Origin of the sequence: Arsukibacterium perlucidum DSM 18276, assembly GCF_000382165.1 — a bacterium.
Taxonomy (GTDB): domain Bacteria; phylum Pseudomonadota; class Gammaproteobacteria; order Enterobacterales; family Alteromonadaceae; genus Alishewanella; species Alishewanella perlucidum.
Map to the genome: position 1 here is coordinate 1 of NZ_KB907703.1, position 57671 is coordinate 57671.

At 48.8% G+C, this 57671-nt stretch carries 58 protein-coding genes and 1 riboswitch (1 of these 59 running past the window's edge); of the genes, 21 read left to right on the top strand and 37 right to left on the bottom strand.

All coding sequences use genetic code 11. The features are described from left to right. Positions 1-108 precede the first annotated feature (108 nt). Positions 109-834, bottom strand: a complete 726-nt coding sequence (locus tag H141_RS0102895) for a substrate-binding periplasmic protein (protein ID WP_019674745.1) — start codon at positions 832-834, stop codon at positions 109-111. 190 nt (positions 835-1024) lie between these two features. Between H141_RS0102895 and H141_RS0102900 the strand changes: the two genes are divergently transcribed. The 3 genes from H141_RS0102900 to H141_RS0102910 all read left to right on the top strand — a co-directional run bounded on the left by H141_RS0102900 (position 1025) and on the right by H141_RS0102910 (position 2929). Further along, a complete protein-coding gene (locus H141_RS0102900; RefSeq protein WP_019674746.1) occupies positions 1025-1708 on the top strand; it encodes a DsbA family protein in 684 nt (227 codons plus the stop codon). Between the two features lie 116 nt (positions 1709-1824). Further along, a complete protein-coding gene (locus H141_RS0102905; RefSeq protein ID WP_019674747.1) occupies positions 1825-2199 on the top strand; it encodes a DUF6746 family protein in 375 nt (124 codons plus the stop codon). Between the two features lie 82 nt (positions 2200-2281). After that, entirely contained in the window at positions 2282-2929 is a 648-nt protein-coding gene (locus H141_RS0102910; protein WP_019674748.1) for an energy-coupling factor ABC transporter permease, read from the top strand. A 33-nt stretch (positions 2930-2962) separates the two neighbouring features. Here the strand turns inward: H141_RS0102910 and gdhA are convergent, their stop codons facing one another. After that, positions 2963-4315: an NADP-specific glutamate dehydrogenase gene (gene gdhA / locus H141_RS0102915; RefSeq protein ID WP_019674749.1), complete on the bottom strand. Its 1353-nt coding sequence runs from the start codon at positions 4313-4315 to the stop codon at positions 2963-2965. A gap of 139 nt (positions 4316-4454) precedes the next feature. Between gdhA and H141_RS0102920 the strand changes: the two genes are divergently transcribed. After that, positions 4455-5303 (top strand): alpha/beta fold hydrolase, encoded by an 849-nt coding sequence (locus H141_RS0102920; protein WP_019674750.1) that lies wholly within the window; start codon positions 4455-4457, stop codon positions 5301-5303. On the opposite strand, the gene H141_RS0102925 is transcribed toward H141_RS0102920, so the two are convergent. Together H141_RS0102925 and H141_RS0102935 are read right to left on the bottom strand one after the other, a co-directional pair. Continuing rightward, positions 5304-7133, bottom strand: a complete 1830-nt coding sequence (locus H141_RS0102925; RefSeq protein WP_019674751.1) for a TonB-dependent receptor domain-containing protein — start codon at positions 7131-7133, stop codon at positions 5304-5306. It abuts the gene before it with no gap. A 37-nt stretch (positions 7134-7170) separates the two neighbouring features. Then, positions 7171-7357, bottom strand: a riboswitch (cobalamin riboswitch). An 81-nt stretch (positions 7358-7438) separates the two neighbouring features. Beyond that, positions 7439-7921 carry a YajQ family cyclic di-GMP-binding protein gene (locus H141_RS0102935; protein WP_019674752.1) on the bottom strand — a complete coding sequence of 161 codons (483 nt, stop codon included), beginning with the start codon at positions 7919-7921 and terminating at the stop codon, positions 7439-7441. A 94-nt stretch (positions 7922-8015) separates the two neighbouring features. Between H141_RS0102935 and H141_RS0102940 the strand changes: the two genes are divergently transcribed. Continuing rightward, positions 8016-8372: a VanZ family protein gene (locus tag H141_RS0102940; RefSeq protein ID WP_019674753.1), complete on the top strand. Its 357-nt coding sequence runs from the start codon at positions 8016-8018 to the stop codon at positions 8370-8372. After that, positions 8339-9256, top strand: a complete 918-nt coding sequence (locus H141_RS0102945; protein WP_026349191.1) for a ketopantoate reductase family protein — start codon at positions 8339-8341, stop codon at positions 9254-9256. Before H141_RS0102940 ends, H141_RS0102945 begins: the two co-directional genes overlap by 34 nt. Here H141_RS0102945 and thiI read toward each other — a convergent pair. From thiI to pomA, 4 genes are all read right to left on the bottom strand, one after another. After that, a complete protein-coding gene (gene thiI, locus H141_RS0102950; protein ID WP_019674756.1) occupies positions 9249-10787 on the bottom strand; it encodes a tRNA uracil 4-sulfurtransferase ThiI in 1539 nt (512 codons plus the stop codon). The genes H141_RS0102945 and thiI overlap by 8 nt on opposite strands. A gap of 77 nt (positions 10788-10864) precedes the next feature. Further along, positions 10865-11926, bottom strand: a complete 1062-nt coding sequence (locus H141_RS0102955) for a hypothetical protein (RefSeq protein ID WP_240473083.1) — start codon at positions 11924-11926, stop codon at positions 10865-10867. 163 nt (positions 11927-12089) lie between these two features. Continuing rightward, a complete protein-coding gene (locus H141_RS0102960) occupies positions 12090-13046 on the bottom strand; it encodes a flagellar motor protein MotB (RefSeq protein WP_026349193.1) in 957 nt (318 codons plus the stop codon). Continuing rightward, a complete protein-coding gene (gene pomA / locus H141_RS0102965) occupies positions 13043-13816 on the bottom strand; it encodes a flagellar motor protein PomA (RefSeq protein ID WP_019674759.1) in 774 nt (257 codons plus the stop codon). The genes H141_RS0102960 and pomA overlap by 4 nt, the downstream gene beginning before the upstream one ends. Positions 13817-14013: 197 nt before the next feature. On the opposite strand from pomA, the gene H141_RS0102970 reads away from it, so the two are divergent. Genes H141_RS0102970 through dxs form a run of 3 tightly spaced genes read left to right on the top strand, consistent with a single transcriptional unit; the run spans position 14014 to position 17025 of the window. Further along, positions 14014-14259 (top strand): exodeoxyribonuclease VII small subunit, encoded by a 246-nt coding sequence (locus H141_RS0102970; RefSeq protein WP_019674760.1) that lies wholly within the window; start codon positions 14014-14016, stop codon positions 14257-14259. Position 14260: 1 nt separating this feature from the next. Then, positions 14261-15145, top strand: coding sequence for a (2E,6E)-farnesyl diphosphate synthase (ispA, locus tag H141_RS0102975; RefSeq protein WP_019674761.1), 885 nt, complete (start codon positions 14261-14263; stop codon positions 15143-15145). 14 nt (positions 15146-15159) lie between these two features. Next, positions 15160-17025 carry a 1-deoxy-D-xylulose-5-phosphate synthase gene (dxs, locus tag H141_RS0102980; RefSeq protein WP_019674762.1) on the top strand — a complete coding sequence of 622 codons (1866 nt, stop codon included), beginning with the start codon at positions 15160-15162 and terminating at the stop codon, positions 17023-17025. Positions 17026-17057: 32 nt separating this feature from the next. Here dxs and H141_RS0102985 read toward each other — a convergent pair whose 3' ends face one another. From H141_RS0102985 to glyA, 9 genes are all read right to left on the bottom strand, one after another. Next, positions 17058-20159: a ligand-binding sensor domain-containing protein gene (locus tag H141_RS0102985; protein WP_019674763.1), complete on the bottom strand. Its 3102-nt coding sequence runs from the start codon at positions 20157-20159 to the stop codon at positions 17058-17060. Positions 20160-20192: 33 nt separating this feature from the next. Continuing rightward, the gene (locus H141_RS0102990; protein WP_019674764.1) at positions 20193-20672 is read right to left on the bottom strand and encodes a phosphatidylglycerophosphatase A family protein; all 480 of its coding nucleotides are present in this window, start codon (positions 20670-20672) and stop codon (positions 20193-20195) included. Further along, on the bottom strand, positions 20669-21652 hold the full coding sequence (gene thiL, locus H141_RS0102995) for a thiamine-phosphate kinase (RefSeq protein ID WP_240473084.1): 984 nt from the start codon (positions 21650-21652) through the stop codon (positions 20669-20671). The genes H141_RS0102990 and thiL overlap by 4 nt, the downstream gene beginning before the upstream one ends. 14 nt (positions 21653-21666) lie before the next feature. Next, positions 21667-22080, bottom strand: a complete 414-nt coding sequence (gene nusB, locus H141_RS0103000; protein ID WP_019674766.1) for a transcription antitermination factor NusB — start codon at positions 22078-22080, stop codon at positions 21667-21669. Positions 22081-22091: 11 nt separating this feature from the next. After that, a complete protein-coding gene (gene ribH, locus H141_RS0103005; protein ID WP_019674767.1) occupies positions 22092-22556 on the bottom strand; it encodes a 6,7-dimethyl-8-ribityllumazine synthase in 465 nt (154 codons plus the stop codon). A 77-nt stretch (positions 22557-22633) separates the two neighbouring features. After that, positions 22634-23743 carry a bifunctional 3,4-dihydroxy-2-butanone-4-phosphate synthase/GTP cyclohydrolase II gene (gene ribBA, locus H141_RS0103010; RefSeq protein ID WP_019674768.1) on the bottom strand — a complete coding sequence of 370 codons (1110 nt, stop codon included), beginning with the start codon at positions 23741-23743 and terminating at the stop codon, positions 22634-22636. 86 nt (positions 23744-23829) lie between these two features. Further along, positions 23830-24948 (bottom strand): bifunctional diaminohydroxyphosphoribosylaminopyrimidine deaminase/5-amino-6-(5-phosphoribosylamino)uracil reductase RibD, encoded by a 1119-nt coding sequence (gene ribD, locus H141_RS0103015; RefSeq protein ID WP_033425364.1) that lies wholly within the window; start codon positions 24946-24948, stop codon positions 23830-23832. Positions 24949-24956: 8 nt separating this feature from the next. Then, a complete protein-coding gene (gene nrdR, locus H141_RS0103020; RefSeq protein WP_019674770.1) occupies positions 24957-25409 on the bottom strand; it encodes a transcriptional regulator NrdR in 453 nt (150 codons plus the stop codon). Positions 25410-25469: 60 nt separating this feature from the next. Continuing rightward, positions 25470-26723 carry a serine hydroxymethyltransferase gene (gene glyA / locus H141_RS0103025; RefSeq protein ID WP_019674771.1) on the bottom strand — a complete coding sequence of 418 codons (1254 nt, stop codon included), beginning with the start codon at positions 26721-26723 and terminating at the stop codon, positions 25470-25472. 172 nt (positions 26724-26895) lie between these two features. Here glyA and dinB point away from each other — a divergent pair, with 172 nt between their 5' ends. Continuing rightward, positions 26896-28026 carry a DNA polymerase IV gene (dinB, locus tag H141_RS0103030; protein ID WP_240473085.1) on the top strand — a complete coding sequence of 377 codons (1131 nt, stop codon included), beginning with the start codon at positions 26896-26898 and terminating at the stop codon, positions 28024-28026. A 42-nt stretch (positions 28027-28068) separates the two neighbouring features. On the opposite strand, the gene H141_RS0103035 is transcribed toward dinB, so the two are convergent. Both H141_RS0103035 and H141_RS0103040 read right to left on the bottom strand, forming a co-directional pair. Beyond that, complete coding sequence (locus H141_RS0103035) at positions 28069-28281, bottom strand: cold-shock protein (protein ID WP_019674773.1); 213 nt, start codon at positions 28279-28281, stop codon at positions 28069-28071. 263 nt (positions 28282-28544) lie between these two features. Beyond that, positions 28545-29867 carry a DEAD/DEAH box helicase gene (locus tag H141_RS0103040; protein WP_019674774.1) on the bottom strand — a complete coding sequence of 441 codons (1323 nt, stop codon included), beginning with the start codon at positions 29865-29867 and terminating at the stop codon, positions 28545-28547. A gap of 108 nt (positions 29868-29975) precedes the next feature. Here H141_RS0103040 and H141_RS0103045 point away from each other — a divergent pair, with 108 nt between their 5' ends. Together H141_RS0103045 and H141_RS0103050 are read left to right on the top strand one after the other, a co-directional pair. Beyond that, positions 29976-30509, top strand: coding sequence for a DUF2058 domain-containing protein (locus tag H141_RS0103045; RefSeq protein WP_019674775.1), 534 nt, complete (start codon positions 29976-29978; stop codon positions 30507-30509). Positions 30510-30545: 36 nt separating this feature from the next. Beyond that, a complete protein-coding gene (locus H141_RS0103050) occupies positions 30546-31409 on the top strand; it encodes a TraB/GumN family protein (RefSeq protein ID WP_019674776.1) in 864 nt (287 codons plus the stop codon). A gap of 42 nt (positions 31410-31451) precedes the next feature. Here H141_RS0103050 and H141_RS0103055 read toward each other — a convergent pair whose 3' ends face one another. Beyond that, positions 31452-32189, bottom strand: a complete 738-nt coding sequence (locus H141_RS0103055; protein ID WP_019674777.1) for a methyltransferase domain-containing protein — start codon at positions 32187-32189, stop codon at positions 31452-31454. Between the two features lie 69 nt (positions 32190-32258). On the opposite strand from H141_RS0103055, the gene gloB reads away from it, so the two are divergent. The 3 genes from gloB to H141_RS0103070 all read left to right on the top strand — a co-directional run bounded on the left by gloB (position 32259) and on the right by H141_RS0103070 (position 35229). Then, positions 32259-33026 (top strand): hydroxyacylglutathione hydrolase, encoded by a 768-nt coding sequence (gloB, locus tag H141_RS0103060; protein ID WP_019674778.1) that lies wholly within the window; start codon positions 32259-32261, stop codon positions 33024-33026. A 54-nt stretch (positions 33027-33080) separates the two neighbouring features. Next, positions 33081-34676, top strand: coding sequence for a lytic transglycosylase (locus H141_RS0103065; protein ID WP_019674779.1), 1596 nt, complete (start codon positions 33081-33083; stop codon positions 34674-34676). A gap of 61 nt (positions 34677-34737) precedes the next feature. Further along, complete coding sequence (locus tag H141_RS0103070; protein WP_019674780.1) at positions 34738-35229, top strand: hypothetical protein; 492 nt, start codon at positions 34738-34740, stop codon at positions 35227-35229. Between the two features lie 32 nt (positions 35230-35261). On the opposite strand, the gene H141_RS19805 is transcribed toward H141_RS0103070, so the two are convergent. From H141_RS19805 to pspA, 14 genes are all read right to left on the bottom strand, one after another. Next, complete coding sequence (locus tag H141_RS19805) at positions 35262-35510, bottom strand: hypothetical protein (RefSeq protein WP_019674781.1); 249 nt, start codon at positions 35508-35510, stop codon at positions 35262-35264. A 2-nt stretch (positions 35511-35512) separates the two neighbouring features. Then, positions 35513-36154, bottom strand: a complete 642-nt coding sequence (maiA, locus tag H141_RS0103080; protein ID WP_019674782.1) for a maleylacetoacetate isomerase — start codon at positions 36152-36154, stop codon at positions 35513-35515. 181 nt (positions 36155-36335) lie between these two features. Beyond that, complete coding sequence (locus H141_RS0103085) at positions 36336-37355, bottom strand: fumarylacetoacetate hydrolase family protein (protein WP_019674783.1); 1020 nt, start codon at positions 37353-37355, stop codon at positions 36336-36338. Between the two features lie 24 nt (positions 37356-37379). Continuing rightward, the gene (locus H141_RS0103090) at positions 37380-38513 is read right to left on the bottom strand and encodes a homogentisate 1,2-dioxygenase (protein ID WP_019674784.1); all 1134 of its coding nucleotides are present in this window, start codon (positions 38511-38513) and stop codon (positions 37380-37382) included. Continuing rightward, positions 38506-39588 (bottom strand): 4-hydroxyphenylpyruvate dioxygenase, encoded by a 1083-nt coding sequence (hppD, locus tag H141_RS0103095; RefSeq protein WP_019674785.1) that lies wholly within the window; start codon positions 39586-39588, stop codon positions 38506-38508. The genes H141_RS0103090 and hppD overlap by 8 nt, the downstream gene beginning before the upstream one ends. Before the next feature lie 212 nt (positions 39589-39800). Further along, positions 39801-41363: a transcriptional regulator TyrR gene (gene tyrR / locus H141_RS0103100; RefSeq protein WP_019674786.1), complete on the bottom strand. Its 1563-nt coding sequence runs from the start codon at positions 41361-41363 to the stop codon at positions 39801-39803. Positions 41364-41565: 202 nt separating this feature from the next. Beyond that, positions 41566-41907 carry a 4a-hydroxytetrahydrobiopterin dehydratase gene (locus H141_RS0103105; protein WP_019674787.1) on the bottom strand — a complete coding sequence of 114 codons (342 nt, stop codon included), beginning with the start codon at positions 41905-41907 and terminating at the stop codon, positions 41566-41568. Positions 41908-41915: 8 nt separating this feature from the next. Next, a complete protein-coding gene (phhA, locus tag H141_RS0103110) occupies positions 41916-42716 on the bottom strand; it encodes a phenylalanine 4-monooxygenase (protein WP_019674788.1) in 801 nt (266 codons plus the stop codon). Between the two features lie 173 nt (positions 42717-42889). Next, positions 42890-44083 carry a methionine gamma-lyase gene (gene megL, locus H141_RS0103115; protein ID WP_019674789.1) on the bottom strand — a complete coding sequence of 398 codons (1194 nt, stop codon included), beginning with the start codon at positions 44081-44083 and terminating at the stop codon, positions 42890-42892. Positions 44084-44199: 116 nt separating this feature from the next. After that, a complete protein-coding gene (locus tag H141_RS0103120) occupies positions 44200-45210 on the bottom strand; it encodes a TIGR01620 family protein (protein ID WP_019674790.1) in 1011 nt (336 codons plus the stop codon). After that, positions 45207-46592, bottom strand: coding sequence for a YcjX family protein (locus H141_RS0103125; protein WP_019674791.1), 1386 nt, complete (start codon positions 46590-46592; stop codon positions 45207-45209). Before H141_RS0103125 ends, H141_RS0103120 begins: the two co-directional genes overlap by 4 nt. A 10-nt stretch (positions 46593-46602) precedes the next feature. Further along, positions 46603-47016, bottom strand: coding sequence for an envelope stress response membrane protein PspC (gene pspC, locus H141_RS0103130; protein ID WP_019674792.1), 414 nt, complete (start codon positions 47014-47016; stop codon positions 46603-46605). Beyond that, on the bottom strand, positions 47009-47245 hold the full coding sequence (gene pspB, locus H141_RS0103135) for an envelope stress response membrane protein PspB (protein ID WP_019674793.1): 237 nt from the start codon (positions 47243-47245) through the stop codon (positions 47009-47011). Before pspB ends, pspC begins: the two co-directional genes overlap by 8 nt. 25 nt (positions 47246-47270) lie before the next feature. Beyond that, on the bottom strand, positions 47271-47948 hold the full coding sequence (gene pspA, locus H141_RS0103140) for a phage shock protein PspA (protein ID WP_019674794.1): 678 nt from the start codon (positions 47946-47948) through the stop codon (positions 47271-47273). 182 nt (positions 47949-48130) lie between these two features. Between pspA and pspF the strand changes: the two genes are divergently transcribed. The 6 genes from pspF to H141_RS0103170 are packed head-to-tail and all read left to right on the top strand — an operon-like array spanning position 48131 to position 54527. Continuing rightward, positions 48131-49225, top strand: a complete 1095-nt coding sequence (pspF, locus tag H141_RS0103145) for a phage shock protein operon transcriptional activator (protein ID WP_019674795.1) — start codon at positions 48131-48133, stop codon at positions 49223-49225. Further along, positions 49222-50859 carry an ABC transporter substrate-binding protein gene (locus H141_RS0103150; protein WP_019674796.1) on the top strand — a complete coding sequence of 546 codons (1638 nt, stop codon included), beginning with the start codon at positions 49222-49224 and terminating at the stop codon, positions 50857-50859. The genes pspF and H141_RS0103150 overlap by 4 nt, the downstream gene beginning before the upstream one ends. Continuing rightward, positions 50856-51872 (top strand): ABC transporter permease subunit, encoded by a 1017-nt coding sequence (locus H141_RS0103155; protein WP_019674797.1) that lies wholly within the window; start codon positions 50856-50858, stop codon positions 51870-51872. Before H141_RS0103150 ends, H141_RS0103155 begins: the two co-directional genes overlap by 4 nt. A gap of 1 nt (position 51873) precedes the next feature. Then, complete coding sequence (locus H141_RS0103160) at positions 51874-52767, top strand: ABC transporter permease subunit (RefSeq protein ID WP_019674798.1); 894 nt, start codon at positions 51874-51876, stop codon at positions 52765-52767. Further along, complete coding sequence (locus H141_RS0103165; RefSeq protein ID WP_019674799.1) at positions 52768-53760, top strand: peptide ABC transporter ATP-binding protein; 993 nt, start codon at positions 52768-52770, stop codon at positions 53758-53760. It begins immediately after the preceding gene. Then, a complete protein-coding gene (locus H141_RS0103170) occupies positions 53760-54527 on the top strand; it encodes an ATP-binding cassette domain-containing protein (protein WP_019674800.1) in 768 nt (255 codons plus the stop codon). The genes H141_RS0103165 and H141_RS0103170 overlap by 1 nt, the downstream gene beginning before the upstream one ends. Positions 54528-54615: 88 nt before the next feature. On the opposite strand, the gene H141_RS0103175 is transcribed toward H141_RS0103170, so the two are convergent. The 3 genes from H141_RS0103175 to lon all read right to left on the bottom strand — a co-directional run. Beyond that, positions 54616-56520 (bottom strand): SurA N-terminal domain-containing protein, encoded by a 1905-nt coding sequence (locus H141_RS0103175; protein ID WP_019674801.1) that lies wholly within the window; start codon positions 56518-56520, stop codon positions 54616-54618. 142 nt (positions 56521-56662) lie between these two features. Continuing rightward, complete coding sequence (gene hupB / locus H141_RS0103180) at positions 56663-56935, bottom strand: nucleoid-associated protein HU-beta (RefSeq protein ID WP_019674802.1); 273 nt, start codon at positions 56933-56935, stop codon at positions 56663-56665. Between the two features lie 210 nt (positions 56936-57145). After that, on the bottom strand, positions 57146-57671 hold the end of the coding sequence (gene lon / locus H141_RS0103185) for an endopeptidase La (protein WP_019674803.1). It continues 1871 nt past the right edge of the window; only the last 526 of its 2397 coding nucleotides appear in the window; its start codon lies beyond the right edge, outside the window; the stop codon is at positions 57146-57148.

Below are 57671 nucleotides of genomic sequence, written 5' to 3' on the forward strand. Positions count from 1 at the left end.
GGCGCCGCAGCTCTGGAGCCACACCGGATTAAATATAAGAAAATTTAAACTGTTAGCTCAGTCTTATATTAGTTATTACAATAAAACAGGCCGCAAATGCGGCCTGATTTATATCTGTTTATTTTTTACCGGAATTATCCCGTCAAATTCTGAGCGCATAACTTTCTGATACAGTGTACTGGCGGCAACATGTTGGTGCGCCTGCTGCAAGTTTTTAATCACTTCGGCTGACATAGCCTTATTAGCCGCCAGGTAAGTTTGCTGCTGCAGCTGCTCAATGGCAAAGGCAAATTCTACATATTCCGGTTTAATATTGAAATGAGCGGCCATCGCGGTCAGAGCCATCGGATCATCAATGATTAAATCCACCTTGCCATGCAGCAATAACTGCCAGGATTCTGAAATATCTGCTGCCACTACCAACTGATCTGGTTGACCAAAACCATTTTTTTTCAAAAAAGTTTCGGCAACATCATGTCGTTGCACCGCAACACTATACTGCTGGGCATCGGCCAGAGTCTTCAGCTGAATATCCTGCCGATGAGCAAGTTTTACAAAACCAAGCCGGTAAGAAGCTACCGGACCTATCCACTGAAATAACGGCTCGCGCTCTGCCGTTCGCGCCATGTTATAAATCAGGATCTCTGGCTGCTCTAACGCCATCTTATAAGCGCGGGCCCAGGGATAAATTTCAATACTGGCGACAATGTCTGCCTGCTGCAGAATAGCTTTAACCAATTGAGTACTGTAGCCGTCTACCTGACCGGCCACCAGGGTCTGGTGTGGCGGCGAAAGCTCAGTTACTACCTGCAGCTGGCTTGTTTCTTGCGCCACGCACATGCCTGTAGCAAGTATTAATCCAACAACCACCAGATATCGACTAACCCATGCCATGTAGAATCCTCAGTTTAACAGTTAGTGCAGTTTAACCCGGACATTAAGACAGCCAACTTTTCGCCAGTTGACAAGTATCAGCCGCCCTGTTGTTATAACGCCACTTTATTCCCAATACAACCGACTTCTTATGACAGCTAACTTCTTCGCAATTAACCTTGCTAAATTACTGATCGTTGCCAGCCTAAGTTGGTCATTGATAGCGTGCTCTGAACCAGCCAAACCGGCCAGCTCCAGTGAGCAGACTGCTGCACCACAAACCCGTCCAGCTGCATTGCAATTTGAGCAAGACGTGCATTATCGGTTAGTTGACAATATTGACCCTGAACATGCAAAACCGCCTTATCTGGTGCAATACTTCTGGTTTGGTTGTCAGCATTGCCAGCAATTTGAACCGGTACTGGAAGCCATCATGCTGCGTCGTCCAGAGTTAAGCCTGGTTCGAAAACACGCTGCGGCGGTGCCACACTGGCAAACCGACGCCCGGATTTTTTACAGTTTGCAGCAAATGGAGTTGGAGCACTTAACAGACCCATTGTTCAAGCTATATGAAGCAAAGCGCCAGCTTACCCCGCTAGATTTACAACAATTTTTAACGAGCCATCAGGTAGATCAGGCAGCTTTTTTTGAGATTGCTGAAAACAGCGAGCAGGTGGTCAGTAAAATGCGCCGCAGTGTCAGCGAAATGCAGGATAATAACATTCGCGGCGTACCGGCCCTGGTAGTAAATGGCCGTTATTTAATTACGCCAAATGCCGATATCAACAACCTGGACGCTTATCTGGCATTAATTGACTACCTGCAGCAAAAATAGCGACGGGCTTGTTTGCAAGCTGAATGCAGACAAATCGTTTTAAAATGTTATTGCGACTGTTATTGACTGTGATATCGTAACTGATAATTATTATCATCTAAGTTGTGAGGTTCTTTATGAAAGCGGCTATTCCCCTCAGTGCCATATTATTGTTAGCGACTTTTGCCTGCTACAGCGTCGCTGACCAGCAACGACCAGATCACTTTAAAGGAGAACAGGCCGCGACCTTGCAAGATGCTATTGAATTATTCCGCACTAACAACCAGAACTTACAGCAACTACTGCAGGGCGAGCTCACCCCGCAAGCCATGGTTGAGATCCACCAGTTAACTTATACCCTGGAAAATGCGCTGGAAAAAATCCACAGCGAAACAACCCAGTTAAAAGAGGTGCTTGAAGAAGTACATCTGGCTTCAGAAAGTATGGATTTTGCTAAGGTTAAAAAGCAAGCTAAGCACTATCTGGATACGGCTAACACTTTGGTGAAATAAACGACCTGCTGATCCAAAGCTGCCGGCCCGGTATACTGTACCAGAGCAGACAACGCTAACCGGGTGTAAATTGGAGAAGTGTATGACTCTATGGCAAGGTGGTGCCTGGCTGCTATGGCTGGTACTGCTGCTGTGGTTTTTCCCGCGAGAACTCGTGCCAAAGCTCAGAACTGATGCAGGTTATCAGCATTTGCTGTTTGGCTCCGTTCTGATTATTGGCTTGCTCTGGTTAGTGCGGGCCGGAATTGAACCCGGGCTGGAACTGCACTTGCTCGGAATAACCACGCTGGTGTTGTGTCATGGCTGGCGGATCACCTGGCTGATTGGTAGCCTGGCTATTGGCATGCTGGTTGCGCTGGGCAAAGTCACTCTGGTTGATGCCGGCAGCGTCGCAGTGTTAACCGTAATGCTGCCAGCAGTGTTCAGTTACCTGATTTTTATCCTGTCTTACCAATACCTGCCGCGCCATCTGTTTATCTATATTTTTGTGGCAGGCTTCGCTAGTGCTGCACTTACAATTACCCTGAAGATAGTACTAACGTCGTTATGGTTCTATTGGCAGGGCTTGCACAGCTGGGCCAGTATTTATCAGAATTACCTGCAACTGGCTTTACTTATCTGGTTTGCCGAAGCCCTGCTCAACGGCATGGCGATTACGCTGATGAGTGTTTACCGGCCACACTGGCTCAGAACCTTTTATGACAATGAGTACCTGTCGCCGGATCGCTGATTACCGTTCAGGTGATAAATTATATACTGAAAATTACACTACCCCCTGCTGAATCATGGCATCGGCAACCCGCCGAAAACCAGCAACGTTAGCCCCCAGAATAAAATTAGTGGGTTGCTCAAGCTCAGCCGCCGTATCCCTGGTGCGCTGGTATATCCCCAGCATAATGTCTTTCAATTTCTGATCAACCTCAGCAAAACTCCAGTGCTGCATGCTGGCATTCTGCGCCATTTCCAGTTGACTGGTCGCCACGCCCCCTGCATTAGCAGCCTTGCCAGGCGCATAGGCAATTTTTGCCTGTAACAGCAGGTCAGCGGCATCCGCAGTACAGGGCATATTGGCACCTTCACAAACTGCTATGCAGCCATTATCCAGTAAAGCTTTGGCATCGGCCGCTGTTAGTTCGTTCTGGGTTGCACAGGGAAATGCTAACTGCCCGGCAAAACGCCACACAGCATGGCCATCCTTAGGGTAGTTGTCGCGGCTGATATACTCAGCATCAGGATGACGCTTAGCATAATCACTTAACCTGCCCTGCTCTACCTCTTTTACCTGTTTTAAACTTGTTACATCGATACCACTTTTCTGATAAATGGTGCCAGCGGAATCAGAGCAGGTTACCGGTTTCGCCCCGAGTTCCAATAATTTTTCAATAGTATAAATAGCAACATTACCCGAGCCTGATACCAGACACTCTTTACCTTCCAGGGTATCTTTGTTCCCTTCAAGCATATGCTCTGCGAAATAAACACAACCATAACCAGTGGCTTCCTTGCGCACCAGCGAGCCACCCCACAATAAGTCTTTACCGGTAAGCACACCCTCAAAACGGTTGGTCAGCTTTTTATACTGGCCAAACATATAGCCAATTTCGCGGGAACCTACGCCAATATCGCCGGCGGGTACATCGGTGGTCGGGCCTATATGCCGGTACAACTCACTCATAAATGCCTGGCAAAAACGCATAATTTCACCATCTGACTTACCCTTAGGATCAAAGTTCGCGCCACCTTTACCGCCGCCCAATGGCAAACCGGTAAGAGCATTCTTTAAAACCTGTTCAAAACCCAGAAACTTTATAATGCTGGCATTGACACTGGGATGAAAACGGATGCCACCTTTGTATGGCCCCAAAGCAGAATTAAACTCAACCCGGTAACCCTTGTTCACCTGCACAGTGCCGCTATCATCAACCCAGGCTATCCTGAACATAATTTGTCGCTCCGGCTCTACCATTCGCTCAATAATAGAATGCTTGCAAAAGCGACTGTCTTCATCAAGCACCGGTGCCAGTGAGTCCAGCACTTCTTCAACTGCCTGGTAAAACTCGGTCTGTGCCGGGCTGCTTTTTTGTAATTTAACGATGGTATTGTGGGTATAGGGCATATCATAAACCTGTGTTTTGAATAAGGTGTGTGCAGGGGGCAGCCTGTCAGCGGTTACCCTGTCAATTGCAGTAGCAGACTGGCACAATGGCCAGCAAGGAAATAAAAGCGTCAGGTAATTAACGCAAAAAGAGCCTGTTATGGATCACTCATTACACTTTAGCTTAACTGGTTATAAAAATAGCATGCAATTTGCTGCATTAGCTAATCAGCAACACTTTAACGATGGCCAGACTCCGACCCTCTGTTTGCATGGTTGGCAAGACAACGCCGCCAGTTTTATACCATTGGCCAACGCATTGGCCGGCACACCCATGCTGGCACTGGATTTTCCGGGCCATGGCCACTCGCCTTATCGCAGTGATGATGCCCACTACTATTTTTTTGACTGGGTGGAAGACATTGTCGCATTGTGTCAGCAGCAGGGCTGGCAACAACTGACCATCATTGGCCATTCGATGGGTGGTATGGTAGCAACCGCCCTGGCTGCAGCCTTTCCTGAGCTGGTAGCCCGTTTAGTGCTGATTGATAGTCTGGGTTTTGTTACTGCGGAGATCAGCAGCAGCGAACAGTTACGTCAGGGAATAGTCTCAAGGTTAAAATCAGCCCCCAAACTCAAGCCATACTACCCGGATCTTGCTGCTGCGGCCAGGGCCAGACTTAGCCAGGGCGATTTTGGCATGCAACAAGCGCTGTTACTGGCAGAGCGCGGAACTGTCAGTGACCAGCATGGCGTCTGCTGGAGAAACGATTATCGCTTGCGGTATAAATCGGTACACCGGCTTACTCAAAACCAGGCCAGGGAATTATGCCAGGCAGTGCAGGCTCCGGTACTGGCCGTTTTAGCCAGTGGTGGCCCTTTTAGCAGTAAGCTGGAGGAGGTACAAAGCTGGTATCAAAAGTTAACCGTTACTCAAATAACCGGCGGCCATCATTGTCATATGACAGCCGCCTGCGAGGTTGCCAGGCTGATAAAAACCTGGCTCTGATCACTGCACAATGTAGCTGACTGACAGACCAAAATTAGCACCGGCGGTAGCATAGCCCCGGCTGGTGTAATAATCTTTATCGGTCACATTCGCCAGCCGGGCCCTCAGTGTCAGCTGCGGTGTAATGTCATAACTCAGCCCCACCCCCCATAAAGTATGGGCAGGCGCTTGTGGAAAGACGTCACCGCTAAACCAATCTAGCCCCTGAAAACTGGCACTTTGATAATCTGCTGTAATAAAGGCAGACCAATTGTCAGCGGTGTAACTGCCCCGCCAGTTAATCGTATTTTCAGGCCGGCGCTCCAGCTTAAAGCCGTTGCTACGGTTCTCAGTATCCAGCCAGCTATAGCTGAAATTACTGGACCATTGCTGCCAGGTTTTGAGCAAGCTGAATTCAAGCCCGCTGACCGTAGCCAACACCACATTCTCAGCCTGCTCAACCCCCTGAATAAGGTTGGTAACCTCGCGCTCAAACCAGGCAAGCTGCAACGTTAAGCCGCTTGTCAGATAGCTCAGGGCAACTTCATCCGATATCGACTGCTCTGGTTTAAGATCCGGGTTGGCAAAACCCGGAAAATACAACTGGTTGAATGAAGGCACTTTAAAGGCGGTACCACGACTGGCACGAAGCTGCCAGTGCTCGGTCAATTGATAACCTGCGGCTAGCTGCCAGGTTGTCTCAGCACCATACTGATTAATCGCATCATGGCGGGCCGCTGCTTCCAGCTGTAACAGATTAAGCTGATAGTTAACGCCGGCGAATATTGCGCGATTCGTTCTGCTGGTTTGCTCGTATGCGGTGGCAGATTTTGCCACCTGCTCCTGATACCAGTTAACCCCGCCCACAAATTGTAAGCCGATAGCTAACTCAGACGCCGCCTGATAACTGAACTCGTCACGCTCAGTGACAAAAGGGCTGCGGGAGTCAGGGCCAAAAGTCGTGTCGCTATCCAGGTTACGACTGAGCTGAGCCTGATGTTGCCAGCTGTTCAGCTGCTGTTGCCAGCCAAGCAGATAGGCACGGCTAAGGGTATCAGTTTCATCTTCACGACCAAAACTGGTATCAAACTGATTAAAACCGGAATTCACGTCAGCCTGAGCAGTCCATAGTCCAACATATGAGTGGTACTCAGCCGCAACTTTCAGATACTGCTGCTGATAGCCATCACTATCAGGGTCTTGTGCCGGCTGGGCGTTAAAACCATCAGCCTGACTGGCCCCGGCACTGGCCCGCAGGGTTAACCGTTCAAGTTGCTGACTGACACTGATATCAGCACCAGCCTGGCCATAACTGCCGACACGGCCATGCAATTCCAATGCTCTGCTACGCCGGGTGGTTATGGCAATAACACCGGCCAGAGCATCAGAGCCATACCAGGCAGCCCGGGGCCCCCGGATAACTTCAATCCGTTCAATCAACTCCAGCGGCACCATCGATAAGGCTTTATATCCCAAAGTAGCGGAGCCACTGCGCACCCCATCAACCAGCACCAGGGTGTGACCGGTATTACCACCGCGCACATATATACTACTGTTCTGACCACGGCCACCATCCCGGCTTAAGTTAATCCCGGGTAACTGAGCCAGTAACTCAGGTAAATCGTTTGACTGACGCGCCACTATATCGGCTCGTTCCAGCACCGTAACGCTGGCCAGCACATCTTGCTGCAACGTAGCAGTGCGGTTAGCGTAAATACTGATATGTTCAACAGCCGCATCAGGGGTATCATTTACAATAGAAGTGTCGTTCAGGCTGGCAGCAACAAACGTACTGGCACCAGCCGGATAGCAGGATGCAACCAGCAAGGCTGCAAAAGCAGGTTTAAACATCAAAGCTCCTACAATGTGCCCACCGCACATGTTAGTTAGTTAGTGGACTTTTCAGGCCGGTCTCCGGGCTTACAACCTGCTTGCGCCAAAACTTTACCTTCCCATCAGCTGACAGTGGTATTCAAAGCTTTGATAGTTGTTTACCGTTGCGGGGGCAGCTCTGGCTTAAACCAGATTCCCGTTTAACTGCAGCATGCTGCAGCACCTGAAAAAAAGCGGCCTTAGTAAAGGCCGCGTGCAGTGTAACCGTGAAGCAGAAAATGTCAATAGATAGCCAGACGGCTAAAACAAATCAAATGGCCAGGTTAGTCACGAAAATTAGTAAACTGAAAGGCTTGTTCTAAATCACTGCCGCGTACCAGTGCCATGGCCTCCTGCAAGTCATCACGCTTTTTGCCGGTCACCCGCACTTGATCACCCTGAATAGCAGCCTGAACTTTAAGCTTATTATCTTTAATCAACTTAACTAACTTTTTTGCCATGTCCTGCTCTATTCCTTGCAACAGGCTGACACTTAAACTGTATGTTTTACCCGAGTGCACTACATCACCCTCTTTAAATGAGCGGACATCAAGGCCGCGCTTGACCGCTTTAGCCAGAAAAATTTCCAGCATTTGCTGTAATTGAAATTCAGCTTCTGCTTTCATGGTGATCACTTTTTCTTTCAGAGTAAAATCGGCCTGCACGCCCCGAAAATCAAAGCGGGTGGTTAATTCACGGTTGGCATTTTCTACTGCATTCAGCACTTCTTGCTGGTCGACTTCTGACACGATATCGAATGAGGGCATTTTAAATCTCCTTAGCATAAGCCATTCTGTCTGCTGGTGATTATAACCAGAAAACTGCTACAATCCGAGCGCCGTTTCAAAGCTGGGGGTAGCTGTGCCACAGATTTTTTATCGTTGGGTATGTGTATTGTGTTTTGTGCTGGCAACCGCTGGCTTTTTGGCTGAGCTAAGTGGTCACCGGATCGGTGGTGGCTTTGCTCATATCGACAAAGTGGCCCATTTTGGTATTTTCGCTGTCCTGACAGCTCTGATTTGGAAAGGTTTCAGGCTTACTCCGCTGCCAGCATTTCTGTTGCTGGGTATCTATGGTGGCGCTATAGAGCTGGCACAGCATTACTTTACCCGTCGCACCGGTGATTGGTGGGATTGGCTGGCCGATATTGCCGGTATAGTGAGTTTTTATCTGGTTCGTGCATTGTGGCACCATATACGTCCGCGCAGCCAGCGCTAAGCTGGTGCATTGTTGGTAGGGGCGCTATTGGTCTGCTGGCCGGCGCCAGGCTGCAGCTTGCTGGTTATCCAACCAGGCTCTGGCTTAAACAACCTGCAAATCTGCAGCTTAATTTTACCGATATTCAACAGCAAAATAAGCAATTATGTTTGCTGCCACAGCAAACAAATAGCCCTGTTCAGCGCTTGCTGGTGCCGGTAAAAGCATACGATGTCCGCCATGCCGTAGCGCAATTAATGCCTTATCTTGCTAATAATGCTCAGCTGGTTATCAGTCATAACGGGATTGTTCCGCTTCAGCCGTTGCTGGAACAATTAACACCAGAGCAAGGGCTCTGGTTTTTATCAACCAGTCAGGCAGCTTACAAACCGGCACCAGATCACGTTATTCATAGTGGTACCGGGTCAAGCTATCTGGCAAAACTAACTGCTGCCAGCTGGGAAGATGACGATATTGTCGCAGCAATGACTGTAGCATTGGGGCCGCTGTCTGTTGTTGCTGACATTTATCCGCTGCTCTGGCAAAAGCTGGCAATTAATGTAGCTATTAATCCATTGACCGCGATAGAGAATTGCCAGAATGGCCAGCTGGCGGCGCCGCGCTATCAACCTCAGATTGAAGCGCTGGTTAGCGAAGTGTGTCAGGTCGCGACAGCATCAGGCTATCCGATGGATATCAGCTCAAGCCTGGCTAAGGTGTATCAGGTAATCGCTGCGACAACTAATAATTTTTCATCAATGCAGCAAGATGTCCAAGCCGGACGGCAAACTGAAATTGACGCTATCTGTGGTTACGTCTGTCAGCAAGCGGCACAACTTAACATCGCCGCACCGGCAAATAAACAACTGCTTATGCGTATTCGGGCGTTAACAACTGCTACTTAGCAGGCCGGTATACCGACACATTTTTATGCCCCAGCTCATGCAATAACAGCGCTTGCAACCGGCTCATCACCCCTTTACTGCAATAACAGTAATAGTGATGGCCAGGGTCTAGTTTAGTGAACTGACTAGCCAGCCGAAAAAAGGGTAATTCCACCACTGGCACGCCAACATCGGCAAATGGCGCCTGCTCGGTTTCTTCCGGGCTGCGGATATCTAGAATTACCGCATTGTCGGCCAGCTCAGCCAGTGTACTAACGACGTGAGCTTCCTGCTCCGCCTGATAATCTATAGTACGGATATCCAGCACTTTAGCCGCTCTGACCACCTGTTCCAGCAATGCCATATCTAACTTACTTTCGTTTTGCTCCACCTCTGTCAGTACGGCATTAACGGTAGGCTTTTTCGATATCACGCCGCAATATTCCGGCATGCTTTTCGCCAGTTCTTCCACGCCTATTTGCCGGGCGATATCAATAATATCCTGCTTATCATGATAAATCAGAGGGCGTAACACTAAATCGGGAGTAACTCTGTCTATCACTGCCAGGTTAGCGATGGTTTGACTCGACACCTGACCAATACTCTCGCCAGTTACCACCGCTTTTATACCTAAATCATGCGCTACGCGACTGGCAGCGCGCAACATCATCCGCTTCAGGATAACGCCCATAACGCCGTTATCAACCTGCTCAAGGATATTATCGACCACCGGCGCAAAATCGACACTTACAAACTTAACCCGATGCGACAGGCTGTATTTTTGCCAAAGATAAAATGCCATCTCCCGCACTCCGGCTTCGTGTGCAGCACCGCCCAGATTAAAAAAAAGATAATGGGTCCGCAGGCCTTTGCGGATCATCAGGTAACTGGCAACGGCAGAATCATAACCGCCGGAAATCAGTGATAGCACGTCTGATTGCGAAGGCAATGGGAAGCCGCCCATGCCACTGAAGCTCTCGCTTAACAGTAATAGCTTATCCTGCTTAATCTCCAGCTTAATCGTGATATCCGGTTGTTTTAGCTGAACTTTCGCCGAGGCAACCTGCTGATTAAGGCCACCGCCGATATACCGTTCTGCTTCAATGGAGCTAAAGCTATGCTTACCTTGGCGCCTAACCCGCACACAAAACGTTTTACCTGCAAGCTGCGACTGATATACCGCCAACACCTGCAAATAAATATCGTGTAAGTCGTTAAAAGCTGCTGTGCGCATTTCTGAGAAAGTAACAATACCCGGAATACAGCCTAAGCGCTCAATAAGCTTGCTCCGAATTTGTGGTGTATCGTTATCGCAACTGATAGTCAGATGATCAAACAGGTTGGTTACGACAACCCCGGGCTCAACCTGAGTCAGGATGTTTTTCAGGTTGCGTTCCAGTAACTTAGTCTGGCGTTTGCGAACCGACTTACTTTTAATCGATATCTCAGGATGCAGTTTAATAATAAATTCAAGCATAATATTCAGACATGACAATAACAGCGCTAAAAAGTGGCGCGGATTATAGCGCAAAGCCAGAGCAACACCTAACATCGTGCTGTACTCTGGCTTTAAGTAATATGCTGTACCCAGACCTGATTACGACCAGCAGCTTTTTTAAATAGCAACTACTACACCAGCAAATCAATTTGCTGAACCAAGACCGGCCTGGCATTGTCAGTAAATGCCAGGCCACTGCGTTGAATTTCGCCGGTTTTTTGCTGCTGTTTATCCAGCAATGGCATCGGTGTAGCAACCGAACTTACAGAAAATGCCCCCAGCTTTGCCTCTGTCATGCTTTGCAGCGGTTGGTTAGGCCGCCATAAATACAGGTATTGCCAGATATCATCGCTGGGGTCGATAAAGCCATTGCCGTTATCATCAAACGCGGCCAGCTCAGCGAAGCCCTGGCCAGTTTGCGGGCCAAACAGCTCGGTGCCATTATTCACCTGCCGGTCGTTGTTGCGATCATAAGCCAGATAATATTGCTGCGCGGCCAGTTGGGGTAGCCGCACTTTGCTGCCATCATTGCGGAGATCAAACAGTTTACTATCGTTGCTCAGTTGCACCGGGCTGCCGGATAAACTGACGATCAGCGGATCTTGTAACGGCTGTTCGGTATAGCTATAGCGTGCCCAGCTTAAAGCCATACTAAACTCAAAAGCAAAGCTGATACTGCTGCCGTCGTTAAGTTGTAATTCGCCGCTGAAGCTAGCATGCACTGCCTGATATCCAAACTCCCACTGCTCGGTTGCTAAAATCTGACCGGCTATGTCTGGCTGGCTTTGACTGGCAGTTAACCACACCGATTGCTGCGATACGCTGCTGCTGAGGGCGACGCTTTCGATGTCCTTAGCGGAAAACTCTGCCATCAATGGTTTATCCAGCCATTCGCTGGTGTGCACGCTTAACTGTGCCAGAATGCGCTTTACCATGCCAATGGTTTGAAAGGCGTTGAACACCTTATCATCGTCTGTCGTCTGGGCTGCCTGATCTGATGTTGTAGTGTTGTCAGGCACCGCAGGCGCTGGATCAATATACATGCCGTTATTAGCCGCAACCGGTTTGGCTACAGCAGGGACAGGGCGTGGTTCGGTATTGGCTTTGCTTAGTAACTGCTGTTTGCGACCATAAGCAATGGTTTTTTGTTCGGCAACCGCAAACTGTTGCGAAGCAGATGTAATATCCATCATTGGCTCCACAAGGTTTTTCTGTTAAACGGTTATCGGCAAGTTCTGGTTAAAGCTTGAGCAGTTTTTTCAGCCTGAACATTAACATCTTGAGCAGGCTGAACATTAATTGTTTGTGATCCCTTGCTGCGGTGTTTTAACCAGGCTGAATCAATTTAACACAACACTAGTTTGCCGCCGGCTCGAAGCTTATTGGATCTGACTCTTTGGCCTTACCCTGCATTATTGATATTTCAACCCGCCGGTTGCGCCGGCGATTTAGCTCAGAGTCGTTTTCCACTAACGGTCGGGTATCAGCATGCCCCATCACCACCACCCGTTGCCGATCAAAGTCAGGCGCCCGGATTAGCTCAGTTGCCACAGATACAGCCCTTTTGGCAGATAGTTCCCAGTTATTACTGTGCAGCTCATCTGACACCTGGATATCATCGGTATGACCACTTACCGTTATTTCGCCGGGTACCTCATTTAACAAAGTCCCTATTTGCTGAATAATAGGCCGGAACCGGGGTTGCAAAAATGATGAACCAGAGGGGAAGGACCCATTTTCACGAATGCGGATAATGATTTGCTGGCCCAGTGACTCAAGCTCAACAGCACCATCGACAATTTGTTGTTCCAACTGCTCTGCCAGCTTTTTTACCATTTCATTGGTTTGCTGCTGCATTTCCTCGGCCGCAGCATCCGCGGCTGCCGCTTCAGCATCTGCGGTCTCTTCTGCATTGGCTGCTGACTGGCCCCCCGTCATATCATCCCGCTGCTCTTGCCGGCCACCAGCTGAATCTTCCTCACCAGCCTGAAACTCTATGACCTGCTGGGTAATTTCCATTGTTTGCTGCTGCAAGGTCTCAATGGGCGTTGGATCGGGCCGGCCAGGTCTGAACTCCATCGCAATAACACTGGTACCCTTTGGGATATCTTCAACTTCAATTTTATTTTGCACCCCAAATGCAAACTTCATTGAACCGGCAATTTGCTTGAACTTCAACACGTCCATTTCTGAAAACGCCAGCAGCAATACGAAAAAGCACATTAGCAGCGCCATTAAGTCAGCAAAGGTACCCATATACTGTGGGAGCCCCGGAGGGGGGCATTTACATTCCTGTTCTTCTTCGTCGTTCATGCGGGCTCTCCGGCAGCGACCTCGCGCTTACCCTGAGCCAGGTAATTGCGTAAAATGCCTTCAATCACTTTCGGGTTCTGACCGTCCTGAATACCCAGAATAGCATCCAGGATCAGCTGATTATTCTGTTTTTCCTGCTGGTTTCGAATGGCCAGCTTATCAGCCAGCGGTATAGCAATAACGTTAGCAATAAAAGCACCATACAAGGTTGTTAAAAGTGCCACCGCCATCGCCGGGCCGATCGCCTTAGGATCATCCATGTTAGATAACATTGCCACCAAACCGATCAAGGTACCGATCATTCCCATTGCAGGGGCAACGTCGCCTAAACTACGAAAAATGGCGATACCTGTTTCATGACGTTTCTCGGTCAGACTGATATCCTTAAGCAACGTAGCTCTGACTACATCTGCATCATGGCCATCGACCAGCATATTGACGCCTTTCTGCATAAAAGCATTGGGTATCTCTGCTTCTTCCAGTGCCAGAAATCCACCTTTGCGGGCTGAGTCGCCTAGTTGTACTGCTTTTTCAATCAACTCTTCCGGCGCTTCAATTTTAAACATAAAAGCTTTGACTGCGATTTTGCCCGCTCCGAGAAACTGACTCAGGGTAAATTTGGTAATAACAACAAAAATAGAGCCCCCGACCACAATCAGCACCGATACTAAATCAGCAAACATGGCAGGGTCGCCACTACTACCAATAATCATCGCCATGACTACAAAACCAATAGCGCCAATCATGCCAACCAGGGTTGCTATATCCACTATTTACTCCTTAATACAGACCCCAAGCGGGAATAATGATTATTTTATATTAGCTTATAGTCGGTTATCGACAAAACTTCGTAAACATTGAGCACTGAATTACAGAAAACAAGTAATTTAGGCTTTCACTTATTCGTTATGATTGACCATAATAGCCTGCTAAGGTAACGTTGCGCACAGTTTTTTTGGGGATAGTCATGAGTAAAAAGAAAGCTGACCTGGGCCAGTTTGAACAGGCAATGGCAGAACTCGAAAGTATAGTGCAGCAATTAGAGCAAGGCGACTTATCGCTTGATGCCTCGCTAACCCAGTTTGAACGGGGTATCAGCCTGGTAAAGCAAAGCCAGCAACAACTTCAAAGCGCTGAGCAGAAAGTTCAATTGCTGTTACAACAGCAACAGCAGGAAAGCCTGCAAGCTTTTACACCACCGCCAGGAGAGTAACTTGGCACCTCAAAGCCTGACGTTGTATCAACACCGGATTGAGCAACAATTACAACTGCAAATGGCTGCCCAGCCACAAATTGCTGCCACCTTACATCAGGCAATGTCATATAGCCTGACAAATGGCGGCAAACGGATCCGCCCGTTTTTTGTTTATGCCTGTGGTAAAATGCTTGGCGCGCCACTTGCTAACCTTGACAGCGCGGCATGCGCTATTGAATGCCTGCACAGTTACTCATTGATCCATGACGACTTACCCGCCATGGATAACGATGATTTGCGGCGCGGCAAGCCAACTTGTCACCGGGCGTTTGACGAAGCCACAGCTATTCTGGCTGGAGACGCGCTGCAGGCATTGGCTTTCGATATTCTTGCCGGACCTGAGGGTAACTTAAGCGCAGATCGCAGGCTGAAACGCATATCTATCCTGGCCAGAGCAAGCGGTATAGCCGGAATGTGTGCAGGTCAGGCAATCGATTTAGCGCAAACTAATAAACGCACTGATTTGGCGACATTGGAGCAGATGCATCGCTTAAAAACCGGCGCCTTAATCGAGTGTGCGGTGCAACTTGCTTATTACAGCAGTGAACTAGATTGCCCAGCTACGCTGCATGCCATGACAGGTTTTGCCAGTGCTTTGGGACTGGCTTTTCAGGTGCAGGATGACATTCTGGATATTGAAAGTGATACCATTGTCCTTGGTAAGCCACAAGGTTCAGATTGCAAGGCAAATAAATTAACTTACCCGGCACTGTTAGGGCTGGAACAAGCTAAGGTTAAAGCAAACCAACTTTATCAAGATGCGTTAGCGGCACTTAGCAGCCTTCCTTACGATACTGATGAGTTAAAAGCCTTTGCTCATTACATTATTGCCCGCAAGTTTTAATAAAGGCATTGAAGATGGCATTAGATATGACCGATTTCCCGTTGTTAGCCAAAGCAGATCTGCCTGAGCAACTGCGTAAGTTACCTCAGGATAAATTACCGGCACTCAGTGCTGAGCTGAGACGCTTTCTGTTAAAAACCGTCAGTCAGAGCAGCGGTCACTTTGCATCTGGCCTGGGCACTGTTGAACTAACGGTGGCGTTACATTACGTTTATAACACACCGTTCGACCGACTGATCTGGGATGTTGGCCATCAGGCTTATCCACATAAAATTTTAACCGGTCGGCGTGAACAAATGCACAGTATCAGGCAGAAAGACGGTTTGCATCCTTTTCCATGCCGTGAAGAAAGTGAATACGATACCCTGACAGTTGGCCATTCCAGTACCTCAATAAGTGCGGCGCTGGGTATGGCAATTGCCGCCAGCCAGGCTAACTCAAAACGCAAAGTCGTTGCAGTTATCGGCGATGGTGCTATTACTGCCGGTATGGCTTTTGAGGCGCTGAACCATGCCGGTGAAGTACGCCCTGATATGCTGGTTATTCTGAATGACAATGAAATGTCGATTTCAGAAAATGTTGGTGCCTTGAATCAATATTTCGCCAGAATTCTATCAGGCAGCTTTTACACCAGCCTGCGCGAAGGCGGTAAAAAGATTTTGCAAGGCGTACCACCATTGCATGAACTGGCCAGCCGCGCCGAAGAACACTTTAAAGGCATGGTTACCCCCGGCACCTTTTTTGAAGAACTGGGTTTTAATTATATCGGGCCGATTGACGGTCACGATGTAATCACTCTGGCCGATACCATTCGCAATATGCGGAATCTCAAAGGTCCGCAGTTACTGCATATCGTTACCAAAAAAGGCAAAGGTTATGCACCGGCAGAAGCCGACCCTATCGGTTACCATGCGGTAGCTAAGTTTGATCCGGACGCCAGTAGCCAACCAGTTAAAAAAGCCGGCAAGCCTACTTTTTCTAATATTTTCGGACAATGGTTATGTGATATGGCCGCGCAGGACGAACGGCTGCAGGGTATTACACCAGCCATGCGCGAAGGCTCCGACATGGTGCAGTTTTCTAAAAGCTTTGCTAAGCGCTACTTCGATGTTGCCATTGCCGAGCAACATGCCGTAACCCTGGCAGCAGGGATGGCGATTGAAGGTTTAAAACCGGTAGTCGCTATCTACTCCAGCTTTTTACAACGTGGCTATGACCAACTGATCCATGATGTCGCGTTGCAAAATCTCGACGTATTATTTGCTATCGATCGGGCCGGTATTGTTGGCGCGGATGGCCCAACTCATCAGGGGGCATTTGATATCAGTTTTATGCGCTGCATTCCAAATATGCTGCTGATGGTTCCTTCCGATGAAAATGAATGCCGGCAAATGCTGTATACCGGTTATCAACACCTGGGACCGGCTGCAGTTCGCTATCCACGTGGCGTCGGCACAGGCATCGCCGCAAACCAGCAGATGCAGTTGTTGCCGCTGGGGAAAGCCAGAATTGTTAAGCAGGGAGCTAAGTTAGCAATTCTGGCATTTGGCCCTTTGCTAAACGAGTGCCAGCAGGTGGCAACTGAGCTTAATGCCACCCTGGTTGATATGCGTTTTATAAAACCACTGGATGAAGCCCTGCTGCAGCAACTGGCATCTGAGCACAGCCATTTTGTCACGGTAGAAGACAACGCGCTGATGGGTGGCGCCGGTTCAGCCGTTAACGATTTTATCCTGCAGCATGGTCACGCGGTTAAGGTACTAAACCTTGGCCTGCCAGACCAGTTTATTAAGCATGGCAGCCAGCAGGAAATTTATGCAGAGCTGGGTTTAGACAGCAACGGCATCAGCCGCCAGGTAACAGCCTTTATTTCCCGTTAAAAGCAACCGTTAATAATTTTAAGCCAGGCACTTTACAGTGCCTGGCTGTCTCCCTGTTCAAACCACACCAGCCCCTCTGCCAGTAGTTTTTCAATTTGTGCTTCGATATGCGCCGAATCTTCAAACTCAAAGGCGTCAAGCTGAGAATCAAATGCCAGGGTTGCAACCGCATTTTTGCCGTTGTGCTTAACGTGATACAGCGCCAGCTCAGCAAGCTGCAGTGAGACCTCCCAGTTAATTAACTGGCCGCCCAAAAGCGGTAACGGATAATGTGCATAACCTATTGAACAGGTCAGCCGAACAATCTGGCCATCGGGTAAATTAAAAGCTGCTTTCGCTACTTGTTCGTTCAGCCGGTAACTGAACTGACGAACCAGATCGATCTGAATATCACGCAGCACCAGCACAAAAGCCGCGCCGCTAAAACGTACTACATAGTCAGAGCCACGGGTTTCCCGGATCAGTAGGCCGCTGACTTGCTGGATCAGGCTGTCGCCAGCACTGTTGCCATACTGATCATTAATTTGCTTAAAGTTGTCCAGATCGACATGCAGTAACGCCAGGCATTTACCCTGATCCTGCATCGATTCCCGATTCCTTTGAAAGTGCTCAATGTCTTTTGGTAATTGTTCAAACATAAAACGCCGGTTACGCAAACCGGTCAGATTATCTTTATGGGTTAACTGACTAAGTTGTTCATTTAACTCGTTTAACCTGACATTACTGTTTTCCAGCTCCTGGGTACGCTGTCTCACCAGCCGCTCCAGCTCCTGCTGCTTGTGCAGCGTATTACGCCGAACCAGCCATAACACACCATACAAGCAACATAGCAGCAGTAACAACCACAATGAACGATATAGCAGGGTTTCATCAAAACGTTCTGGTACTATCAGTAACAGAGTGGTTTCTGCAGCAGATTGCCAGCTATGGCCATTCTGGCGTACCTGCAGCTGAAAAACAAAATTGCCTGGTGGTAAATTGGTATATACCGCCTCAAGCCGCTGCCCTACCTCATGCCAACGACTGTCAAAGCCATCCAGCCGGTAGCGAAAGTGCAAAGCATCTGGTTTGATAAACTCCAACGCAGAATAATGCAATGTCACATTACGCTCATTCATTTCCAGTACTAACCGTTGCTGGCCCTGACTAAGCTGATATTGCTGGCTGGTAGTGACCTGTTTAATTTTCGGTTTTAAAGCCAGCTCTGACATTTGCTTTAAATCTGCCTGTACTGCAATCAATCCTTTCAGTGTTGGAAACCAATACTCTTCCTGCCAACGCACTATTTTAGCATGCCCCGCACCATTGCAGCAGCGATTGGGGCCACTGCCTAACTGCCGGTCAAATGGTGTTAGTACCTCATTAATCACAAAAGGCTGGACACTGCTATCTGGTAAAGACGCCAACGCCAGTCGATAAATTCCTTTATGACTACTAACCCAAACCTGTTGCTGCTCAGCATCGTAACTAAAACCGACAGCCGGGCCATGAGGCATGCCGTTGCCGCTATGCAGCTGCAGCCATTGCTGATCAGGACGACGGATAAAAATGCCATCGTCAATAGTGCTGACCAGCAAACTGTTTTCAGGTAAGTGGATCAGCGCCAGAATATAGCTGTTGTAGAGTGCCGTGCCTACTCCCAGCCGTTGCAGCTTATCTTGCTGATACTGATATAAACCACGCGTAGTACCAACGAACAACTGTTCTGCAGTTTGTTGTAACGCAGTAATATTGCGGGATTCAAATTGCTCATTCAGGGGGGACATCGTTAACTGCTTGTCTTTGGCGTAATACAAACCTCTTACCCCGCCAAGCCAGACCCCACCTTCAATGGAGGGCTGCACCACTTTTATAGCGTTGCCCTGCAAACTGGGGAAAGGTACACTGAGTTCCTGGTTCTGCAAATTGTATTGCAACAAGCCACTATCGGCACCAAACCAAAGCAACTGTGGATTAGGCCAGAAAAAATCATGAATTGTCTGGCTACCCAGCACATTAACATCGAGCAAGGTTGTAAACTTGCCAGCAGAGTTGAGGATTTGCAGCGCCGACTGACCGGCGATAAGCAGTTCATTCGCGGGCGTTAAACCAACGCTGCGTATTACCGGATCAACCAGCCCATCAACCAGCCGTCTGATATTTCCAGCCGCAGCACGGTATAAGCCGTCACTATAACTGGCCAGCCAGATATTCTGCTGCTGGTCTTCAAAGATATCACTGAACCACGGTGTGGTGCCAAGTTCGGCTGTGGTCACCGTTTGCCAGTCTTGCTGATGTTGCCGATAAAACAGCTTGCGATAGGTTGAAATCCAGCTACCATTTTGACTGTCTTTAAAGAGTTTATAAACGGGACTATGCTCACCATCAGGCAACTGGCATTTCTGGATCTCGCCTTCCGGCGTCAGGTGGTAAAAACCGCTCTCGCTGGCAAGGTGAAGACCTTGCTCGGTCACTGTCAAATCATAAACCGGGGTCTGGGCAAGTTCTAACGGCAGCGGGTATACCTGCAATTGCTGGCTGCCAGCAGAGTTTAATTGGTAAATATGCTCTGCACTACTCACCCAAATACTGTCAGCGGCCTTTTCAAGCTGATGAACCTGACTCCGAACTGCCTCAATCCGGCTAATCTTGCCGGCTTTAATCCGGAATAAATTATCTGCTGCCACCCAGATTTCATTATCGGCCACCGCAATCATAGCGGTCACTTCAGCCACTATCGGATAACGTTCAAATTTCAGGGTTTTCGGATCAAAACCCGACAAACCCGCCTTGGTCCCAACCCAGATAAAACCGCTATTGTCCTGCAATAAACGGGTAATGGTATTACTGGCAAGGTGGCGGGTATTATCAGTAGTAAAATGTTCGAATTGTAAACCATCAAAGCGGTTCAGGCCGTATGAGGTGCCTAACCAGATATAACCAAGATCATCCTGAATCACGGCACGAACTGAATTACTGGAGAGACCATCATTGCTGGTCCAGTGTCTGATATCAAAATCATAAACTGACTGTACGGCTTTTACCGGCGCGGCAGTTGTCGCCACTGCGGTTAAAGCTGAGCTATTCTGTTCCGCACCGGCCGGGCCAAATGCGCCCAGCAGTAACATTACAGCCAGTACTATAACTTTTTTCATTCCCTCGCCTTGTGCTCCGAACTTAGCTAGCCGCTAATTCAGCAGCTGATAATATATAAGCAATTGTAATATCAGCCAGGCTGGCACAGCCGCCAGCAAATCGTCCAGCATAATCCCTAAGCCACCATGAACCCGCTGATCAAACCAACGGATTGGCCAGGGTTTAACAATATCAAAAAAGCGGAACAATAAAAAACCAATTAGCAGGCTTTGTGCACTTAAGGGCACCAGTAACATGGTAAGCGCATAGCCAATAACTTCATCCCAAACGATAGCGCCATGATCGTGCTCGCCAACATCATGAGCGGTCTTACCACAGATATAAATACCCAGCGCTGTGCCGGCAACCAGAAATGCCAGATACCAGGCTAAGCCGAGCGCGGCAAAACCGATAATAAAAGGGATGGCAATCAGGGTACCAAAAGTACCGGGTGCTTTTGGTACCAGGCCCACGCCGAAACCTAATGCCAGCAGGTGCTGCCAGCGGCTCAGTTGAAATTTAGTATTGGTCATGGGAAATGAACAAACCCCTGATGCTGATATTCGAATGGTTGCTCAGCCGCTTTTAATTCCAGCTTACCGGCAACGCCCGTGATCCGGCCGATGCAACTGACAGGTACACCATAAGGTGATAATAAAACATCAAGACTGCCACGCTTATTTTCTGGTACGGTGAATAACAGTTCGTAATCCTCGCCACCTGACAATGCCATTTGCAGGGCCGTGGCATGATCGCAGCTGTCTTTTAATGCCTGCGACAGTGGTAGTTTATTGACGTCAATGTATGCCCCTACCGCAGATCTGCGCAAGATATGCGGCAAATCGCCACATAAACCATCTGAAATATCCATTGCGCTACTGGCAACATTACGCAGAGCCTGGCCAAGCGCAACCCGGGCCGAAGGAAAATGAAAGCGTTGTAATAAATGAGCCTGATGTTTTTTGCTGGTTTGGGCGTGCCCCTGGCACACTTTTAAACCCAGCGCAGCGTCACCCAGAGTACCGGTTACGTAGATGTAATCGCCGACTTTAGCACCGGAGCGGGTAATAGCACGGCCACGCGGTACCTGACCCTTGGCAATCATGGTAAGACTAAGCGGGCCACGGGTGGTATCACCGCCTACCAGCCGACAATTATAATAGTCGGCAGTTTCAGCCAGGCCAGCAGCAAACTGACGCAGCCAGGCTTCATCAACCTTAGGTAAAGTTAGTGCCAGAGATAACCAGGTTGGCTCAGCACCCATGGCTGCTAAATCACTGACATTCACCGTAACCAGCTTATGGCCCAGCGCCCTCGGATCGACATCAGGAAAAAAATGGGTGCCACAAACCATCGTATCGGTCGTAACGACTAAATCGTAGCCGTCTCGCATTTGCAGCACTGCACCGTCGTCGCCCACGCCAACAATCACATCCTGACGCGCGATACCGGCGTCAGCAAAGAAGCTGGCGATAAGTTCAAATTCACCCATAGTATGTAAAAAAGCCGACAAATGCCGGCTCTCCGTTAGTTGGTCCGCAACACCCGGACCGCTTTATCAAGAATACCATTGACAAATTTATGGCTGTCATCAGCAGCGAAGGCTTTTGCCAACTCAATTGCCTCATTGATAATCACTTTATAGGGCACATCCAGCCGGTATTTCAGCTCGTACGCTGACACCCGTAACACTGCTTTTTCTACCAGATCGATATCTTCAAACGGTCGTTCCAGATAGGGCTTTAACGCCTCATCCAGTTTGCTGTGGTGCAAAACAACACCACGTAAAATATCCTGAAAGTAAGCAACATCAAGTTGCTTAACATTATTTTCCAGCAATAATTGCTGCTCAATGTCAGCTATCGGGTTATGGCTGACCTGCCAGCTGTAAATACCCTGTACTGCCAGTGAACGCGACTGACGACGCACATTTGGTTTCATAAATTTTCCTGTTACAGCTGATCCAGTACGTTAACCATTTCCAGCACTGACATTGCCGCTTCTGCGCCTTTGTTACCTGCTTTGGTGCCCGCACGTTCAATTGCCTGTTCAATACTATCAACGGTTAGTACGCCAAAAGCGACTGGCAGATTATAGGTTAATGCCACCTGACCGATACCTTTGGTACACTCACCAGACACGTACTCAAAATGTGGCGTACCACCGCGGATCACTGCACCAAGGGCAATAATCGCATCATACTTTTTGCTGGCAGCCACTCGTTGCAAAGCCAGTGGCATTTCAAAGGCACCAGGGATCCGCACAACTGTAATATCCTCGTCGGCCACGTTGCCTACCCGCTTTAATGTGTCAACGGCACCCTCTAACAGGCTTTCAACGATAAAACCATTGAACCGTGCCACCACTAATGCGAACTTTTTGCCCTTGGCTACATAGCCGGCTTCAATCACTTGCATGGTAAATCCTCTCGAATCTGCGGCTGCAAAAATCAGCCGCGCATAATATCACAAAAACCGCAAATGCGGCATTGCTGTTATTCGGATACGTAGTCGACTACTTCCAGTCCGAAACCAGATAATGCATGGTATTTTTTAGGCTGGCTAAGCAAGCGCATTTTCTTTACGCCCAGACTGGCCAGAATTTGTGAGCCCACCCCAACATTGCGTGAGGTACCTTTCCATGGTGCGGCTTTGGGTTGTTCACCTTTATCTTCAGCTTCAAATGCCTGCACCATCCGTATCAGCTCAGCTGTAGATTCATGCTTACCCAGCAACACCAGCACCCCTCCTTCATCAGCAATCCGCTTCATTGCGGTATGCAGCGGGAAACTGCGATTCGCTGCCCGGTCAGCCAACAGCAGATCAGAAAACGTGTTGTGCAAATGGACCCGCACCAGCGTCGCTTCCTCTGGCTTTATTTCACCTTTTACCAGGGCAAAATGCAGCTGATTATCGATGGTATCTTTAAAAGTCACCAACTGAAAATCACCGACTTCGGTCGGTAACTGACAGGTCGCTACTTTTTCAATAGTGGTTTCATTTAAATTACGGTATTCAATTAAATCAGCAATGGTACCAATTTTAATATTATGCTCACGGGCAAACACTTCTAAGTCGGGTCGCCTTGCCATGGTGCCGTCATCATTCAAAATTTCTACGATTACCGCTGCAGGCTCTAAACCGGCCAATCGGGCTAAATCACAACCTGCTTCAGTGTGGCCGGCACGCACCAGCACGCCACCATCCTGTGCCATTAACGGGAAAATATGCCCTGGTTGCACAATATCTGCCGGGCTGGCGTCGCGGGCCACTGCGGCTTTAACTGTCCTGGCCCGGTCCGCAGCCGATATGCCGGTTGTTACCCCTTCAGCCGCTTCAATAGAAACGGTGAAGTTAGTGGCAAAGGGCGACTTGTTTGCATCTACCATTAACGGCAAATTAAGCTGTTTGCAGCGTTTTTTACTGAGGGTAAGGCAAATAAGGCCACGGCCATGCTTGGCCATAAAGTTTATCGCCTCAGGCGTAACGTAGTCAGCTGCCATCACCAGATCGCCTTCGTTCTCGCGATCTTCATCATCCATCAGTACTACCATTTTGCCCTGACGAATGTCTTCAATAATTTCAGCAGGTGTATTCAGTTGCATAAAAACCCTTGTTAAATGTTGCTTCAGTAATACAGGTGCCTGACGCTGTTCTGTACCGGTTTTAAAACGTTCTGATCTGTTTTTGCTCAGTCAACTGCACTCAGTAGCGCTGTCAGCCGCAAATCTGGTCCAAGCCGGCAAATATCGTTGAACTCAAACCGGTTAGCCTGACTCAACGCCTTTAATTCTGGTAGTTCTGCCATGGCCCTGGCCTGTGGCCCCAATAATACGGGCGCCTGATATAAAATAAACTCATCGACTAATTGTTGCTGTAACAAACTCCCTGCTAGCGTGGCGCCCGCTTCTACCCAGATACTGCGCACCTGGCGGGCGGCTAGCAGCTTTAGCAAAGCCGCTAAATCAAAGTAACCATCGTTACTAAGCGGCACTGCTTGCTGCTCCACCTGCCATGGCATTTGCCGCTGTGGCTTATCAGGGGCAATACACAGCAAAATGGGGCCGGCTAAACTGAACAGTGGCTCACTGCCGGTTAATTGCTGACGCCGGTCCAGAATAATTCTTAATGGCTGACGTAATTCACCGTTATTTAATGTCGTTATTGGCGTGGCGTCGGCTGGTTGACGTACCGTCAGGCGGGCATTATCAGCCAGCACTGTGCTGGCCGTAGACAGCACCGCGCTGCTTTGCGCCCGGTGCAACTGCACATCGGCTCTGGCTGCCGGGCTGGTTATCCACTTACTCTGACCATTGGCGAGCGCTGTGCGACCATCAATACTTGCAGCCAGCTTCAGCCTTAGCCAGGGTCTTTGCCGCTCCATGGCACTAAGAAAGCCTCGGTTTAACGCTCTGGCCTCAACTTCCATTAAGCCACTTTCGACCTTGATCCCTGCTTGCTCTAGCAGTGCCACGCCCTTGCCCGCAACCAGCGGATTAGGATCAAGCATTGCGATCACCACCCGACTTACCCCGGCAGCAATCAACGCCTCTGCGCACGGTGGCGTGCGGCCAAAATGGCTGCATGGTTCCAGCGTCACATAACAGGTTGCGCTGCGGGCTTGCCCGCCAGCCTCCGCCAGCGCATAGACTTCAGCATGGCCTTGCCCGGCCTGATGATGATAGCCCTCGCCAACCACCTTGCCGTTGTTAACCATTACCGCCCCAACATTCGGGTTAGGATCGGTGGTAAAGCGGCCTTTAGCTGCTAACTGCAGCGCGCGCGTCATAAAGTCGTGATCAGCCGGCATAAAAGCCACTATTGCTCTCCTAAGCGGGCAATTTCTTCACCGAATTCACGAATATCTTTAAAAGATCGGTAGACAGAAGCGAACCGGACATAAGCCACTTTATCAACCTTGACCAGCTCATCCATGATCAGATTACCCAGCATATTACTGGCCAGCTCACGCTCGCCAGTCGCCCGTAACTGCGATTTAATTTTCTGAATAAGCTGTTCAATCTGCTCAGTGGATACCGGCCGTTTTTCCAGAGAACGCAACAAGCCATTGCGCAGCTTGTCCTCGTTAAATGGCTCACGTGAGCCATCCCGTTTAATGATCCGCGGCATCACTAATTCTGCCGCTTCAAAAGTAGTAAAACGTTCATGGCAAGCCAGACATTCGCGGCGCCTGCGAACCTGATGGCCATCGGCAACCAGGCGCGAGTCAATTACCTTGGTGTCATCAGCATTACAAAAGGGACAATACATAGGCAGTTCTCAGAGATAAAAATGGCCGCAAATGCGGCCATAATAGCACTAAATTATCGGTTAAGCATAAACCGGAAAGCGACTGCACAATTGGCCAACATCGGCTTTCACCCGTTCAATCACGCTTTCGTCGTTAATATTGTCCAGCACATCACAAATAAAGCCCGCCACCTGGCGTGCCTGTTCTTCTTTAAAACCACGGCGGGTAATCGCTGGGGTGCCAATACGTAAACCACTGGTAACGAAGGGAGAACGCGGGTCATTAGGTACAGAGTTTTTATTAACGGTAATATGCGCTTTGCCTAAAGCGGCATCCGCATCTTTACCAGTAATATCTTTGTCGATTAAATCCATCAGAAACAGATGGTTCTCGGTACCACCTGAAACAATCTTATAGCCACGTTTAATCATTTCATCACACATGGCTTTGGCATTGTTCAGCACCTGCTGCTGATACACTTTAAATTCCGGCTGTAACGCCTCTTTAAAGGCGACCGCTTTGGCGGCGATAACATGCATCAACGGCCCACCCTGACTTCCCGGGAATACCGCAGAATTCAGTTTTTTCTCAATCGCTTCGTTTTTACGGGCCAGAATTAAACCACCACGGGGGCCGGCCAGGGTTTTATGGGTAGTAGTGGTAACGACGTCGGCAACCGGAACCGGGTTTGGATATAAGCCTGCGGCAACCAAGCCGGCAACATGGGCCATATCAACTAACAGGTAAGCGCCTACTTTATCGGCGATGTCACGAAAACGCTGCCAGTCTACAATGCCAGAATAGGCAGAAAAACCAGCAATAATTAATTTTGGTTTATGCTCAAGTGCCAGAGCTTCGGCCTGCTCATAATCAATCACACCCGTTTCAGGATGTAAGCCATACTGCACAGCTTTATACAATTTGCCTGAAGAGCTGACATGCGAGCCATGAGTTAAATGGCCACCATGCGCCAGGCTCATACCTAGTATAGTATCGCCAGCTTCCAGCAAGGCTAAAAATACGGCTGCGTTAGCCTGGGAACCGGCATGCGGCTGCACATTGGCATAATCGGCGCCAAATAATTGCTTGGCGCGGGCAATAGCTAAATCTTCAGCAATATCAACAAACTCACAACCGCCATAATAGCGCTTGTGTGGATACCCTTCTGCATACTTATTGGTAAGCTGTGAACCTTGCGCCTGCAATACCCGCGGACTGGCGTAGTTTTCAGAAGCAATCAGCTCAATATGCGCTTCTTGTCTGGCGGTTTCATCGGTTATTGCCTGCCATAATTCCGGGTCAAAATCGGCAATATTCATCTCACGCTTTAACATGCTTTCTCCTGGGCGCGGGTTACGCTAACTGGTTTAATCACTGGGGTCTGAACTGGCGCATATTCTACCCTGATTTCACAAAGGATGCACCGAAAATATAGCCATCTGGCCGTCTGAAGGTGATGGTTATCGGATTGGCTGGCAAAACGCACAGCAAGCTTTACAGCTGCCTGTGCTTTACAAGGTAGTGGCAGCCCACTACTATACTGTATATCAATACAGCGAAATAACCACTATGGTCAGTCAGCGTAAAATTATTCATATCGACATGGATTGCTTTTTCGCCGCAGTAGAAATGCGGGACAATCCGGCACTGGCCAGTATTCCTCTGGCGATTGGCGGCAGCCGCACTAGCCGGGGTGTTATTGCTACCTGTAACTATCCGGCCCGTGCTTTTGGTGTGCGCTCTGCCATGCCCACCGGCCAGGCCTTGAAATTATGCCCGCAACTGCATCTGATGGCCGGCAATATGGATAAATATAAAACAGTTAGCCGGCAAATACGCGCTATTTTCCAGCGTTATAGTGATCTGGTTGAGCCATTGTCGCTGGACGAAGCCTTTATTGATGTCAGCGACAGCAGTCATTTTGGCGGCAGCGCAACCCGGATTGCCGCAGATATCCGGCGCGTTATTCTGGCTGAAACCGGCTTAACAGCATCAGCAGGGGTGGCGCCTAATAAATTTCTGGCAAAAATTGCCAGTGATGAAAATAAACCTGATGGTTTATTTGTTATTACTCCGGGTGAGGTCGCCGAATTTGTTGAGAAACTGCCACTGGCCAAACTACCCGGCGTTGGCAGTAAAACAGCAGAGCGCCTGGCCCGGCTGGGCTTAACCCATTGCAAAGATATCGCTGATTGCGATCTGGCAGTACTGGTAAAGCAGTTTGGCGCCATGGCAGATAGCCTGTTAAAACGCAGTCAGGGTATAGATGAGCGCCCGGTGCGCGTAGAGCGCCAGGCTAAGTCGGTTGGGGTTGAGCAAACACTGGCGGCCGATATCGATGCTTATCAGGACTGTGTTGAGGCGCTGAGTTCCTTATGGCCCAAGCTGCAACTGCGCTTGGCTAATCAGGGTGAAAAGGGCCTGCAGAAAATCGGGGTAAAACTTAAATTCAGCGATTTTCGACAAACTACTGTCGAATGTCAGGCGCAAACGGCCAGCCTGGAGCAGTTTTTACCGTTGTTGCAACAGGCGTGGCAACGCCGGCAACGTCAAGGGGTGCGACTGGTAGGTTTACAGCTTGGCTTTAACCCACCTAACCCCGGGCAACTTTGCTTGCCATTTGAATCGCAAGCATAAAAAAGCCAGCTCGTTGGCTGGCTCTTTACAAATACTATCAGATTAACCGGTTACAGTGACGTTTTCAGCCTGTGGACCTTTCTGACCTTCGGTAACTTCGAAAGTTACGCGTTGACCTTCAACTAAAGTTTTACGGCCAGTACCATTGATAGCGCGGAAATGAACGAATACGTCTTTGCCGCCTTCGCGCTCAATAAAACCAAAACCTTTATCTTCGTTGAACCACTTAACTGTACCGGAAATTAACTGTGACATAACACTCTCTTACTTTAACTAAATTTGCCGAATTTTCGGCGACTTAAATATTACCGGCCAGGTAGTCAAGCGGGTAAATATTCAACTGCATTATCAGTTAAGCTGATCACGCGGTCAACATAAATACCAGACGAGCAGAAAATATATTCTATTACAGGCCGCACCGGCTAAATTGCATCTGCCAGAGCGGGTTACCGCCGGCAGAAACAAGTTAACTTTTTCAGTGTAGCAGTAAAAACGCTGAACAATTAACCAGCAACAAATTATTTTTTTCTACGCACCGGGCCACTACCATCGTCACCACCTTCAAAGAAGGTTGGGGTCTTGGTTTTTGCGCTGTCAGGCTTAACCGGCCTTGGCTTAGCGGCTTTTGCCGATCCGCTGGCCTTACTTCTCACCTTAGGCTGTTGCGTTGGGGCAACAATCCCGCTAAATCGCGCGGGTAATGCCTCTACCACTGAAAACTCAATAGCATGGCGTAAAAACGCTTCAATATTCTGTAAACTCGGCCAGTCTTTTGGCCCCACCAGCGATATTGCCTGGCCCTTTGCTCCTGCCCTGCCGGTGCGGCCAATCCGATGCACATATTCTTCAGGGTGCTTTGGCAGATCAAAGTTAATAACGTGTGATACCTTAAGTAAGTCAAGGCCGCGAGACGCCAAATCGGTGGTAACCAGCACCTGAAATTTACCAGTGGCAAATTGCTGCATTACACTATTTCGCTGTTGCTGACTTAGTTTTCCGCTTAATCCCACTGCAGTAAAACCCGCTGCTTCACACACACTGGTTAAGCGTTCGGCGTCGGCACGGGTAGCCGTAAACATAATAAGCTGATTAATGTCCTGCTGTTGTAAAAAGTGGCTCAGCAGCGCTTCCTTATGGCTTAAGTTATCGGCGAGGAAGAACCGCTGCTCAATATCCTGGTGTTGCTGGTAGCCAGCCCCTACCGCGACCCGGTATGGATTCTTTAACAAGGCCAGTGCCAGATTATCCACTTCAGCATGATCGAGCGTGGCCGAAAATAACATAGTCTGGCGTAAACGATGGTCAGCCGCTTTATTGATGAAGGTAAGTTGCGGCAGGAAACCTAAATCCAGCATCCGGTCAGCTTCATCCAGGATCAGCATCTCTAAACCATGCAAAAACAAGGCTTTATGCTCAAGGTGATCGACGAACCGCCCCGGTGTTGCTACCACAATAGTTGGCTGACGCTTCAGGATTTTTTCCTGATCATTGAAGTTTTCACCGCCAACAATTAATGCAGCTGTAACCGGGGTATTGGCCACCAACAACCGCAATTGGGCATAAACCTGCTTCGCCAGTTCCCGGGTAGGCGCTAAAATCAGCGCCCGGGCGTCTTGCTTTGACAATGCCCTGCTTTTCAACAGCCGCTGCATCATTGGCAATAAATAGGCCAGGGTTTTACCCGAGCCGGTTTGCGAGGATACAATTAAATCGCGGCCTACCATTACTGCCGGTATGGCTTCTTGTTGAATCTCTGTCGGCTTAGCAAAGCCCAGATGCTGGATGGACCTGAGTAAGCGTGGATCTAACGCTAAATCTTTAAATGGCAAAATTAACCTCATCACCTTGGAGTACTGGTATATGATAACCGAACTGGCCCATTTGAGTTAATAAGATTGCTTAAGGTACACTAAGCTGCTTATTTACCCTGCAACCCGAGTAGCCCTGATATGAGTAATGCGTTACGTGACCAGCTGCTGAAAGCTGGCCTGGCCGATGCCAAAAAAGTAAAAAAAGTAAAAAAAGAGAAGCACCAGCTAAAAACTCAGGCTGGCAAAAAAGCCATACCAGACAACCAGACAGCAACGCTGGCACAGCAAGCCAAAGCTGAGCAAGTAGAACGCGATCGTGAACTTAACCGGCAAAAGCAAGCTGAGTTAGCCCAAAAAGCTATTGCCGCTCAGGTAAAACAAATAATTGAAACCAATGCCATTAATAGTAAAGGTGACGTTGGCTTTAATTTTGTTGATGGTAAGTTGGTCAAAAAGCTGTACGTCAGCAGTAAACTGCATGACGAGCTCAGCCGAGGCCTGGTGGCCATTGCCCGTCTGGCAGAACAGTATATTTTAATCCCTGCGCAAGTAGCAGAAAAAGTAATGCAGCGTGATGCCGCTAGCATAGTGTTACTTAATACCAAGCAACAACAACCGGATGAAGATGATCCTTATGCTGATTATCAGATCCCGGATGATTTGATGTGGTAATTTTTTGCTAATCTCTATCTATAGTCAGGAGACACCATGCGTTTATTAACTTCGTTTTTATGCCTGTCGCTACTGCTGCTTAGCAGCTCATTATCAGCGGCCAGTGTCTGGAAAGTCAGTAAGGGAGATCAACATTTTTATCTGGCGGGTACAGTTCATTTGCTTAGCAAAAGTGATTATCCACTGCCTGCAGCGTATGACACTGCGTTTAATGCCAGCAGCCATTTACTGTTCGAAACCGATTTAAATGTGTTAACCAGCCCGGCCGGGCTAACAAAAATGATGCAGCAAAACACCTATAGTGACGGCAGGACCCTGGAGCAGGTATTGTCAGCCGGGGTTTATCAACGGCTAAAAACTTACGCCACTGCACGCAATATGCCGATTGCAGCAATCAGTCGTTTTAAACCGGGTTTTGCCGCCATGATGCTGGCAACCGTTGAAATGCAACGTTTAGGTACTGCAGAAACCGGCGTGGATATGCATTATATGCAACTGGGGCAGCAACAAAATAAGAGCATTGCCGGCCTGGAAACCATAGATGAACATCTGGCAGTGCTGGATGGCATGAATCAGCTGGATCCTGATCTGACCATCAGTTCTACCCTCGATGATATGCATAAAGTTGAAGAGCAACTGCTTGAAATGAAGCAAGCCTGGCGTGGTGGTGATGCCGCCAAACTGGAGCAATTGTTTATTGGTGATTTGCAGCAAATACCGCAGTTGTATGAGATTTTACTGGTTAAACGCAATCACGCCTGGATGCCACAGTTACAAGCGCTAACCAGCACCGGGCAAACTACTATGGTATTGGTGGGCGCTTTACATCTGGCCGGTGAAGATGGTTTATTGCAGCTGTTACAACAACAAGGCTATGCCATAAGCCAGCTTACCGAGTAACGCTTAGCGGCAAATTAAGCTGCTCCGCCAAAACGCAGCTATTTAACGGCAACCCTGGCGGGCGCTAACACCTTTTACCCCTTCGGCAAACGCTGGCGCAAGTTGCCAGCGTGGCCGGATAGGAGTTAAAGGCAATTCGCGCTTACGGGCGACCAGCAAATAACAGCCTGCAAAATAATTCAGATACTTCTCAGCAAAGCGTTGCATACTGTTGTTGCTGTACTCACTCACCAACATGCTGCCATAAAAAAAGCGTTGTTCAGACAGCACTTCAAAACCAATCAAATGTAACCAGTCTTTGACCCGGCCTGGCGAAAAAAACCGGCCCTGCCAGGGATAACGCTGCTTCAGCCAGGGTGCGATACCAACCAGCCCCAGAATACTGAGCGGATTAAAACCGGTTAATAATAAATAACCATCTGGCAGCAGTACCCTATGGGCTTCCCGCACAATATGGTGCGGATCGGTTTGATACTCCAGACAGTGGCTAAGTAATACCGCATCAATACTATGGCTATCTATTGGCAACGTATCTGGCAAACCAATCAGATGACTTTTACCGTTATCTGTACTGCCTAAATGTACCTGATGCTTAATTTTGCAACCCGGTAAGGTTAAGTCACTGCTTAAATCGCCCACTTTAAGCAAATAGTAACCAAAAATTTGCTGCCACCATGGCTGTAATTGCCCGGCTATTGCCTGCGCTAACGCCGGCCCCTGTAAAAACGCCTGCCAGCTCTCAGGTACCTGCGGTTCGTTTTCGTTCAATGCCGGTTTCATGATAAAGTTGTGCCTGCTTTAATGTTGAGAGACCTTTAATGTTTAAAGAAAACGTTAAGAGAAAACCTGATGCTGACTATTAACCCGCTTGCTGCCTTTGAGGATAACTACATTTGGAGCCTGTGTCAGCCAGATAACCCATTTTGTATTGTAGTTGACCCCGGCGATGCTAAACCAGTGCTGGCTTTTTTAAAGCAACAGCAGAAGTCTTTGTACGCAATTCTGATCACCCATCATCACCCTGACCATACCGGTGGCCTGGCTGAACTGCAACAAGCCTGGCCGGATGTGCGGATTATTGGCCCTGGCGCCGAGCAAACCAAAATACCGCTGTTAACCGAGCAGGTGCAACAAGGTGATACTGTTCAGCTGCCACCTTTTCAAACTCAGTTACAGGTAATCGATTTGCCCGGCCACACCCTTGGCCACATTGGCTTTTACAGCAAGCCTTACTTATTTTGTGGTGATACCCTGTTTAGCGCTGGCTGCGGCCGCCTGTTTGAAGGTAGCGCGGCGCAATTACATCACTCCCTGTGCAAACTAGCGACATTGCCAGCCGATACACAAGTGTATTGCACGCATGAGTATACGCTGGCAAACCTGCGTTTCGCCCTGACAATTGAACCTGATAATCAGCAGTTAAAAAATTATCAGCAACACTGTCAGAGCTTACGCCAGCAAAATAAGCCCACATTGCCCGGCAATTTGGCAACCGAACAACAAGTTAATCCGTTTTTACGATGCGAAAACAAAGCGTTGCAACAGCGCTTCCAACAAAACACCAGCCTGGGCCTGTTTACCCTGCTCAGAACGATGAAGGACCCGTTTAAATCCTGACTTGCAATCAGGCTTTGAACAGGTAACATTAATTTTTTTTCGCGGAATTGTGTTATGCATTTAAAAATCTCTGCCGTCATGTTAGTTGCACTGCTTAGCGGCTGTGTCAGCACGACAGGGTCAGCGCCCCAAAATACCGGGACAACTAAAAACACCCCAGCGTTGGTGCAGGTAAAAGGTGCCAGTGCTGAACAAATTGCCAACCAGTTGTGGTACGCCGCCGATACGCCGCCTGAACAATTAGTGCCACTTGATGCCACTGAATTGGAAGATTTATGGCAGCGCATTCAGTTACAGCTTACTTTTAACGTTCCACAAACCCGGCCGATAGTTGAACAGCGTAATTTCTACAGCCAGCACCAAAGTTATCTGGACCGGGTCGCTAACCGCGCTCAGCCTTTCCTGTATCATATCGTACAGGAGCTCGAAAAACGTAATATGCCGCTTGAACTGGCGTTGTTGCCAATCGTCGAGAGCGCGTTCGATCCTTTTGCTTATTCGCATGCCAGGGCTTCAGGCATGTGGCAGTTTATGCCGGCAACCGGCACCCGTTTCGGCCTGAAACAAAACTTCTGGTATGACGGCCGGCGCGATGTTATTGAATCCACCCGGGCGGCGCTGGATTACCTGCAATATTTATATAACACCCTGGAGCATGACTGGCTAAACGCCATTGCTGCTTACAACGCGGGCGAAGGCAGAATTGGCCGGGCAATCCGGGCCAACAAGAAGCGGCGTCTGCCAACCGATTTCTGGTCACTTGACTTGCCAGCTGAAACCACTGCCTATGTGCCAAAGCTACTCGCTCTGGTTGATATTTTAAAACGACCAGATGACTTTGATATCGTCTGGAAATTTATTGCCAACGAACCCAAAATTGCCGTGGTAGCTACTGATGGCCAGATTGATTTAGCTATCGCCGCTGAACTGGCAGGGTTAAGTGTTGCAGAATTGCAGGCATTAAATCCAGGGTTTAATCAATGGGCAACTGATCCGGACGGTCCACACCAACTGGTGCTGCCGCTGGCAAAAGCGGATCACTTCAGTCAGTTGCTGGCGCAAACTCCGGCAGCAGACCGCTTACAGTGGCAGAGCTATACGGTTAGCTCCGGCGATACGCTGGGTAAAATTGCCCGCCAGTATAAAACCACTGTCGATGCCATCAGCCGCCTGAACAAACTAACTGGCAACACCATCCGGATTGGTCAGCATTTGCTGATTCCTATGTCTGCAAAAGCAGCCGATCAATATGAGCTGAGCCAGCAGAACAGGATTGCTAAAGCTCAGGGGCGCGCCGGGGGCAGTGTTAAAGCCGAATATATCGTTAAAAGCGGTGATACCTTGTGGGACATTAGCCGGGAACATAAAGTAACTGTGGCTGAATTGGCTAAATGGAACGGGATGGTACAGCGTGACCCGTTAAAGCCCGGTCAGAAACTGGTAATATGGCATGACAGTAAAACCAGCCCAAGCACTGCCATCACCCGCACGGTAAACTATAAAGTACGTAAAGGTGATTCGCTGGCCCGGATTGCTCAGCGCTTCAGCGTCTCGGTTGCTGAAATTATTAAATGGAATAATATTAATACTGAGCGCTACTTACAGCCTGGAGAGCAGTTAAAGCTGATTGTTGACGTAACTCAGGTTTAATCCCTATCTTAATAAGCAGCGACAGCCGATAGCCAATTTAAACAGTTTGCGGAGTAACAACATGAAAATTATGATACTTATTGTCGGCTTACTGTTTAGCCTGTCGGCTATTGGCCAATTTCAGCTAATGGGCAATGGCAGTTATACCCTGCAAGATGGCAAAACCGTGCCCATACAGTATGGGTTTAGTTATATCCGCAAGGAAGGCCAGTATCATTTTAGTGCGGGTAAACAAAGCCTGATCGTTAGCAGCCTGCCCCAGAAATACTCGCTGGCATTAATCCTGCAAAACGAAGATGAGGTTTGGGTACCGGATTTTGTTAGCGCACCACTTGCCGAATTTGAGTTTGAGATCGCGGATTTTAAGTTAAAACTTACCCAGCAACCCGAACTTAAGGATGGTCGCGGCAATTACATCTTACATTACGATGGTGGCCGCTACCGCTTTAGCCGCGGCCCTGGCCAGGTTAATTTTGTATTTAACGAGGAAGGTATTGCCCGGGTAGAAATTAAAGGCATGCTCAAGCTAGCCAATACTAAACCAAAGGTATAAGTTGATAAACAGGGTAACGTTGCCTTTAGCTGTTAATCAGGCTCGCGTTGCAGCTGCAGCGCGGGTAGCATACCTGACGCCACACATAACAGGGGCGCGAGCAAGGTAACAAACCAAAAGCTTTGCAATTGCACGCCATGCCACAACGCATACAGTGCTGCAGTTAGTTGAAACACAATCCCAAACAACCCTACATACACCAGCATCCGGTTAATAAACCGTTTTGGCATGGCTGGCAGTCTGCCTGGTTTAGCTTTTTTGGCTGGTTTTAAATCTACCATCGCTACAACTGAGCATCGCTTTGTTGCTCTGGTGCTGCCAGGGCAAAGCCGGCCAACTGCTGGCAATGATGATATATCCGGCTGATGGTAGGATATTCCAGGGTGTCGAGCTTAAAGCGCAATGCATTGTACATTTGCGGCACCAGACACAAATCGGCCAGAGTGATATTGTCACCATAGCAAAACTCGCCGGCAGTCTTTTGCAGACGCTGCTCCAGGGCGTTAAAGCCAGTATGTAGCCAGTGGTAGATCCACTCGGTTTTCTGATCGTCATTTAAACGCAGTGGCCCGGTCAAATACTGTAATACTCTAAGATTGTTCAACGGATGAATATCGCAGGCAATATCCAAAGCCAGCGAGCGCACCTGTGCTTTAGCCTCAGGATCTTCTGGCAGCAGCGCTGGCTCAGGATAAACCTCATCAAGATATTCAATAATGGCCAGCGACTGGTTCAGGCTAAACTCACCATCAACATAAGTCGGCACCAGCTGATTTGGATTCAGTTGCTGATACTCAGCACTATGTTGCTGGCCACCGTCTTTTAGCAGGTGTACCGGTATCGTTTCAAAACTAAGTTGTTTTAAATTCAGGGCGATACGCACCCGATAGGCGGCGGATGAGCGCCAGTAGCTATAGAGTTTCATCCTGTAACACCTGCTCAATTATTGGACAAAAAGAATCACCGCTTGGCAAAGGAGGTGAAAGCACGTATGTACTTTTTTCTGCGACCGTTGCAGCCCTGGACGGGCGGAAACGAGCCCCCAGGGATGGGTTTACGGCGTGTTGCAGAAAAAATGTACGGAGTGTTTGCACCGGACCAGCTAATTACTTCGCCTTATATTGCACCACTTGCTGGTCGATAGCACCAAAAATACTCTGGCCATCGCTATCCAGCATTTCCATTTTAATGGTATCACCAAATTGCATAAAAGAGGTGCCGGGTTTGCCATCACGAATGGTTTCAATCATCCGGATCTCGGCGATACAGCTGTAACCTACGCCACCTTCGTTAATGGCAGTACCATACTCGGTGCCCTGCTTATTTGATACGGTACCTGAACCAATTACCGCGCCGGCACCCAGCTTGCGGGTTCTGGCGGCATGGGCTATCAACTGGCCAAAGTTAAAGGTCATATCGATACCGGCATTGGGTTTACCAAAAGGTTTACCATTATAAGTCGATAATAACGGTAAATGCAGCCGGCCATCCTGCCACTTATCACCAAGCTCATCCGGGGTAACGGCAACCGGGCTGAAGCTGGAAGCAGGTTTAGACTGGAAAAAGCCAAAGCCCTTTGCCAGTTCGTTTGGAATTAAACCGCGCAGTGACACGTCATTAACCAGCATAATAAGCCGTATTTTATCTAGCGCCTGCTCCGGGCTTACTGCCATTGGCACGTCGTCGGTGATCACCGCCACTTCACCTTCAAAGTCGATACCATGATCAGTGCTAATAGCCTCAATCGGATCACGCGGGCCAATAAAGTCATCAGAGCCACCCTGATACATCAACGGATCGGTCCAGAAGCTTGGCGGCATCTCAGAGTTACGCGCTTTGCGCACCAATTCAACATGATTTACATAAGCACTGCCATCTGCCCATTGGTACGCCCGTGGTAAGGGTGACTCGCACTGTGCCTGGTCAAACGCCATTTCGCCATCCAGCTTACCGGCATTAAGCGCCTGATACACCTGTTGCGCTTTCGCTGCCAGGCCTGCCCAGTTATCCAGCAGTTGTTGCATGGTGCCGGCGATCTCTCTAATCGCGATACAACGGCTTAAATCACGACTTACCACCACTAACTGGCCGTCGCGGGTATTATTTTTTAAACTTGCTAACTTCATATCAATCCTTAACTTAGCCCAAGCCTACGGCTTGGTTTTCCAGCTGTTGACATAATCCGGGTTTTCGGTGGCCAGGGCAGCTTCGCCCACTTCCAGTGCATCGCGGGTGTCCAGCATTACCGCCACTTCGTCGGTAAACTTCTTTTTATACTCGCGTCCGGCGGCAAAGGCTTTCGGATGTGGGCCATGGGTAAAACCGGCCGGATGAAAGGTTACCATGCCTTTTTCAATATTGTCGCGGCTGAAGAAATCACCGGCATGGTAAAACAGCACTTCATCGTAATCATCATTGTTATGATAAAACGGCACTTTTAATGCACCAGGATCACTCTCAATTGGCCGCGGCACAAAGGTACACACCACAAAGCGCTGCGCCACAAAAGTAGTATGAGCAGACGGCGGTAAATGATACCGATGGCTCATTAATGGCCGGATATCACGCCAGTTAATCCGCATTACTGCTAAGTCACCGTGCCAGCCAATTGCATCCAGCGGGTTATAGGGGTAAGTAATTACTGACACCTTGCCGTGGCGTTTTACTTCAACCTGCCAACTGTCTTCACTGTATTGCGCTTTAAAAGCGTCATTAATTTTTGGCGTGTCGAGCATGGCCGGGTCAAAAATGGCGTGATTGCCCACCAGGCCCTTTTCCGGTAGCTGATAGCTGTCATTAGTGGCTTCAATCAGCAGAATAAACATCGGCTCATTCGGCACTAAACGCCACATGGTTGAGCGTGGGATCACAATATAGTCACCGTCACGTACGCTCAAATGGCCAAAATCACAATAAAGCTCAGCACTGCCCTCATGAATAAACAGCAGCTCATCGCCATCAGCATTACGCGCCAGCTTGCTCATACTGTCTTTTAAACGCCAGGTCCGCATTTTACAGTGGCTGTTAAACAGTAGATCAGGCACCGCCCACGGCGATTGCGCACTATCCAGCTCAATCTGGTTAAAGTTGAACAATTGAGGCCTGAGCGGCCCCTGCCAGTCACTCCAGCCAGTTGGGGCATGAGTATGATGGAAGTGCGTTGCCGGGCCAAAAAAGCCACTACGGCCGGTTTCCCGCTCATATATTGCCTGCTCCGGAAAATCAGCATGAGCCTGGCGTGATACATCACCTTCCTTTAAGGGAAAAGATGCCCATTTACGCATTGCTTAATACTCCGCGCTGAATTTGATCTTCTTCGATAGACTCAAACAAGGCTTTAAAGTTGCCCTCACCAAAGCCTTCGTTACCTTTACGCTGGATGATTTCAAAAAATACCGGGCCAATCACAGTTTTGGTGAAAATCTGCAATAAAATACCGTCTTTCATTGGTGCACCGTCGATTAATATCCGCAGATCACGCATCTGGTCCAAATCTTCCTCATGGCCTTCTACCCGGTCATTAACTTTGTTGTAGTAAGTTTCCGGAGTAGGCATAAACTCCATCCCGCGATTGCGCAGAGTGCGTACCGTTTCATAAATATTGTCTGAGGTCAGGGCAATATGCTGAATACCTTCACCTTTATACTCGCGGATAAACTCTTCAATCTGTGACTTATCATCAGATGACTCGTTAATCGGAATACGGATTTTACCGCACGGCGCAGTCATCGCTTTAGATACCAGCCCGGTCAGTTTACCTTCAATATCAAAGTAACGGATCTCACGGAAATTACCGATGTTTTCATAGAAACCGGCCCACAGGTTCATATTGCCGCGCATCACGTTATGGGTTAAATGGTCCAGCACTTCCAGGCCAACGCTGTGCTTAGCCATCTCAACCTGCCAGTTGTCATAGTATTTGAAGTCGATGTCATAAACTGAACTGGCACCATAACGGTCAACAAAATACAGCAAGCTGCTACCGATACCGTATACGGCAGGAATATTCAGTTCCATCGGCCCAACCTGGTTTTTATACTCTTTCGCGCCATTGGCCAGCGCATGTTTCAGTGCCGCAGCGGCATCAGTAACCCGAAAAGCCATAGCGCACACTGAAGGCCCATGCGACCTGGCAAATTCTTCAGCTTGCGAATTCGGCTCAGCGTTAATAATGAAATTAATATCACCCTGCTTATATAACCAGGCCTGCTTTGAGCGGTGCTTGGCAACCTCAGTAAAACCAAGTGAATGGAACAAGTCTTTTAATTTCTGAATGCCATCGGCATCAGCGGCAGTATATTCAACAAACTCAAAACCGTCTGTGCCCAGCGGATTGATGGTATTTTTTGTATTTGGCATATAGGGATTCTCCGAACAACGAATGTGGGCGCTATCATGCGCTTACCAACAAAAAAAGGAAGAGCTGGCGCTGCGGTAGCAACTAGCTATAACACCACTAAATTTGTACACAAATAACTACAAAACAGGGTATCGAAAATTTAGTTAAACAAAAGGGCCGACGGATAAGCCTGTCAGCCCTTAGTTAGTAACGTTTTACGGACAAGCCGTGTTTATATCTTTACAGTCTTCCGATTTATGCCGTAATCACGCAACTTATTGGCCACTGCTGTGTGGCTTAAACCAAGTTTTTTCGCTAACTGACGGGAACTGGGATAGGCAGGGTACAGCTTACGCAGCAGGTTAGCTTCAAAGCGTTTTACTGCCTCATCCAAAGTGCCATCGAAATCCTGTTCCAGATAACCAAAGTCGCTGGTGTAACTGGGCAACTGCAAATGCTCTTTATCCAGCTCATAACCATCTAACAAGGTAACAGCACGATACAAGGCATTCTCCAGTTGACGCACATTTCCAGGCCACGGATATTGCTGTAAGAACTGGCTGCAACTTTCGGTTAACCGCGGCGCTTTGCGTCCGAGCCTTGCAGCGAAGCGGGCGATAAAGAATTCAGCCAACGGCACAACATCTTGCCTGCGCTCACGCAGCGGCGGTAATGTCAGGGTTAAGACATTAAGCCGATAGAACAAGTCTTCCCGAAAACGCCCTTCCTGCACCATACCGGGTAAATCTTTCTGGGTGGTACAAATCACCCGCACATCCACTTTAACTTCGTTTTCATCAGCCACCCGCCGAAAACTGCCATCCTGCAGAAAACGGATCAACTTAGTCTGCAGCTGGGTGGACATCTCGCCTACTTCATCCAGAAAAACACTGCCGCCATTGGCTTGCTCAAAAATGCCCTTTTTACCCTCGGTACTGCCGGCAAAGGCATTAGAGCCATAGCCAAATAACTCAGATTCAGCAACATTGTCCGGCAGAGAAGCACAATTTACCGCCAGAAAGGGTTTGCCTGCCCGGCTGCCTGCGGCGTGGCAGGCGCGGGCCAGTAATTCTTTACCAGTACCGGTTTCACCCATAATTAAAATAGGTGCATCCAGCTGAGCCATTTTTTTGGCTTCTCGCACCACTTTACGCATCAGGTTACTGTTGGCCTGCAATGTATTGAAACTTTCCTGATCGCCCTTTTTAAAGGCCACCATGTGCTGACCTAAACGGCTTTCAGATTTTAGATTGATTACCGCACCTGCCAGAATTTCATGACCGGTTTCATCAGGCACCATCACCGGCAAGATATCAGCAATAAAACGTTTGCCATGTATTTCAAAACGCCGGGTTTGTGCCAGCACCTCGTCGCTTTCCAGCCAGCGCTGAAAATTAAAGCCCTTAACCATACCTTGCAGAGACTGACCCTGAATATCACGCTGCGCCACCGATAAGGCTTCCAGGGCAGCATCATTGATTACGGTTACGTTAGCTTTAACATCGATAGCAATCAGGCCATCTGGCAGCGTTTTTAATAAGGTAGTAAGTTCATTGTGTTCACGCTCAGACGGTAAAAACGCAGTGGTTTTAACATCTTCAACGCCGGCAATCCGGCGCATTTTCGCCATCAGCTCCTGGAATTTCTCGAAGTTGACTGTTGGAAACGACACATACATCCGGTTTAGCGACGGATCCACTTCGATGCCTCGCAAATCAAGCTGATAGCCAACCAGTATATTTAATACCTCCTGAGCAAGACCCAGGCGATTCTGACATTGAATTTCTAAACGCATAACAGCGACATACCCCGTTACCAGTGATTGGCAACATAATACGGTATCAGACCACTACCAGACCAGTACTTTTGTAAAGATATGTGAACAAATAAGTTGAAACCTGACTGCAGCGCGGTGAATAGCTGCAACAGAGCGAGTACTGAGGGGTATTGAGATGCGCCAATAACCAGGCTATTGGCGCAATGAATGCCGGGGCTACTTAGTCAGCTAACAGGCTGTCGGTTTTAGCAGCACAAATAAAATCGTTTTTATGTAAGCCTTTAATTGAATGTGACCACCAGGTCACCGTTAGTTTACCCCATTCCAGCAGTAATGCCGGATGGTGGCCTTCATCTTCAGCCAGTTGCGCAACCTTGTTGTGAAACGCCCAGGCTTGCTTAAAGTTTTTAAATTTGTATAACCGCTCCAACTGCAAAATACCGTCGCGAGATACCGGGGTCCAGTCGGGGATTTGCCGCATTAATGCCGGTAATTCAGCATCAGACACCTTCGGGGCATCAGCTTTACAGGCTTCGCATTTCATAGCTGTTAATTCAGTCATTACAGTTCCTAACTTGCTTGTTTTTGTTTAGGTTGAAACCGCGGTTCATGCAAGCCAAGTGCTTTAGCCTGCTCAACCAGCGCCATCATATCCAGATGGGCAACATCAAATAAATCATCAATGTTGTTCAGTAAAAAATAAATGGGCTGCATTATATCAATCCGATACGGAGTGCGCAGAATATCAACGGCATCGAAGGGCTTACGCTCTGGCGTGGCAGATTCCAGAGCATAAACTGTCTCGCCCGGCGAGGATAAAATCCCCCCACCATAGATCCGTAAGCCATCAGCGGTTTTTAATAACCCAAATTCGATGGTAAACCAATACAGCCGGGCCAGGAACACCCGGTCTTGCTTACTGGCTGCCAGGCCTAACTTACCGTAGGTATGAGTAAACTCAGCGAATGCCGGATTGGTCAGCATAGCGCAGTGGCCGAAGATCTCATGAAAAATATCCGGTTCCTGCAGATAATCAAATTCTTCGCGGGAGCGAATAAAGGTGGCAACCGGAAAGCGCTTATTAGCCAACAACTCAAAGAATTTATCGAAGCTGATTAACGCCGGGACTTCTGCGCACTCCCAGCCTGTGGTCGCCCGTAATACTTTGCTGACTTCTTCCAACTGCGGAATACGGTCCGTTGGCAACTGCAGCTTTTCCAGTCCGGCCAGAAACTCATCACACGCCTTGCCTTCAATTACGCTCAGCTGGCGGGTTATCAGCTCATGCCAAATCTGATTGTCTTCGTCTGACCAGGCAATAATACCGTTGTCATCCGATTGTCTGGATACATACTGGCTTGTCTTACTCATATACAACCTGTTGCAAATAAATTAGCGGCCTGGGCCGCCTTATTGGTAGACCGGATACTAGAGGATAAGACTTCGACTGTGTATCGTGAACTGATGAAAAGCCCTGTAAAGCTGAGGCCACTGTCGTAAAGATAAAGTTACAACAAGCGGCCGAACCTTAGTACAGTTGGGTTTCAGGCCTGTTGCTGCATTTTTTCCAGTGCCTGTTCTAAATCAGCGATAATATCAGCGACATGCTCTAAGCCTACCGATACCCGGATAAGACCATCGCTAATTCCCGCCATTTTCCGCTCTTCGGGCGTGTAAGGGCTATGAGTCATCGAAGCTGGGTGTTGAATAAGTGACTCAGCATCCCCCAGGCTAACAGCCAGGCTTAGCAACCGACACTGATTAATGAAATAACGGCTTTGCTCAAGGCTGGCATTTAATTCAAACGCCAGTACACCGCCAGCGCCTTGCATTTGCTCACCTAAAAAGCGATAACCAGCATGGCTCGGCAAACCTGGGTAGTAAACTTCTTTTACCGCCGGATGTGCTTGTAAAAACTCAGCGACCTGCTGGGCGTTCTGACAATGACGCTCCATCCGCACCGCCAGGGTTTTCAAACCCCGGATAATAAGCCAGGCGTCATGCGGGCTGATAGTTGCCCCCATATCCTTTAAGGTAGTCATCTTTATCGTGGCAATTTTTTCGCTGTCGGCGACAATAATACCGGCCACCACATCACCATGGCCATTCAGGTACTTGGTGGCGCTATGAATAACAATATCAATGCCATATTTGGCAGGTTGCTGTAGTAAAGGAGTTAAAAAGGTATTGTCGACCACTGAAATCAGCTTATGCTGCTGGCAAAACTGGCCTAAAAACGCCAAATCCAGCACCACCAGATTCGGGTTAATCGGCGTTTCAGCAAACAGCATTTTGGTGTTGGGTTTAAGCGCTGCTGCCACTGCCGCGTGATCAGTCATGTCGACAAAACTCACTTCAATACCATAACGGGCAAACATGTGGTTAAACAGGGCAAAACTGCAGCCATATATGGCTTTACTGGCGATCAGGTGATCACCATGTTGTAAAAATGCCATAGTACTGGCCGCCACTGCGCCCATGCCGGTGGCGGTGGCCGCGGCATCATCCATGCCTTCAAGCGCAGCAATTTTCTGCTCCAGCTCACGGGTGGTCGGGTTACCCAGCCGGGTATATATGTAGCCTTCCTGCTCGCCGGCAAAACGGGCAGCACCCTGTTCGGCATTATCAAAAACGAAAGTAGAGGTCTGATACAACGGCGTTGCTAAGGTGCCATGTTGGTTCTTTTCTTTGCCCGCGTGAATACAAAGAGTATGCGGGTGAACATTTTTAGTATGCATGGGTTTACTGCGTAAGGTAGTTAAAGACCCGCACATCTTTAACAGAAATCATGATTTTTGGAAGCATGCCAGACATCTTGCAGTCTGGCATGCTTCTAATTATTTAAGTAATTTTGTCAACTTTCACTGGCAGTACTTCGCCCGCGTAAGCGCTGAATCAAACTCTGGCTAAGCTTAGCAACATTAATCTGCTGCTTTTCAGCCAGCGGCAAGGGGCGCAGCTGCTGCATCGCCATATTGCCTAAGCGGGCAACCAGTAAACCGGCAATCACGCCCTGGCCGGCTCTGGCCGACAGTTTTGCAGTCAGTTCACTGCTCATGACATCTGACGCCATATCAAGTGCTAATTCGCTGCCGCCGGCCCACAGTATGGCCGCCAAAGCACGTTTTAACATCACCAGGCTGCGCAACTGCCCCACCGGCGCACCATACAACGTAGCAAGCTGGCGAACCATCCGGCTGCTGCGCCAGACCACCAATAACATATCGATTAGTGCAAACGGGATCACCGCCACCGCCAGACTGGTATCAGTCCCCGCTCGCCAGATTATTGCCTTTGCCTGCTTATCCAGCGGTTCCAGCACCATTTTGTCCAGCAGCTGCAGCTTTTCCAGATCACTGTGTTGGGGTTGTGCCGCGTTCTGCCATTGCTGTGCAGTGCTTTGCAGAGCAGGAGTAGCAGGTAATTGCCTTATAATGTCCTGGCATAACGCATCGGCCTCGCCATACTGGACACTTTGGGCTATCCGCGCTGCGCTGCGCTGCCAGTGGCTGTTTTGCTGCAGCCGGCGCCATAGCCGCCACTCCCGCCATAACAGCCAGAGCGCTACAACAAGCACGGCAGCACTTAGCAAGCTGAAAATAGCACCCTTAACCGGATGTTGCTGCCAGCTGACAACTACGGCATCAAGCCATTGCCAGCACCCCAGCACTAGCAGGCTGAACAGCGCCAGCCAGATCAACTTACTTAATACGGCAGGTTTGGCTGCCACCGGTGCAATCACCGCTACCGGTTCACTCTGCCAGTCGGCAGAATCAAACTCTGCCCGGGCTTTTAAAACCGGCTTTGCCGGCTCCGGGCTCTGCTCGCTGACCCTAAAAAACTGAGCGGGCTTCAACGGTTTCATCGCAACTTATCTCCCAGCAAAAATTGTAAGGCATGATCCATCCGAATATGTGGCAGGTTCGCATTCGCGGCCAGGGGTAAAGGCAATAAAGATGGAAAGCTAAACTTATGGCTGGCAAATACGGTGTTGTCAGGTACCTCGGCCGGAACATCGCCGGGGAATAAACTGATCTTGTTACCGCTTTCACTATCAGTACCGGTTAAACACACCTGTTTTTGACCATTTTGCTCAATAAAACCTGACTGACTGGCGCTTAGCGCTGCCAACGCCATAGCTTCGGTTTTTGCCAGCTGATAAGTAGTCTGTTTAAGCGGCTGACGGAGCAGGCTTTGCAGCAGCAGGGTCAGCGCCTGGTGCTGCTCTGGCGTAACATGGTCAGCCTTACTGGCTGCGAATAACACTTTGCTGATTTGCGGTTTAAACAGCCGGCGCAACATACTGGACGGTCCATAGTTAAAGCTCTGCATAATCAGCTGCAGCGCCTGACTTAATTCCTCCGTGGCCGCCGCACCGGCATTGAGCGCACTTAAGCAATCGACCAGTACAACCTGACGGTCTAACTGCGAGAAGTGCTGTTTATAAAAGGGTTTAACCACATAGTCACGATAGCTTTGATAATGGCTGGTCAGTTTTGCCAACAGCGCACTGTTTTCACTAAGCTGTCCGGGCAACAGCGGCACCAGCTGCAGCATCGGCGCGCCCGCCAGCTCTCCCGGTACTAACAAGCGGCCGGGCTGGTTTAAATAGGTGCCAGCGGTAGCACTGAATTGCTGCAACAACTTTTTATAGGCTTCGGTTAACGTTTGCAGCTGACCTTCGCTGGCATCATTCAGATCCGTTGTAGCAAGCAGACTGTTAAACTCAGCGGCCAGCGCCTGGCGATGCGGTTTAGCGAATAATTGCCAGCTGAACTCACACCACTGCTGATAATCAAGCTGCAATAGCGGTAAATCCAGCAGCCATTCCCCCGGATAATCAACAATATCCAGTTCCAGTTCACTATAAGATTGCAGATGAGAACGCAGGCCCTGGCTTGCCTTATAACGCAGCGCGAGGCTCAGTTGACTCCAGCCGGTAGTTGAAGGAGGCCATTGCGGCGGCTGTTGCTGTAAAAAACTCAGATTATGTTCAAACGGAAACCGTGGAATAGTGAGTGCTTGCTCGGCGGCCAGCCGGCCTCCCAGATAACGCCCTTGCTGCACCACACCAAAGAATGGCAAATTTTGCGGGCTGTCGCCCTGGGTAAGCTGATGAACCAGCGAGGTAATGAAGGCAGTTTTACCTGCCCCACTCAGGCCAGTTACGCCCAGCCGGACATGCCGGTCCAGGGCGCGGTGGCGTAATTGACGACTTTGATGCTGCAGCTTATCAAGCCAGGTCATAAAGCTCCGTTTATAAGTTATTAAATTCCCGGTTCAACTGAAAGCGGCTTGATGTTACATGGCGTTCCATATCCTGTAACCGCAGCTCCAGACTATTGTAGCGATTTGCCAAATGTTGCAAGGCTTGCTTTGGTGGCTCACCACGCTGCCACACCCGGGTTTTAACTTCTACCGTAGGCTCTTCAGCCGTTGCAGCACCGCTTAACGATTGCTTAGCTGCAACTACTGACTTTTTTTCGAGCACCATCCAGCCGGCAATATACAACGCAGGTACAAACCAGCCTACACCAAGAAATACCGCAGATACAGTGACCAGACGTACCAACCAGGTTTCCCAGCCAAAGTAGTCAGCTATCCCGGCACATACCCCTGCCACTTTACCATTGACGTCATCACGTAATAATTCACGTTTTGGCTTAGTCATGCTGGTTTCTCCACTGCGGGCTTTCAGCATCTAAAATCGCTTCCAGAGTATGAATGCGCTCGGCCATTTTCTCAGCCCGGGCCGCCAGGTTGTTTAACTGTTGTAGTTCAACATCCGTTAACCCCTGTTGCATTTTACTTCTGCTGCGATAGTGCATAATTACCCATAAGGGTGCCACAAAGATCATAAACAGGATCAGTGGCACAAAAATTAACTCATGAATATCCATTTAGCTGCTCCTGCGACGCCTGAAATCAGGCGTCTCCTTTACTGGTTTTTTTGGTTACTTTGGCTTTTAGTTCAGCAAGTTCATTATCGATTTTATCTTGCGCAGCCAGTTCTGCAAACTCGTCTTTCAGGCTTTTCTTGCCCAAATCATAAGACTCGACCTGCGCTTCCAGCGAATCAATTTTCTGCTCATAACGTTCAAATTTGTACATCGCATCGTTGATCCGGTTACTATCAAGTGATTTTTTCACTTCCAGCCGGTTTTCAACAGTGGTGCGACGCATTAACATTGATTTCTGCCGGGCTTTAGCATCAGCCAGTTTTTCCTGCAGCTGTGATACCTCATCCTGCAACTTACTAATGTGCTCGTCTAACACGGCAATATCACGCAGCAACGCATCGGCTTGCTCCGCTGCTTTCTGCTTTTCAATCAGGGCAGCGCGCGCCAGGTCATCGCGATCTTTACTCAATGCCAGTTCGGCTTTAGCCTGCCAGTCATCTGCTTCGCCTTGCAATCTGCTGACAACCCGTTGTAAATCTTTTTTCTCGGCAATCGTTTTGGCAGAAGATGAACGTACTTCTACCAGTGTATCTTCCATTTCCTGAATAATCAGCCGTACCATTTTTTCCGGATCTTCGGCTTTATCCAGCAACGAATTGATGTTTGAGTTCACAATGTCTGAAAAGCGTGAAAAAATACCCATCTTAGTTACCTCTGTCTGTTGATGTTATTACACTATTGCTTATTCAGGTTTCTTGCCAACTTTGCAAATTATCATAACGCATTAATTTTTAATAACTTTATTTATTTTAAACAAAAGCTTTAGCTCCTGCAGTTTATGAAATACACTACTTATTAGCCAATTTAACTACTTAGTAGCTGCCAATGAACAGAAAATACCAACAAGACAACCTGATTGGCCAGGCCAATAGTTTTTTAAACGTACTTGATCAAGTATCGCAACTGGCACCGCTGGATAAGCCGGTGTTAATTATCGGCGAACGGGGCACGGGCAAAGAGCTGATCGCCGCCAGGCTGCACTTTCTGTCGCAGCGCTGGGACCAGCAATACCTGACCCTGAATTGTGCCGCATTAAATGAGAACCTGCTGGAAAGCGAGCTGTTTGGTCACGAGGCAGGGGCATTTACCGGCGCAGGTAAACGCCATGAAGGTCGGTTTGAACGGGCAAACGGTGGCACTTTATTTCTGGATGAGCTGGCAAATACTCCGGCACTGGTGCAGGAAAAACTACTACGGGTAATTGAATACGGCGAGTTTGAGCGGGTCGGCGGTAGCAGGCCTGTAAGGGTTGACGTCCGGTTAGTGTGTGCCACTAACGAAGATTTACCCACGATGGCTGAAAACGGCGAATTCAGAGCCGATTTACTCGACCGACTAGCCTTTGACGTTATTACCCTGCCGCCGATGCGCGAACGCCGGGAAGATATTTTGCTGTTGGCCGAACATTTTGCGATGAATATGGCCAGAGAACTTGGCTTTGAGCTGTTTAGTGGGTTTAGTGAAAAGGCAAAAAACACCCTGCTTGACTATCACTGGCCCGGTAACGTGCGTGAATTAAAAAACGTGGTAGAGCGCAGTGTGTATCGTACCAATAACCCTTATGTGCCAGTGCATCATATCCAGTTAAACCCGTTCGAGTCGGCCTTCAGGCCTACCCAGCGTATTAAAACCCGACCGCAAGCGGTGCAAAAATCAGCAGAACCACTGGTAACCACTGTCAATACTGCTGATAATAGTCAGGCGGTTAAGCCCGGTGAGCCTGTCAGCGATGCTATTGATTTCAGTAATGGCGTCGACTTCAAAACCTTATCGCAGGATTTCGAAGTAAAGTTGATTAAGGATGCACTCAGTGCCAGCCAGTATAATCAGAAAAAGACCGCAGATTTACTTAACCTGACCTATCATCAGTTACGTGGTTATATGAAAAAGTATCAGTTGCTGGAAAGCCAGCAGGGATGAATTTGTCTATTAAACATTTTGTATATCCGATATACAGCTGTGCAATGCTAAGCGCCTTGCTGTTGCTTGCTGGCTGTCAGCCGCAGCTACCTGAAGCAGCGCGCAGTGGCCTGGTTTATTGCTCAGAGGGATCACCAGAAAGCTTTAACCCGCAATTAGTTACCTCCGGCACTACTATTGATATTATCAGCCAGCAGTTATATGACCGGCTGGTCGATATTAACCCTGACAATGGCGATATTATTGCTGGCCTGGCAACGAGCTGGCAGGTCAGCGCGGATGGTACCCGCTATCAATTTACGTTACGTGACAACGTCAGCTTTCATAGCACTCATTACTTTTCACCCGGCCGGAAATTTAATGCCAGCGATGTGGTATTTACTTTCAACCGGATCACCGACCCGCTGCATCCGTTTCATCTGCAAGGTGGTGGTGTTTATCCTTACTTCCAGAGTGTCGACTGGGCAAGCCTGGTAAAACAGGTAGAGGCCATCGATGACCATACCGTAGTTTTTAAGCTACAACGGCCTGACAGCTCGTTTTTATCTAATCTGACAACCGATTTTGCTGCCATCCTTTCGGCAGAGTATGGTCAGAAATTGCTGGCAGCAAAACAACCCGCGCAGATTGACCGCCTGCCGGTTGGCACCGGCCCCTTTCGCTTCAGAGAGTACCAAAAAGATATTCTGGTCAGGCTATATCGTAACAAAAACTATTGGCGCGGCGACACCCAACCCGAGCAACTGGTATTTGATATAGTGCCTAACAATGCCAGAAGAATGGCTAAGTTATTCACTCACGAATGCGATATCGTTTCTTACCCAAGGGTTGCAGAGTTAGAACTGATCGCTGCACGGCCTGACGTAACTGTCCAGGAAAGCACCAGTATGAATGTCGGCTTCTGGGCCTTTAATACTCAAAAGCCACCTTTTGATCAGTTGGCTGTGCGTCAGGCACTGGCAATGGCCATTAACAGAGCAGCTATTTTACAAGCGGTTTATTATGGCCAGGCGACACCGGCCTACGGCATTCTTCCTCCAACCTCATGGGCATACAATGATGGCTTGCCGGCGCCAGTGTACTCGCCGGCCAAAGCCCGGGCGTTACTTGCCGAAGCAGGCTACCCTAACGGCTTTACCATGGATATCTGGGCCATGCCGGTACAACGCTTATATAATCCTAATGCGCTGAAAATGGCAGAGTTAATGCAAGCCGACCTGGCCCAGATTGGCGTTAAAGCGAATATTGTTTCTTATGAGTGGAACAGCTTCCGTCAGAAACTCGGTAACTTTGAGCATGATTCAGTACTAATTGGCTGGGCGGCAGATAACCCTGATCCTGATAATTTTTTCCGCCCCTTGCTTAGCTGCGCCGCCAGAGACAGCGGCAGTAACCGGGCTAACTGGTGCGATCCGGCATTTGATGAAATTATCAGTGAAGCCCTGTTAACCGCAAACCAGCAGCAACGCCGGGCCCTGTACTTAACTGCGCAACAGTATTTACATCAACAGCAACCGCTGGTAGCCATTGCCCATTCGCAACGGTTTCAGGCAATCAGCAGTTCAGTTAGCGGCGTAACTATTAACCCTTACGGTGGCATAGCCCTGCAGCACGCAAAAAGGGTTGAACCATGACCCGCTACCTGTTACGCCGCTTGTTTCTGATGGGATTCGTATTTCTGGCGCTTAGCCTGCTGGCTTTTAGCCTGGGCTATTTATTTCCTGGTGATGTGGTACAAAATGTCAGTGGTTTAAGGCCAATTGATGATAACCAGCGCCAGCAACTGATTAGTTATTACCAACTGGACCAGAATATTCTGCAGCAATACCTGGCGTTTTTGGGGCGGATTACCCAGGGAGACTGGGGCTTGTCTTTTTCCAGCCAGCAACCCTTGCTGCATGAAATAAAACTGTTGCTACCAGCCACGCTTGAGCTGGCAGCTTACGCATTATTATTGTCGTTTATTATTGGCATTCCACTTGGGATCCTGGCCGCATTTAAACCGGATAATATTATTGGGAAATCTATTTCTGCGCTCGCCATGGTTGGCTATTCGCTGCCGATATTCTGGTGGGGCTTATTACTGATAATGTTTTTCTCACTGGCATTAGGCTGGCTGCCTTCAGCCGGACGTATTGGGGTACTTTACGAAATTCCTCATAGCAGCGGTTTTATGCTGTATGACATTCTGCAAGCAGACATTAACTATCGTAACGAAGCGCTGCACAACGCACTTCAGCATTTATTCCTGCCAACTATTGTACTGGCAACCTTTCCGACAACTGTAATGATCCGCTTTGTCCGCGACGCTATGCTCAATGTCTGGGAGCAAAACTACATTAAAACAGCCAGGGCAAAGGGCTTAAACCGTGGTCAGGTTCTTTATCGCCATGGCCTGCGCAATGCCTTGTTACCCGTTATACGCCAAATAGGTTTGCAATTCAGTACTCTGATTACCCTGGCAATGCTGACTGAAGTGATCTTCTCCTGGCCAGGCATTGGCCGCTGGCTGATTGACAGTATTTACCAACGCAATTATCCCGCTATCCAGGCTGGCTTATTGGTAATATCGACCATGGTAATCACCATCAACATGCTGACAGAAATTTTGCATGCTTTTTTTAACCCGTTAGCCAGGCGAGGTTAATATGAGCAAGTTCCGCTTATATCTTGAAGAAAACAACCGCTCACCGGTTAAGCAGCTTTGGCGTGAATTCAGGCGACAGCATTCAGCAATGACCGGGTTAGTGCTGTTTATCAGCTTCTTTGCCATCAGCCTGCTGGCCCCTTTCATTACGCCACATGATCCGTACTTACAGGTTGATGAACTCTTACTGTTACCGCCGTCCTGGAGTGCCGCCGGCCTGGTGCAATATCCTTTTGGCACAGATGACCTAGGCCGTGATTTACTCTCCCGGATGATCAAAGGTACCAGCTATACCTTTGGTTTTGCCCTTATCACGGTAGCAGGCGCCCTGGTAATGGGGCTGATACTGGGTGCTCTGGCAGGTATGAGTAAAGGCGTTAAATCCAGTGTGTTTAATCATATACTGGATTTAGCACTGACCATCCCATCGCTGCTACTGGCAATCATTATTGTAGCTATTATTGGCCCAGGCTTGATGAATACCACCTGGGCTATCATGTTGGCGCTTTTACCACAATTTGTGCATGGTATTCGCAATGCCATTGATGAAGAGTTAAAACAGGATTATGTCGTTGCCTACCGGCTGGATGGTGCCAATGACTGGCATGTATTGAGCAGACTCATTTTGCCCAACATCTGGGAAAAATTGACAATTATGGCCACTATGGCCATTTCTACCGCCATTTTGGATATCGCTGCGCTGGGTTTTCTCGGTTTTGGTGCTCAGGCGCCGTTGTCTGAATGGGGCGCCATGATCAGCGATTCACTTGACCTGATCTATCTGGCTCCGAGCAGTGTGGCGATTCCGGGCCTGCTTATTTTCACCGCTGTGCTATCTGTGAACCTGGTTGGTGACGGTTTAAAAACCGCAATCTTAAAAAGGCGGCAAAGTTAAATGTTATTGCTCGATATTAAAAACCTGACTATTGAGCTGGAAACCGGCGACGGCCTGGTACGAGCGGTTGACAGGGTAAGCCTTAGTCTGCGTGAAGGTGAAACGCGCGGCCTGGTAGGAGAGTCAGGTTCCGGTAAAAGCCTGATAGCTAAAGCGATTGTCGGCGTACTTAACCGCCGCTGGCAGGTAACTGCCGACCGCTTTCACTGGCTTGGCAAAGATTTATTGCGACTGACCCCGGAACAAAGACGGCAGATAATTGGCCGTGATATTGCGATGATTTATCAGGAGCCCAGCCGCAGCCTTGACCCGACGGCAGTAATTGGTGAACAGTTAGAAGAAGCGATTCCGGATCATCTGCTCACCGGCCCCTGGTGGCGCCGTAATGCGTTCCGCCGTAAAAAAGCTATTGGCTTGCTCCATAAAGTTGGGGTAAAAGATCATCAACGGGTACTGCAAAGCTACCCCTATCAGTTATCAGAAGGCATTTGTCAGAAGGTTATGATAGCGATGGCTATTGCCAAAAACCCAAAATTACTGATTGCTGATGAACCTACTACAGCGCTGGAGAGCACCACACAAGCGCAATTATTTCGCTTACTTGCCAGTTTCAATCAACTTAAGGGCATGTCAATATTACTAATAAGTCATGAGCTGGAGAGTGTGGCCCGCTATACGCAGAAACTCAGTGTCTTATATTGCGGACAGTTGGTAGAAGCCGGCGAAACCAGTCAGGTACTGCAAGCACCCTTGCACCCCTACACCGATGCCCTGATTAAAAGCGTACCCGAATTCCAGCCTGATTTAGCACCCAAAACCCCGCTCTATGCATTACCCGGCAGTATTCCAACATTGCAACACTTACCAATTGGCTGCCGGCTCGGTCCCCGCTGCCCCAATGCCCGCAAAGAATGCGTGAAAACCCCGGCATTGGAACGTCAGCAAAGTCACTATTTCAGCTGCCACTTTCCATTAACGACTAAGGGCAGCTAATGACTGACTTACTTGAAGTCCAGGCACTAAGCAAAAGCTACAACAAACAGCGAGGCTGGTTTGGCCGGCAGCATATTTCTGCACTGGAAAATATCAGTTTCACCCTGGCAGAAGGCAAAACCCTGGCCATTGTCGGTGAGACCGGCTCGGGTAAAAGCACCCTGGCTAAACTACTGGTTGGTATTGAAAAACCGGACAGCGGTCAAATCTTGCTGGCGGGCCAGCCAGTACAAATCAGTCATTATAAAAAATATAACCATGTAATCCGCTTTATTTTTCAGGACGCAGGCCGCTCGTTAAATCCTTCCCAAAAAGTGGGTCAGATGCTGGAAGACGTGTTGTGTTTCAGTACGGTACTTGATCAACAACAACGACGCTATAAAATTGGCCAGACGTTGAAACTTCTTGGATTACTGGATGAACATGCTGAATATTACCCGCATATGTTTTCAGGAGGCCAGCTGCAACGGGTAGCCCTGGCCAGAGCACTTATCCTGGACCCTAAGCTGCTTATCCTGGATGAAGCCCTGACAGCCCTGGACCCAACTTTAAGGGCCCAGATTGTTAATTTGCTGCTGGAACTTCAGCAAAAATCAGGACTGGCCTATTTGCTGATTAGCAATCAATTGCGGTTAGTTCGCCATATCAGCGATAGTATTCTGGTTTTACATCAGGGTAAGGCCGTTGATTACGGCACAACAGCTGATGTGTTTGCTGCCCCGGCCCACGATTACACCAGAAAACTTATTAACAGCTCTGGCGGCTAACGACAAATCTCTGCATGATCGTAGCCAATTTAAAACAAAAAACCGTGCTCTTGGCACGGTTTTTTTAATTACTAAGCTATCAGCTTACTTAGTTCTGTTCCGGGGTAGCTGCCCGCAAATTACGGCTGATTTTTGCGTTAGCTTTTAAAGCCGCAACCAGCGCCAGGTAACTTTGCTCTGCCTGACGTTGCGCCATGCTATCCAGCTCTTCCTCTGCAGGTACAGCTGTCACTTCAACGTTCTGTACTGCTGATACCGCAACAACTGCCACATCACCACTGGCCAGCGTGACAGAGTCAACGCTAGGCTTGCCGGCTACCGGACGTGGCAATTTAAATGCCTTGCTGCGGATCTCCGGGTCTAAGCTGCCCCCAAAGCGCGGGGTTGCCGGTGCTGTTTGCAGACTAACTCCTGCCTGCTCTGCCAGGCTGGCAATATCAGTCTGCTCTGCCAGCAATGCCGCTACCTGTTCCTGAGCCAGACGGGCTTGCTGCTCTGTCTTCAGCGATCTGGTAATTTGCTCAGTTACCTCCTCAAGAGGCAAAGTACGGGCTGGTTGAAATTCTTTTACCCTTACTACCAACAGATGCTGATTAGCAATTTCAATTGGATCGCTGTTTAAACCATCATTAACGAATTGCTGGTCAAACAACTTGTTAAGCACTGCAGGATAAGCCAGTGGCTCAGTTGCATCTTCTTTGCTGAACAATGGCGTAGAATGGACACGAGCTCCCAGTACAGCTGCCGTCTCTTCCAGATTATCTGGCACTTCGAATGCAACTTCAGCCATCCGGGTCTGCAGCTGATAGAATTGTTCAGTAGCTTGTTCCTGTTTCAACCGTTCAACTATACCGTCCCGCACTTCAGCTAAGGATTGCTGTTGGCCAGGAGTCAGGCTGACCAGTTTAATAATGTGATAACCATATTCGCTTTGTACTACACCGGTTAACTGGCCGGCTTCTGTCAGAGCGAAAGCAGCCTGCTCAAAGTCCGGGTCCATTTGTCCTGGCTCCAGGCTTTCCAATACCCCACCATTTTCTGCAGAAAAGGTATCGGCTGAATGCGTTCTGGCTAACTCCGCAAAATCCGCACCTTGCTGTAACTGGCTAAGCAACGCTGCCGCTTCAGCAGCGACTGTCTCATCAGTACCTTCAGACTCAAGCATGATATGAGCAACCTGGCGCTGCTCAGCACTGCTGAACCGTGCTTTGTTCGCTTCATAATAGGTTTGGATCTGCTGGTCGGTAATTTCTATATCTTCAGCTATTGCAGCCGCTGTCAACTCAACATACTCTGCAGCCACTTTAGGCTCGGTTTCAAAACGCTGAAGTTGCATCTGATAATAGTCTTGGATCATCTGTTCGCTGATTGTCACCTGATCGGCAAAATTTTCCGCCTTAACCACAAAGTAGCTGATATCACGGCTTTGTTGCTCAAGCTGACGGATCTGCTGAATTTCCGAAGGTAAATAAAATTCACTGGCAAACACGCCGGCCCGGAACTGACTTGCCGCCATATCTTCCCGCACCATTTCACGGAAATCGGCACTCTGGTAGCCCATCTGCCGCAACAATGCGATGTAGCGGTCATTGTTAAAAGTGCCGTCTACCTGGAATTCACTCAGGCTTCTGATGGTATCACGCACCTGATCATCACCAACCCGGATCCCCAGTTTACCAACAAACTGCTGCTGCAAGGTTTCATCAATAAGCCGCTCCAATACTTCAGCCCGGAAACGGCTGTTATAAGCAGGATCCGCAGCAATAGTTTCGTACATTTCACCAAATTGCTGTTGCATCCGTGCCCGATCGCGTTGCAGCGCTTGTTCAAACTCGGTCTGAGCAATTTCTTCACCATTAACCACTGCCACCGCAACGTCGGTTGGCGAGCTTAAATAACTGCCTACGCCTGCCAGGGCAAAAGTAAGAATTACCAAACCTAAAATGGTTTTGGCAATAACGCCCTGGGAGCCTTCTCTGATTCTCTCTAACATCTTCGCGATATCTCTATTTTCAACTTAACGGTAAGTTGTCTTAAAAAAAAAGCGCATCTTAACAGATGCGCCTTTTTTAATGAAGCCCGGTTACTTACCCGGGCTTTCCAGGCTGCCCCGGCGCGCCGGGGTTAGCCACCAGTTAGTTTACGGCGTCTTTTAACGCTTTACCTGGCTTGAAAGAAGGAATTTTCGCAGAAGCGATTTGAATAGTAGCACCGGTTTGTGGGTTACGGCCTGTACGGGCAGCACGCTCACGTACGCTGTAAGTGCCAAAACCAACCAAAGCTACAGAGTCGCCTTCTTTAAGTGCATCAGTAACAGCGTCAATGAACGCGTCCAGCGCACGACCAGCTGCCGCTTTTGAAATATCTGCGTTAGCAGCAATTTTGTCGATAAGTTGAGACTTGTTCACAATATCATCCCCTTCAATTGTTATTATTTTCTACAACCAGCAGTTATTAGCTTTTATAGACTGCGCTTCGTTATAACAAGCATCTTGTTGTCTTGCAAGCAGAAGACGCTTTCAAACTAATAATTTTTCGCTTTAACCGCAGCCCTTGTTCCACAAGGGCTGGGTCGAAACTGACCATAACTTAGCACAGCCAACGGGAATGAAAAGCCCCTAAGCCGGATTTTTTATAGTTTTTTTGCTTTTTGCTGCATTTTTTGCCGTATTTACCACGTTGACGCGGTCTGTAGGCTCTTGCAAGGCATATTGCAACACGTCTTCAATCCATTTTACCGGCAAAATCTCGATGTCGCCTTTGACATTATCCGGTATTTCTTTTAAATCCCGGATGTTGTCGTGCGGTATCAGTACCCGCTTAATCCCACCCCGGTGTGCCGCCAGTAACTTCTCTTTCAGCCCGCCAATGGGCAATACTTCACCGCGCAGGGTGATTTCGCCGGTCATTGCCACATCTGCTCGTACAGGATTGCCGGTTAAGCTTGATACCAACGCTGTTACCATGCCAATACCTGCGCTGGGGCCATCTTTTGGCGTTGCACCTTCTGGCACGTGAACATGGATATCCCGCTTCTCATAGAAATCTTCGTTGATCCGCAGTACTTCAGCCCGGCTGCGAACTACTGTCATCGCTGCCTGAATAGACTCTTTCATCACATCACCCAGTGAACCGGTAAAAGTC

What these genes read in the sequence shown, in the direction of transcription:
- H141_RS0103125 (WP_019674791.1), bottom strand. Translation starts at nt 46,592, where the DNA reads ATGACCTGGCTTGATAAGCTGCAGCATCAAAGTCGTCAATTACGCCAC.
- megL (WP_019674789.1), bottom strand. Translation starts at nt 44,083, where the DNA reads ATGCATACTAAAAATGTTCACCCGCATACTCTTTGTATTCACGCGGGC.
- H141_RS0103090 (WP_019674784.1), bottom strand. Translation starts at nt 38,513, where the DNA reads ATGCGTAAATGGGCATCTTTTCCCTTAAAGGAAGGTGATGTATCACGC.
- H141_RS0103150 (WP_019674796.1), top strand. Translation starts at nt 49,222, where the DNA reads ATGAATTTGTCTATTAAACATTTTGTATATCCGATATACAGCTGTGCA.
- maiA (WP_019674782.1), bottom strand. Translation starts at nt 36,154, where the DNA reads ATGAAACTCTATAGCTACTGGCGCTCATCCGCCGCCTATCGGGTGCGT.
- glyA (WP_019674771.1), bottom strand. Translation starts at nt 26,723, where the DNA reads ATGTTAAAGCGTGAGATGAATATTGCCGATTTTGACCCGGAATTATGG.
- H141_RS0102985 (WP_019674763.1), bottom strand. Translation starts at nt 20,159, where the DNA reads ATGAAAAAAGTTATAGTACTGGCTGTAATGTTACTGCTGGGCGCATTT.
- H141_RS0102910 (WP_019674748.1), top strand. Translation starts at nt 2,282, where the DNA reads ATGACTCTATGGCAAGGTGGTGCCTGGCTGCTATGGCTGGTACTGCTG.
- H141_RS0102920 (WP_019674750.1), top strand. Translation starts at nt 4,455, where the DNA reads ATGGATCACTCATTACACTTTAGCTTAACTGGTTATAAAAATAGCATG.
- H141_RS0103070 (WP_019674780.1), top strand. Translation starts at nt 34,738, where the DNA reads ATGAAAATTATGATACTTATTGTCGGCTTACTGTTTAGCCTGTCGGCT.
- ribBA (WP_019674768.1), bottom strand. Translation starts at nt 23,743, where the DNA reads ATGCAACTGAATACACCTGCTGAAATTATTGAAGACATTCGTCAGGGC.
- ribH (WP_019674767.1), bottom strand. Translation starts at nt 22,556, where the DNA reads ATGCAAGTGATTGAAGCCGGCTATGTAGCCAAGGGCAAAAAGTTCGCA.
- nrdR (WP_019674770.1), bottom strand. Translation starts at nt 25,409, where the DNA reads ATGTATTGTCCCTTTTGTAATGCTGATGACACCAAGGTAATTGACTCG.
- H141_RS0103050 (WP_019674776.1), top strand. Translation starts at nt 30,546, where the DNA reads ATGCGTTTATTAACTTCGTTTTTATGCCTGTCGCTACTGCTGCTTAGC.
- H141_RS0103175 (WP_019674801.1), bottom strand. Translation starts at nt 56,520, where the DNA reads ATGTTAGAGAGAATCAGAGAAGGCTCCCAGGGCGTTATTGCCAAAACC.
- hppD (WP_019674785.1), bottom strand. Translation starts at nt 39,588, where the DNA reads ATGCCAAATACAAAAAATACCATCAATCCGCTGGGCACAGACGGTTTT.
- tyrR (WP_019674786.1), bottom strand. Translation starts at nt 41,363, where the DNA reads ATGCGTTTAGAAATTCAATGTCAGAATCGCCTGGGTCTTGCTCAGGAG.
- H141_RS0103165 (WP_019674799.1), top strand. Translation starts at nt 52,768, where the DNA reads ATGTTATTGCTCGATATTAAAAACCTGACTATTGAGCTGGAAACCGGC.
- H141_RS0103045 (WP_019674775.1), top strand. Translation starts at nt 29,976, where the DNA reads ATGAGTAATGCGTTACGTGACCAGCTGCTGAAAGCTGGCCTGGCCGAT.
- H141_RS0103105 (WP_019674787.1), bottom strand. Translation starts at nt 41,907, where the DNA reads ATGACTGAATTAACAGCTATGAAATGCGAAGCCTGTAAAGCTGATGCC.
- thiI (WP_019674756.1), bottom strand. Translation starts at nt 10,787, where the DNA reads ATGTTAGGTGTTGCTCTGGCTTTGCGCTATAATCCGCGCCACTTTTTA.
- H141_RS0102955 (WP_240473083.1), bottom strand. Translation starts at nt 11,926, where the DNA reads ATGATGGATATTACATCTGCTTCGCAACAGTTTGCGGTTGCCGAACAA.
- H141_RS0103040 (WP_019674774.1), bottom strand. Translation starts at nt 29,867, where the DNA reads ATGAGGTTAATTTTGCCATTTAAAGATTTAGCGTTAGATCCACGCTTA.
- nusB (WP_019674766.1), bottom strand. Translation starts at nt 22,080, where the DNA reads ATGAAACCAAATGTGCGTCGTCAGTCGCGTTCACTGGCAGTACAGGGT.
- phhA (WP_019674788.1), bottom strand. Translation starts at nt 42,716, where the DNA reads ATGAGTAAGACAAGCCAGTATGTATCCAGACAATCGGATGACAACGGT.
- pspB (WP_019674793.1), bottom strand. Translation starts at nt 47,245, where the DNA reads ATGGATATTCATGAGTTAATTTTTGTGCCACTGATCCTGTTTATGATC.
- H141_RS19805 (WP_019674781.1), bottom strand. Translation starts at nt 35,510, where the DNA reads ATGGTAGATTTAAAACCAGCCAAAAAAGCTAAACCAGGCAGACTGCCA.
- H141_RS0103170 (WP_019674800.1), top strand. Translation starts at nt 53,760, where the DNA reads ATGACTGACTTACTTGAAGTCCAGGCACTAAGCAAAAGCTACAACAAA.
- H141_RS0103085 (WP_019674783.1), bottom strand. Translation starts at nt 37,355, where the DNA reads ATGAAGTTAGCAAGTTTAAAAAATAATACCCGCGACGGCCAGTTAGTG.
- H141_RS0103065 (WP_019674779.1), top strand. Translation starts at nt 33,081, where the DNA reads ATGCATTTAAAAATCTCTGCCGTCATGTTAGTTGCACTGCTTAGCGGC.
- pspC (WP_019674792.1), bottom strand. Translation starts at nt 47,016, where the DNA reads ATGACTAAGCCAAAACGTGAATTATTACGTGATGACGTCAATGGTAAA.
- gloB (WP_019674778.1), top strand. Translation starts at nt 32,259, where the DNA reads ATGCTGACTATTAACCCGCTTGCTGCCTTTGAGGATAACTACATTTGG.
- H141_RS0103120 (WP_019674790.1), bottom strand. Translation starts at nt 45,210, where the DNA reads ATGAAACCGTTGAAGCCCGCTCAGTTTTTTAGGGTCAGCGAGCAGAGC.
- H141_RS0102900 (WP_019674746.1), top strand. Translation starts at nt 1,025, where the DNA reads ATGACAGCTAACTTCTTCGCAATTAACCTTGCTAAATTACTGATCGTT.
- H141_RS0102905 (WP_019674747.1), top strand. Translation starts at nt 1,825, where the DNA reads ATGAAAGCGGCTATTCCCCTCAGTGCCATATTATTGTTAGCGACTTTT.
- H141_RS0102960 (WP_026349193.1), bottom strand. Translation starts at nt 13,046, where the DNA reads ATGAACGACGAAGAAGAACAGGAATGTAAATGCCCCCCTCCGGGGCTC.
- H141_RS0102990 (WP_019674764.1), bottom strand. Translation starts at nt 20,672, where the DNA reads ATGACCAATACTAAATTTCAACTGAGCCGCTGGCAGCACCTGCTGGCA.
- H141_RS0103160 (WP_019674798.1), top strand. Translation starts at nt 51,874, where the DNA reads ATGAGCAAGTTCCGCTTATATCTTGAAGAAAACAACCGCTCACCGGTT.
- H141_RS0103155 (WP_019674797.1), top strand. Translation starts at nt 50,856, where the DNA reads ATGACCCGCTACCTGTTACGCCGCTTGTTTCTGATGGGATTCGTATTT.
- H141_RS0102970 (WP_019674760.1), top strand. Translation starts at nt 14,014, where the DNA reads ATGAGTAAAAAGAAAGCTGACCTGGGCCAGTTTGAACAGGCAATGGCA.
- pspA (WP_019674794.1), bottom strand. Translation starts at nt 47,948, where the DNA reads ATGGGTATTTTTTCACGCTTTTCAGACATTGTGAACTCAAACATCAAT.
- H141_RS0102925 (WP_019674751.1), bottom strand. Translation starts at nt 7,133, where the DNA reads ATGTTTAAACCTGCTTTTGCAGCCTTGCTGGTTGCATCCTGCTATCCG.
- pspF (WP_019674795.1), top strand. Translation starts at nt 48,131, where the DNA reads ATGAACAGAAAATACCAACAAGACAACCTGATTGGCCAGGCCAATAGT.
- H141_RS0102935 (WP_019674752.1), bottom strand. Translation starts at nt 7,921, where the DNA reads ATGCCCTCATTCGATATCGTGTCAGAAGTCGACCAGCAAGAAGTGCTG.
- ribD (WP_033425364.1), bottom strand. Translation starts at nt 24,948, where the DNA reads ATGCCGGCTGATCACGACTTTATGACGCGCGCGCTGCAGTTAGCAGCT.
- gdhA (WP_019674749.1), bottom strand. Translation starts at nt 4,315, where the DNA reads ATGCCCTATACCCACAATACCATCGTTAAATTACAAAAAAGCAGCCCG.
- dxs (WP_019674762.1), top strand. Translation starts at nt 15,160, where the DNA reads ATGGCATTAGATATGACCGATTTCCCGTTGTTAGCCAAAGCAGATCTG.
- H141_RS0103035 (WP_019674773.1), bottom strand. Translation starts at nt 28,281, where the DNA reads ATGTCACAGTTAATTTCCGGTACAGTTAAGTGGTTCAACGAAGATAAA.
- H141_RS0103055 (WP_019674777.1), bottom strand. Translation starts at nt 32,189, where the DNA reads ATGAAACCGGCATTGAACGAAAACGAACCGCAGGTACCTGAGAGCTGG.